This is a genomic window from Agromyces sp. GQ35, assembly GCF_059758475.1.
The window spans coordinates 2,146,775-2,201,758 of record NZ_JCAXEO010000001.1; the positions used below are offsets into that span (position 1 = coordinate 2,146,775).

58 protein-coding genes, 1 tRNA gene and 1 other RNA gene (2 of these 60 only partly in view) are annotated in these 54,984 nt (G+C 69.9%); 31 read left to right on the forward strand and 29 right to left on the reverse strand.

Annotated features, from left to right (window positions below; genetic code table 11):
* The 4 genes from arfA to AC6CH0_RS09895 all read left to right on the forward strand — a co-directional run.
* Positions 1-116, forward strand: partial view of an arabinosylfuranosidase ArfA gene (gene arfA, locus AC6CH0_RS09880; protein WP_498100209.1) — the 3' portion only. 1,399 nt of this gene lie to the left of the window's left edge; 116 of the gene's 1,515 nt are visible here — the last part of the coding sequence; the start codon falls outside the window, past its left edge; the stop codon is at positions 114-116.
* Positions 113-1,147 carry an arabinan endo-1,5-alpha-L-arabinosidase gene (locus tag AC6CH0_RS09885; protein ID WP_498100211.1) on the forward strand — a complete coding sequence of 345 codons (1,035 nt, stop codon included), beginning with the start codon at positions 113-115 and terminating at the stop codon, positions 1,145-1,147. The genes arfA and AC6CH0_RS09885 overlap by 4 nt, the downstream gene beginning before the upstream one ends.
* A 40-nt stretch (positions 1,148-1,187) precedes the next feature.
* Complete coding sequence (locus tag AC6CH0_RS09890) at positions 1,188-2,459, forward strand: D-arabinono-1,4-lactone oxidase (RefSeq protein ID WP_498100213.1); 1,272 nt, start codon at positions 1,188-1,190, stop codon at positions 2,457-2,459.
* Positions 2,460-2,582: 123 nt separating this feature from the next.
* On the forward strand, positions 2,583-2,849 hold the full coding sequence (locus AC6CH0_RS09895; protein WP_498100215.1) for a hypothetical protein: 267 nt from the start codon (positions 2,583-2,585) through the stop codon (positions 2,847-2,849).
* A 45-nt stretch (positions 2,850-2,894) separates the two neighbouring features.
* Here the strand turns inward: AC6CH0_RS09895 and arfB are convergent, their stop codons facing one another.
* The 3 genes from arfB to AC6CH0_RS09910 form a co-directional block, all read right to left on the reverse strand.
* A complete protein-coding gene (gene arfB, locus AC6CH0_RS09900; protein ID WP_498100217.1) occupies positions 2,895-3,332 on the reverse strand; it encodes an alternative ribosome rescue aminoacyl-tRNA hydrolase ArfB in 438 nt (145 codons plus the stop codon).
* 27 nt (positions 3,333-3,359) lie between these two features.
* Positions 3,360-3,965, reverse strand: coding sequence for a GNAT family N-acetyltransferase (locus AC6CH0_RS09905; protein WP_498100219.1), 606 nt, complete (start codon positions 3,963-3,965; stop codon positions 3,360-3,362).
* 68 nt (positions 3,966-4,033) lie between these two features.
* Positions 4,034-4,261, reverse strand: coding sequence for an RNA-binding S4 domain-containing protein (locus AC6CH0_RS09910; RefSeq protein WP_498100221.1), 228 nt, complete (start codon positions 4,259-4,261; stop codon positions 4,034-4,036).
* Between the two features lie 118 nt (positions 4,262-4,379).
* On the opposite strand from AC6CH0_RS09910, the gene AC6CH0_RS09915 reads away from it, so the two are divergent.
* Together AC6CH0_RS09915 and AC6CH0_RS09920 are read left to right on the forward strand one after the other, a co-directional pair.
* On the forward strand, positions 4,380-4,760 hold the full coding sequence (locus tag AC6CH0_RS09915) for a hypothetical protein (RefSeq protein ID WP_498100223.1): 381 nt from the start codon (positions 4,380-4,382) through the stop codon (positions 4,758-4,760).
* Between the two features lie 126 nt (positions 4,761-4,886).
* Positions 4,887-5,051, forward strand: coding sequence for a hypothetical protein (locus AC6CH0_RS09920; protein ID WP_498100225.1), 165 nt, complete (start codon positions 4,887-4,889; stop codon positions 5,049-5,051).
* A gap of 13 nt (positions 5,052-5,064) precedes the next feature.
* On the opposite strand, the gene AC6CH0_RS09925 is transcribed toward AC6CH0_RS09920, so the two are convergent.
* Genes AC6CH0_RS09925 through AC6CH0_RS09940 form a run of 4 tightly spaced genes read right to left on the reverse strand, consistent with a single transcriptional unit; the run spans position 5,065 to position 7,604 of the window.
* Entirely contained in the window at positions 5,065-5,568 is a 504-nt protein-coding gene (locus AC6CH0_RS09925; RefSeq protein ID WP_498100227.1) for a MogA/MoaB family molybdenum cofactor biosynthesis protein, read from the reverse strand.
* Complete coding sequence (gene moaC, locus AC6CH0_RS09930; RefSeq protein ID WP_498100229.1) at positions 5,565-6,041, reverse strand: cyclic pyranopterin monophosphate synthase MoaC; 477 nt, start codon at positions 6,039-6,041, stop codon at positions 5,565-5,567. Before moaC ends, AC6CH0_RS09925 begins: the two co-directional genes overlap by 4 nt.
* Positions 6,034-7,338 carry a molybdopterin molybdotransferase MoeA gene (locus tag AC6CH0_RS09935; protein WP_498100231.1) on the reverse strand — a complete coding sequence of 435 codons (1,305 nt, stop codon included), beginning with the start codon at positions 7,336-7,338 and terminating at the stop codon, positions 6,034-6,036. Before AC6CH0_RS09935 ends, moaC begins: the two co-directional genes overlap by 8 nt.
* A 17-nt stretch (positions 7,339-7,355) precedes the next feature.
* Positions 7,356-7,604: a MoaD/ThiS family protein gene (locus tag AC6CH0_RS09940; RefSeq protein ID WP_498100233.1), complete on the reverse strand. Its 249-nt coding sequence runs from the start codon at positions 7,602-7,604 to the stop codon at positions 7,356-7,358.
* Positions 7,605-7,677: 73 nt separating this feature from the next.
* On the opposite strand from AC6CH0_RS09940, the gene AC6CH0_RS09945 reads away from it, so the two are divergent.
* Both AC6CH0_RS09945 and AC6CH0_RS09950 read left to right on the forward strand, forming a co-directional pair.
* The gene (locus AC6CH0_RS09945; RefSeq protein WP_498100235.1) at positions 7,678-8,826 is read left to right on the forward strand and encodes a ThiF family adenylyltransferase; all 1,149 of its coding nucleotides are present in this window, start codon (positions 7,678-7,680) and stop codon (positions 8,824-8,826) included.
* Between the two features lie 52 nt (positions 8,827-8,878).
* Positions 8,879-9,292 carry a molybdenum cofactor biosynthesis protein MoaE gene (locus AC6CH0_RS09950; protein ID WP_498100237.1) on the forward strand — a complete coding sequence of 138 codons (414 nt, stop codon included), beginning with the start codon at positions 8,879-8,881 and terminating at the stop codon, positions 9,290-9,292.
* A gap of 53 nt (positions 9,293-9,345) precedes the next feature.
* Here the strand turns inward: AC6CH0_RS09950 and moaA are convergent, their stop codons facing one another.
* From moaA to AC6CH0_RS09975, 5 genes are all read right to left on the reverse strand, one after another.
* A complete protein-coding gene (moaA, locus tag AC6CH0_RS09955) occupies positions 9,346-10,458 on the reverse strand; it encodes a GTP 3',8-cyclase MoaA (protein WP_498100239.1) in 1,113 nt (370 codons plus the stop codon).
* Positions 10,459-10,497: 39 nt separating this feature from the next.
* The gene (locus tag AC6CH0_RS09960; protein ID WP_498100241.1) at positions 10,498-11,670 is read right to left on the reverse strand and encodes a sulfate/molybdate ABC transporter ATP-binding protein; all 1,173 of its coding nucleotides are present in this window, start codon (positions 11,668-11,670) and stop codon (positions 10,498-10,500) included.
* A complete protein-coding gene (locus tag AC6CH0_RS09965; RefSeq protein WP_498101098.1) occupies positions 11,667-12,461 on the reverse strand; it encodes an ABC transporter permease in 795 nt (264 codons plus the stop codon). Before AC6CH0_RS09965 ends, AC6CH0_RS09960 begins: the two co-directional genes overlap by 4 nt.
* A gap of 65 nt (positions 12,462-12,526) precedes the next feature.
* On the reverse strand, positions 12,527-13,360 hold the full coding sequence (modA, locus tag AC6CH0_RS09970; protein WP_498100243.1) for a molybdate ABC transporter substrate-binding protein: 834 nt from the start codon (positions 13,358-13,360) through the stop codon (positions 12,527-12,529).
* On the reverse strand, positions 13,357-13,764 hold the full coding sequence (locus AC6CH0_RS09975; protein ID WP_498100245.1) for a TOBE domain-containing protein: 408 nt from the start codon (positions 13,762-13,764) through the stop codon (positions 13,357-13,359). Before AC6CH0_RS09975 ends, modA begins: the two co-directional genes overlap by 4 nt.
* Before the next feature lie 89 nt (positions 13,765-13,853).
* On the opposite strand from AC6CH0_RS09975, the gene AC6CH0_RS09980 reads away from it, so the two are divergent.
* Positions 13,854-14,396 carry a nucleoside deaminase gene (locus AC6CH0_RS09980; RefSeq protein ID WP_498100247.1) on the forward strand — a complete coding sequence of 181 codons (543 nt, stop codon included), beginning with the start codon at positions 13,854-13,856 and terminating at the stop codon, positions 14,394-14,396.
* Here AC6CH0_RS09980 and xdhC read toward each other — a convergent pair.
* Genes xdhC through AC6CH0_RS09995 form a run of 3 tightly spaced genes read right to left on the reverse strand, consistent with a single transcriptional unit; the run spans position 14,390 to position 19,127 of the window.
* The gene (xdhC, locus tag AC6CH0_RS09985) at positions 14,390-15,226 is read right to left on the reverse strand and encodes a xanthine dehydrogenase accessory protein XdhC (RefSeq protein WP_498100249.1); all 837 of its coding nucleotides are present in this window, start codon (positions 15,224-15,226) and stop codon (positions 14,390-14,392) included. The genes AC6CH0_RS09980 and xdhC overlap by 7 nt on opposite strands.
* A gap of 17 nt (positions 15,227-15,243) precedes the next feature.
* Positions 15,244-17,640: a xanthine dehydrogenase molybdopterin binding subunit gene (xdhB, locus tag AC6CH0_RS09990; protein WP_498100251.1), complete on the reverse strand. Its 2,397-nt coding sequence runs from the start codon at positions 17,638-17,640 to the stop codon at positions 15,244-15,246.
* Positions 17,637-19,127 carry a xanthine dehydrogenase small subunit gene (locus AC6CH0_RS09995; RefSeq protein WP_498100253.1) on the reverse strand — a complete coding sequence of 497 codons (1,491 nt, stop codon included), beginning with the start codon at positions 19,125-19,127 and terminating at the stop codon, positions 17,637-17,639. The genes xdhB and AC6CH0_RS09995 overlap by 4 nt, the downstream gene beginning before the upstream one ends.
* 129 nt (positions 19,128-19,256) lie before the next feature.
* Between AC6CH0_RS09995 and aceB the strand changes: the two genes are divergently transcribed.
* The 10 genes from aceB to menC all read left to right on the forward strand — a co-directional run bounded on the left by aceB (position 19,257) and on the right by menC (position 29,443).
* A complete protein-coding gene (gene aceB / locus AC6CH0_RS10000; protein WP_498100255.1) occupies positions 19,257-20,855 on the forward strand; it encodes a malate synthase A in 1,599 nt (532 codons plus the stop codon).
* Positions 20,856-20,857: 2 nt separating this feature from the next.
* Entirely contained in the window at positions 20,858-22,120 is a 1,263-nt protein-coding gene (locus AC6CH0_RS10005) for a DUF6986 family protein (RefSeq protein WP_498101100.1), read from the forward strand.
* Positions 22,117-22,944, forward strand: coding sequence for a bifunctional allantoicase/(S)-ureidoglycine aminohydrolase (locus tag AC6CH0_RS10010; protein WP_498100257.1), 828 nt, complete (start codon positions 22,117-22,119; stop codon positions 22,942-22,944). Before AC6CH0_RS10005 ends, AC6CH0_RS10010 begins: the two co-directional genes overlap by 4 nt.
* Entirely contained in the window at positions 22,941-24,311 is a 1,371-nt protein-coding gene (allB, locus tag AC6CH0_RS10015) for an allantoinase AllB (RefSeq protein ID WP_498100259.1), read from the forward strand. The genes AC6CH0_RS10010 and allB overlap by 4 nt, the downstream gene beginning before the upstream one ends.
* The gene (gene uraD, locus AC6CH0_RS10020) at positions 24,301-24,798 is read left to right on the forward strand and encodes a 2-oxo-4-hydroxy-4-carboxy-5-ureidoimidazoline decarboxylase (RefSeq protein WP_498100261.1); all 498 of its coding nucleotides are present in this window, start codon (positions 24,301-24,303) and stop codon (positions 24,796-24,798) included. Before allB ends, uraD begins: the two co-directional genes overlap by 11 nt.
* Positions 24,795-25,145, forward strand: a complete 351-nt coding sequence (gene uraH, locus AC6CH0_RS10025) for a hydroxyisourate hydrolase (RefSeq protein ID WP_498100263.1) — start codon at positions 24,795-24,797, stop codon at positions 25,143-25,145. The genes uraD and uraH overlap by 4 nt, the downstream gene beginning before the upstream one ends.
* A 2-nt stretch (positions 25,146-25,147) precedes the next feature.
* Complete coding sequence (pucL, locus tag AC6CH0_RS10030) at positions 25,148-26,047, forward strand: factor-independent urate hydroxylase (protein ID WP_498100265.1); 900 nt, start codon at positions 25,148-25,150, stop codon at positions 26,045-26,047.
* Positions 26,048-26,121: 74 nt separating this feature from the next.
* Positions 26,122-27,396: a saccharopine dehydrogenase family protein gene (locus AC6CH0_RS10035; protein WP_498100267.1), complete on the forward strand. Its 1,275-nt coding sequence runs from the start codon at positions 26,122-26,124 to the stop codon at positions 27,394-27,396.
* Entirely contained in the window at positions 27,393-28,223 is an 831-nt protein-coding gene (locus AC6CH0_RS10040) for a hypothetical protein (RefSeq protein ID WP_498100269.1), read from the forward strand. The genes AC6CH0_RS10035 and AC6CH0_RS10040 overlap by 4 nt, the downstream gene beginning before the upstream one ends.
* Entirely contained in the window at positions 28,223-29,443 is a 1,221-nt protein-coding gene (gene menC, locus AC6CH0_RS10045; RefSeq protein ID WP_498100271.1) for an o-succinylbenzoate synthase, read from the forward strand. Before AC6CH0_RS10040 ends, menC begins: the two co-directional genes overlap by 1 nt.
* Here the strand turns inward: menC and AC6CH0_RS10050 are convergent.
* From AC6CH0_RS10050 to AC6CH0_RS10060, 3 genes are read right to left on the reverse strand one after another with little or no spacing between them, the layout of a single operon-like run.
* The gene (locus AC6CH0_RS10050) at positions 29,433-30,308 is read right to left on the reverse strand and encodes an aminoglycoside phosphotransferase family protein (protein ID WP_498100273.1); all 876 of its coding nucleotides are present in this window, start codon (positions 30,306-30,308) and stop codon (positions 29,433-29,435) included. The genes menC and AC6CH0_RS10050 overlap by 11 nt on opposite strands.
* Positions 30,305-31,546, reverse strand: coding sequence for a non-homologous end-joining DNA ligase (gene ligD, locus AC6CH0_RS10055; protein ID WP_498100275.1), 1,242 nt, complete (start codon positions 31,544-31,546; stop codon positions 30,305-30,307). The genes AC6CH0_RS10050 and ligD overlap by 4 nt, the downstream gene beginning before the upstream one ends.
* Before the next feature lie 51 nt (positions 31,547-31,597).
* On the reverse strand, positions 31,598-32,503 hold the full coding sequence (locus tag AC6CH0_RS10060; protein ID WP_498100277.1) for an AraC family transcriptional regulator: 906 nt from the start codon (positions 32,501-32,503) through the stop codon (positions 31,598-31,600).
* A gap of 111 nt (positions 32,504-32,614) precedes the next feature.
* On the opposite strand from AC6CH0_RS10060, the gene AC6CH0_RS10065 reads away from it, so the two are divergent.
* From AC6CH0_RS10065 to AC6CH0_RS10075, 3 genes are all read left to right on the forward strand, one after another.
* Complete coding sequence (locus AC6CH0_RS10065) at positions 32,615-33,070, forward strand: SRPBCC domain-containing protein (RefSeq protein WP_498100279.1); 456 nt, start codon at positions 32,615-32,617, stop codon at positions 33,068-33,070.
* A gap of 242 nt (positions 33,071-33,312) precedes the next feature.
* A complete protein-coding gene (locus tag AC6CH0_RS10070) occupies positions 33,313-35,277 on the forward strand; it encodes a helicase HerA-like domain-containing protein (protein WP_498100281.1) in 1,965 nt (654 codons plus the stop codon).
* 49 nt (positions 35,278-35,326) lie between these two features.
* Positions 35,327-35,974 (forward strand): GNAT family N-acetyltransferase, encoded by a 648-nt coding sequence (locus AC6CH0_RS10075; RefSeq protein ID WP_498100283.1) that lies wholly within the window; start codon positions 35,327-35,329, stop codon positions 35,972-35,974.
* Here AC6CH0_RS10075 and AC6CH0_RS10080 read toward each other — a convergent pair.
* The 3 genes from AC6CH0_RS10080 to ffs form a co-directional block, all read right to left on the reverse strand.
* The gene (locus AC6CH0_RS10080; RefSeq protein WP_498100285.1) at positions 35,967-36,485 is read right to left on the reverse strand and encodes a hypothetical protein; all 519 of its coding nucleotides are present in this window, start codon (positions 36,483-36,485) and stop codon (positions 35,967-35,969) included. The two genes, AC6CH0_RS10075 and AC6CH0_RS10080, sit on opposite strands and share 8 nt — an antisense overlap.
* Before the next feature lie 210 nt (positions 36,486-36,695).
* Positions 36,696-36,783 (reverse strand) — tRNA-Ser (locus tag AC6CH0_RS10085).
* Positions 36,782-36,878: signal recognition particle sRNA small type (ffs, locus tag AC6CH0_RS10090), an RNA gene on the reverse strand. The genes AC6CH0_RS10085 and ffs overlap by 2 nt, the downstream gene beginning before the upstream one ends.
* Positions 36,879-36,979: 101 nt before the next feature.
* Between ffs and AC6CH0_RS10095 the strand changes: the two genes are divergently transcribed.
* The 6 genes from AC6CH0_RS10095 (at position 36,980) to AC6CH0_RS10120 (ending at position 44,361) form a co-directional block, all read left to right on the forward strand.
* Entirely contained in the window at positions 36,980-37,714 is a 735-nt protein-coding gene (locus AC6CH0_RS10095; RefSeq protein WP_498100287.1) for a DUF998 domain-containing protein, read from the forward strand.
* A 9-nt stretch (positions 37,715-37,723) separates the two neighbouring features.
* The gene (gene pta / locus AC6CH0_RS10100) at positions 37,724-39,886 is read left to right on the forward strand and encodes a phosphate acetyltransferase (RefSeq protein WP_498100289.1); all 2,163 of its coding nucleotides are present in this window, start codon (positions 37,724-37,726) and stop codon (positions 39,884-39,886) included.
* A complete protein-coding gene (locus AC6CH0_RS10105) occupies positions 39,883-41,091 on the forward strand; it encodes an acetate/propionate family kinase (protein WP_498100291.1) in 1,209 nt (402 codons plus the stop codon). The genes pta and AC6CH0_RS10105 overlap by 4 nt, the downstream gene beginning before the upstream one ends.
* 61 nt (positions 41,092-41,152) lie before the next feature.
* On the forward strand, positions 41,153-41,746 hold the full coding sequence (locus AC6CH0_RS10110; RefSeq protein ID WP_498100293.1) for a helix-turn-helix domain-containing protein: 594 nt from the start codon (positions 41,153-41,155) through the stop codon (positions 41,744-41,746).
* Positions 41,743-43,044: an MFS transporter gene (locus AC6CH0_RS10115; protein ID WP_498100295.1), complete on the forward strand. Its 1,302-nt coding sequence runs from the start codon at positions 41,743-41,745 to the stop codon at positions 43,042-43,044. The genes AC6CH0_RS10110 and AC6CH0_RS10115 overlap by 4 nt, the downstream gene beginning before the upstream one ends.
* A 231-nt stretch (positions 43,045-43,275) precedes the next feature.
* Entirely contained in the window at positions 43,276-44,361 is a 1,086-nt protein-coding gene (locus AC6CH0_RS10120; RefSeq protein ID WP_498101102.1) for a fatty acid desaturase family protein, read from the forward strand.
* A gap of 24 nt (positions 44,362-44,385) precedes the next feature.
* On the opposite strand, the gene AC6CH0_RS10125 is transcribed toward AC6CH0_RS10120, so the two are convergent.
* The 4 genes from AC6CH0_RS10125 to AC6CH0_RS10140 are packed head-to-tail and all read right to left on the reverse strand — an operon-like array spanning position 44,386 to position 47,365.
* Positions 44,386-44,904 (reverse strand): hypothetical protein, encoded by a 519-nt coding sequence (locus AC6CH0_RS10125; protein WP_498100297.1) that lies wholly within the window; start codon positions 44,902-44,904, stop codon positions 44,386-44,388.
* The gene (locus tag AC6CH0_RS10130) at positions 44,901-46,097 is read right to left on the reverse strand and encodes a signal peptidase I (protein WP_498100299.1); all 1,197 of its coding nucleotides are present in this window, start codon (positions 46,095-46,097) and stop codon (positions 44,901-44,903) included. Before AC6CH0_RS10130 ends, AC6CH0_RS10125 begins: the two co-directional genes overlap by 4 nt.
* Before the next feature lie 8 nt (positions 46,098-46,105).
* Positions 46,106-46,729 carry a SipW-dependent-type signal peptide-containing protein gene (locus AC6CH0_RS10135; protein ID WP_498100301.1) on the reverse strand — a complete coding sequence of 208 codons (624 nt, stop codon included), beginning with the start codon at positions 46,727-46,729 and terminating at the stop codon, positions 46,106-46,108.
* A gap of 6 nt (positions 46,730-46,735) precedes the next feature.
* Complete coding sequence (locus tag AC6CH0_RS10140) at positions 46,736-47,365, reverse strand: SipW-dependent-type signal peptide-containing protein (protein WP_498100303.1); 630 nt, start codon at positions 47,363-47,365, stop codon at positions 46,736-46,738.
* Positions 47,366-47,560: 195 nt separating this feature from the next.
* Between AC6CH0_RS10140 and AC6CH0_RS10145 the strand changes: the two genes are divergently transcribed.
* Complete coding sequence (locus tag AC6CH0_RS10145; protein WP_498100305.1) at positions 47,561-48,553, forward strand: LCP family protein; 993 nt, start codon at positions 47,561-47,563, stop codon at positions 48,551-48,553.
* A gap of 280 nt (positions 48,554-48,833) precedes the next feature.
* Positions 48,834-50,288 (forward strand): sugar transferase, encoded by a 1,455-nt coding sequence (locus tag AC6CH0_RS10150; RefSeq protein WP_498100307.1) that lies wholly within the window; start codon positions 48,834-48,836, stop codon positions 50,286-50,288.
* A 16-nt stretch (positions 50,289-50,304) separates the two neighbouring features.
* Here the strand turns inward: AC6CH0_RS10150 and AC6CH0_RS10155 are convergent, their stop codons facing one another.
* Positions 50,305-51,582: a lipopolysaccharide biosynthesis protein gene (locus AC6CH0_RS10155; protein WP_498100309.1), complete on the reverse strand. Its 1,278-nt coding sequence runs from the start codon at positions 51,580-51,582 to the stop codon at positions 50,305-50,307.
* Positions 51,583-51,780: 198 nt separating this feature from the next.
* Here AC6CH0_RS10155 and AC6CH0_RS10160 point away from each other — a divergent pair, with 198 nt between their 5' ends.
* The gene (locus AC6CH0_RS10160) at positions 51,781-52,752 is read left to right on the forward strand and encodes a polysaccharide pyruvyl transferase family protein (RefSeq protein WP_498100311.1); all 972 of its coding nucleotides are present in this window, start codon (positions 51,781-51,783) and stop codon (positions 52,750-52,752) included.
* A 1-nt stretch (position 52,753) separates the two neighbouring features.
* Here the strand turns inward: AC6CH0_RS10160 and AC6CH0_RS10165 are convergent, their stop codons facing one another.
* From AC6CH0_RS10165 to AC6CH0_RS10175, 3 genes are all read right to left on the reverse strand, one after another.
* Entirely contained in the window at positions 52,754-53,626 is an 873-nt protein-coding gene (locus tag AC6CH0_RS10165) for a glycosyltransferase family 2 protein (RefSeq protein WP_498100313.1), read from the reverse strand.
* 97 nt (positions 53,627-53,723) lie between these two features.
* Entirely contained in the window at positions 53,724-54,239 is a 516-nt protein-coding gene (locus tag AC6CH0_RS10170; RefSeq protein WP_498100315.1) for an acyltransferase, read from the reverse strand.
* A gap of 42 nt (positions 54,240-54,281) precedes the next feature.
* A protein-coding gene (locus AC6CH0_RS10175; RefSeq protein ID WP_498100317.1) for a hypothetical protein crosses the window boundary here: on the reverse strand, positions 54,282-54,984 show its end. The gene runs 719 nt beyond the window's last position; the window shows 703 of its 1,422 coding nt (coding positions 720-1,422); its start codon lies off the right edge, out of view; it ends in the stop codon at positions 54,282-54,284.

Below are 54,984 nucleotides of genomic sequence, written 5' to 3' on the forward strand. Positions count from 1 at the left end.
TCGAAGCGCCGGAGCGCGTCGGCCTGCAGTCGAACCCGACGGCGGCCGTGACGGAGGGCACGCTCACGATCGAGCTGCCTCCCGTTTCGTGGACCGCCGTGTCGCTCGGCGCATGAGCCGCGGGGCGCGCCGCACGTCTCGGGCGGCGCGCCCCGTGCGGGCCGGTTCGGCACGTCGACTCGCTGCCGCCACGCTCGCCTCGGCGGCGGTGATCGCCCTCGCCGGCTGCGCGGGCGGAGGCGGCGCGCGTGAGCTCACGGGTGACCTGATGGCGCACGACCCGGCGCTCGCCGTTGAAGGCGACACGAGTTACGTGTATTCGACCGGCAACGCGTCGATCGGCGACGGAAACATCCAGATCCGCAGCTCCGACGACGGCCGCAACTGGCAGTACCGCGGCGAGGTGTGGGAGGAGAAGCCCGCGTGGCTCGACGCCGCGGTTCCCGGAGTGTCGAACCTGTGGGCGCCCGAACTCGTCGAGCACGGAGGCACCTGGTACCTGTACTACTCGGCGTCGACGTTCGGCTCCAACACCTCGGTGATCGCGCTCGCGACGAACGAGACCCTCGATCCCGAGTCGCCCGACTACGAATGGGTCGACGCCGGCCAGGTGCTCGCCTCGACGGACTCCGACGATTTCAACGCGATCGACGCGGGCATCGTGCTCGACGAGGCGGGCGACCCGTGGATGTCGTTCGGGTCGTTCTGGAGCGGCATCCGAATGATTCCGCTCGAATGGCCGAGCGGCGGGGCAGCGGATGCCTCGGAGCCGCTGCGCATCGCCGACCGGCAGACCCCGCCGAACGCGATCGAAGCGCCCTGCATCGTGAGTCACGACGGCGACTACTTCCTCTTCGTCTCACGCGACGCGTGCTGCCAGGGGCTCGACAGCACCTACAACATCGCGGTCGGTCGCTCGGACTCGGTCACGGGTCCCTACCTCGATCGTGACGGCGTGCCCCTGCTCGAGGGCGGCGGCACGTCGCTGCTCTCCGCCGAGGGGGACCGCATCGGGCCGGGCGGGCAATCGGTGCAGGGCGATACCCTCGCACTGCACTACTACGATCGGCGCCTGAACGGCTCGTTCCAACTCGCACTCGTCGAGCTCCAGTGGGACGCCGAAGGCTGGCCGGTCGCGCACTGGTGACGCACCGGGCACGACACGACTTGACGATGAGGGGAACCGCGTGACCGCGACATCCGCTGGCACCAATTGGGCCGGCAATCTCAGCTACCGCGCCGCGCGGCTCGTGCGACCGACCTCGATCGAGGAGCTTCGCGAAGTGCTCGCGAGCGCTGGGCCGTTCCGGGTGCTGGGCTCGCGTCACAGCTTCAACGACATCGCCGACTCCGAGGGAACGCTCATCGAGACGGCAGGGTTGCCGGTGGTGATCGATGCTTCGAGCACGCCGGGCGCCGTGCGCATTTCGGGGAGTCCGCGGTACGGCGAGCTCTCCTCGGCGCTGCACGCTCGCGGGCTCGCCCTGAGCAACCTCGCCTCGTTGCCGCACATCTCGGTGGCGGGCGCCGTCGCGACCGGAACGCATGGTTCGGGCGACCGCATCGGCTCGCTCGCGAGCGTCGTGCGGGCCATCACCATCATCACGGCGGCGGGCGAATCGCGCACCCTCGAGCGCGGCGATTCCGACCTCGCGGGCGCCGTCGTGAACCTCGGCGCCCTCGGCGTCGTCACTGCGCTCGAACTCGACGTGGAGCCCACCTACGACGTCGCGCAGACCGTCTACGAGCGTCCGTCGTGGGATGCCGTGCTCGCCGAGTACGACGCCGTCACTGCGCTCGGCTCGAGCGTCAGCATCTTCACGACGTGGGCGAACACCGACCGCGCCGACCAGCTGTGGGTCAAACGGCGATTGCCGGTCGAGACGGATGCCGCGGCATCCGCTGCACTCATCGCCAGGCTCGGGGCGACCGCGGCGACGGAGCCGCGTCACCCGCTGCCCGGCATGGCCGCCGACGCCTGCACGGCGCAACTCGGCGAGCCCGGGCCGTGGCACGAACGCCTGCCGCACTTCCGGCTCGACTTCACGCCGTCGGCCGGTGAGGAGCTGCAGTCTGAGTACCTCGTGCCGCGGGCCGACGCCGTGGCCGCCCTCGAGGCGATGCGCGGGCTCGCCGCGCCGATCGCGCCGCTGCTGCAGGTCTGCGAGGTGCGATCGGTGCGTGCCGATGAGCTGTGGCTGAGCCCGGCCTTCGGCACCGACGTCGTCGGCATCCACTTCACGTGGAAGCGAGAGCAGGCGGCCGTCGAAGCGCTGCTCCCGATGATCGAGGCGGCTCTGCCCGCGACGGCGCGGCCGCACTGGGGCAAGGTGTTCACGCTCGACGCCGATGAGGTGCGGCGCCGGTATCCGCGCTGGGCGGACTTCGCGGCGCTCCGCGAGCGGTTCGATCCCGAGGGGCGATTCCGCAACGCGTACACGGCGCGGCTCGGGCTCTGAGCGCAAATCCCCGAGAGAACCCTTCCTGGTCCCGGATACGGTGGTGGAATGGGAACGGACTGCGCAACGTGCGACACGGCGCTCGTGCGGAACACCGGCAGACCGCCGCATGATGTCGACATCATGAAGACCTCGGAGGCGCTCGAGGAACGCATCGCGACCGGCCGCATGCGGTACGTGCGGGGGGATGTACCGCTCGCGGACATGCTCGCGCTCGCAGAATCCGACCTGAAGTTCACGATCGTGAGCTTCCTGGCATGCGAGGAGTGCGAGCGGACCCGGTTCTGGGGGCTCTGCATTCGAGGCGCGCCGTCGTACAAGGTCGTCGACGCGGATGCCCCCTCGAGGTGGCCTTGGGATGCGGTTCCGTCTCGACCGCTCTGGACCTAGCCAGCGAGACGGCGTCCTCCCCGTCCAGGAGTGCCACCTCGGCCGTCAGTCGTGAGGCGGGCGACGCAGTCGCTTGACGTCGGTGCGCCGCTTCTTCGCTTCCAAGCGCCTCTTCTTGGCACCGCGGCTCGGACTCGTCGCTCGTCGCGTCGGTGGCGGCGGTCGCAGAGCCTCGGCCACGACGGCGGCGAGCCGAGCGAGCGCGGCATTCCTGTTGCGCAATTGGGCGCGGTGCTCGGATGCGGTGATGGTCAGTACTCCGTCGACGACGCGAGTGCTCAGATGCTCGAGGAGTCGCTCCCGCTGGAGCGGGGAGAGCACGGCCGAGCCTGCCACGTCCCACACGAGTTCAGCTCGGGAGTCGGCAGTGTTCACGCCTTGCCCACCGGGGCCGGATGATCGCGAGAACCGCCACGACAGCTCAGACTCGGGGATCGTGAGTCCTGGGTCGACCCGAAGACCGGGGCGGTGGGGTGCGGGCATGGATCCATCATCCCCTTGAATTCGGCGTCAGCCGCCGGCCGGAGGGACGGTCTTGCGCATCACGGTCTTGCTCTTGCCGATGTGACGCTCGAATGCGAATCCCGCCTTCTCGAACATCGCCCTCGTGCCATTGTGGAGGAACGAGGACGAGGTCTTCTTGCCAGGGACGAGCTCGTTGGGGAACGAGACCACCTCGCCCCCGCCGGCCTGCGCGATCAGCTCCAGCGCGCCATCCAGCGCCTCTCGTGCCACTCCCGACCGCCGGTGGTCGCGGTCGACGAAGAAGCAGGTGATCCGCCACGGTGCCGGGCTGGTCTCGCCCGCGTCGTACTGCTTGCGGTGGTAGATGTTCGGCAGTTCGTCTGGACTGCCGTACTCGCACCACGCGATCGCGTCGTCGCCGTCGAAGACGAGCGCGGCGTGCGCGATGCCCTCCGTCACGAGTCGCTGCTTGAACGTCGGCCGGTCGTGCTCCTCCTTGACGGTGTGCTCCGTGTCGTCGTGGAAATACGAGCAGTAGCACCCGCCCCAGACCCCGTTGTGCTTCTGCGCGAGCGCCAGCCACGCCGGGAAGGTCTCGGCAGTGAGCGGCTTGATCACGTGCTTCCCGGTCGGAACGTCCTCATCGGCCATGGGCGTCCTCCTCGCGTCGGTGCTGCCAGTCTGCCGATCGGCTCCGACGTTCGACAAGGACTCGTCGCTCACGGGCAGACGCGAACCCTGCGTCCCTCGAAGCTGACGATGTCTCCGAGCTGCAGCTGTCGCCCTCGGCGGCGGTCAACCTCGCCGTTCACGGTCACGAAGCCGTCGATGATGGCCTCTTTCACGTCTCCACCGGAGTCGAGGAGTCCGGCGAACTTCACGAATTGCCCGAGACGGATGACCTCACCGCCGATCGGGACATCATCGATCGGCGCCGGGTTCGTCATCCCCGAATTCTAGCGGGCCAGTGATCCGGCCCGTCTGCAACTGTCGGGTTGCATCTCGTCTAATGCAAGTCTAGGGTTGCAGTAGTTCTGCAGGCCAACTCATTTCCAGGAGGAAGACATGACCGATCAGCGTCCCACGTTCTCCGGTGGTCGCAATATCGCCCTGAAGGTGCCGCCGCATCGCTACGAAGCGACGGTCGGCTTCTATCGGGACACCCTGCAGCTCCCGGCCGTCTCCGGACCGGCCGGTGATGCCACGGGATTCGAGTTCGGTTCCTGCAACCTCTGGATCGACAACTGTCCGGGGCTGTCGCAGGCCGAGTTATGGCTCGAAGTGGTGGCCTCAGACACCGGGGCGGCAGCTGGCGTGCTGGAGAATGCCGGCATTGCCCGGCGAGACGAGATCGAAGACCTCGGCGCCGGGTTCGACGGGTTCTGGATCTCATCGCCGTCAGACGTGATCCACCTCGTCGACTCGCAGGAGCAATCCTGGGCCTGACCCGTTTCGCTCTTCGAATGCCGGCGTGAGTGCGGACCCTGAGATCGAGACGTCGGGGATTCGATTCCCGGCTCGGCGCGGGCGAATCGGCGTACGCTGTGGATGTCGCCGACAGAAGGATATGCCGTGTCTGCCCACAACGAATCCTCGAAGCACATTCCCGGCCCCGATGAGCCGAGCACTCCCGAGCTCGAGGAGGATCAGACGGTCGCGCCGCGGCCGGAGGAGGAGATCGCCGACATCCTGCGGGCGACGCCCGACGTCGCCGACCACGGCCGGAAACCCGAGTGACGGCCTTCCGTCGTCACGCCGCCGTGGGGTGATCGCCGCCCGCGAGCTGGTCGAGCACGTGTTCGAGCACGTCGTCGAGCACCGCGAGCCCGTCGCGCACCCCGCCGGTCGACCCGGGCAGGTTCACGACGAAGGTCGATCCGGAAACGCCCGCAACGCCGCGTGAGAGCAACGCGGTCGGCGTGGTCGCGGAACCTCGGCGCCGCAGTTCCTCCATGAAGCCCGGCACCTCGCGATCGAGCACGGCGGCGGTCGCCTCGGGCGTTGCGTCGCTCGGTGAGAGCCCAGTGCCACCCGTCGTGACGATCACGGACGGCGAGGCGGCGACGGCGTCGCGGAGCGCCGTGCGCACTGACTCACCGTCGGCGACCACCTCGGGCCCGACGACATCGAAGCCGCGCTCGGCGAACCACGTCGCGATCACCGGCCCGGTGCGATCGGTGTACACGCCGGTGGCGGCACGGGTCGAGGCGACGATGACGACGGCGGTGCGCGGCATCCGCTCGGCCTGGGTCATTCGCGCGACCAGTCGCCGCTCTTGCCGCCCTCCTTGGCGAGCACCATCACCTCGCTGATGACCGCCCGGTTGTCGACTGCCTTGATCATGTCGTACAGCGTCAGCGCCGAGACCGTCGCGGCCGTCAGCGCTTCCATCTCGACACCGGTGACGCCCTTCGTGGTGACCGTCGCGACGATGCGCACCCGGTCGCCCTCGGGGGTGATGTCGACGTCGAGCTTCGTGAGCGGCAGCGGGTGGCACAGCGGAATCAGCGTCGAGGTCTGCTTGGCCGCCATGATGCCGGCGATGCGCGCCGTGCCGATCGCCTCGCCCTTCGGCAGCGTGCCGTCGCTGATCGCGGCGACCACGTCGGCGCGTGTCACGAGCACCGCCTGCGCGCTCGCCGTGCGACGCGTCACCGCCTTGTCGGTCACGTCGACCATGTGCGCTGAGCCGTCGCCGCGCAGGTGAGTGAGTTGCGGGTCAGTCATCGATCCTCCAGATGTCGACGTCGGCGCCGGCCGGCAGGGCATCCACTCCCATGGGCAGGTGTACGAGCACCGTTGCGTTCGCGTAGGCGTGCAGCAGGTGCGAACTCGGCGCCCCGACCTCGACGTCGCCATTGCCGTCGAGCACGCCGCGGCGCACCTGGTGGCGATCGATGGGCGAGGTGACCGAGTGGGCGAGGCGCAGCGTGGCACGCGGCCGGTCGGGCGCGAGGCCCGCGAATGCTCGCAGCACGGGCCGAAGGAACAGTTCGAACGAGACGAGGGCGCTCACCGGGTTGCCGGGGAACGACACGACCGGCACGGTGGCGACGTCATCGATGCCGCCGTCACGTCTCGGTACCCTCGCGCGGCCGAGCCCCTGCGGCCCACCGGGCTGCAGGGCGACCCTGGCGAACTCCACGCCGAGGGGCTCGAACGCGTCGCGAACGACCTCGAACGCACCGGCACTGACGCCGCCGGTCGTCACGACCAGGTCGACGCCGTCGGCGGATGCCGCGAGGGCCGCCGTGACCGCGCCGGCGTCATCGGGAGCCACGGTCGCGTGCACCGTCGCCCCGCTCTCGCGCATCGCCGCCGCGAGCATGCTCGTATTCGCGTCGTGGATCTGTCCTGACCCGAGCGGCTCGTCGGGCGGCCGCAGCTCGTGCCCCGTCGAGATGAGCAGCACCGAGACGGGCCGGCGAACGGCGACCGTCGTGAGACCGGCGGCGGCGAGCGCTCCGAGCTGCGCCGGACCGAGCCTGATGCCGGCAGGGAGCAGCAGCGAACCGCGCCCGATGTCGGAACCCGATCGGCGCACGTGGGCACCGAGCTCGACGGGCCGGGTGAACGCCACCGTCGTACCCGTCGGCGCGTCTCGGCGGCCGGCCCCGAGGCCGGGGAAGCGGGGTGGATCGGCGGCTTCGATCGGCACGACGGAGTCGGCGCCGTTCGGGATCGGCGCACCCGTCATGATCGGCGAGGCCGTGCCGAGGAGGTGCGTGCGCTCCGCGTCACCGGCGGCGGTCGTGGGGCCGACGGTCAACGAGACGGCAGCGCCGGGTCGTGCACCGGTGAGGTCTGCCGCGCGAACGGCGTAGCCGTCCATCTGCGAGTTGTCGAAGGCCGGGAGGTCGACGGGGGAGTGGATGTCGCGCGCCAGCACCCGACCGAGGCTCGCTGCACCGGCCGGGTCGCTCGTGAGCGAGACGTCTTCGAATCGGGCGGGATCGTCGAGGTGCGCCCGCAGCGGCGCGAGGAGCTCCCGCACCGCGTGCTGGTGTTCGGCGAAGGTTCGCATCGTCCGCCCTTCCGGCGTCAGCCGCCCGCGAACGGCGGCAGCACGTCGACCTGCGCGCCGACCGGATGGTCGGAGTTGCGACGCACCGTGCCGTCGACCAGGAACGAGCCCGACTTCAGGACCCGGGCCATCGCTGCGCCGTGCCGCTCGACGAGCACGTCGTGCAGCCCGCCGAGGGTTGCGGGCGCGTCGAGCTCGAGGCGTTCCTCATCGGCTCCCGCCGCTTCGGCGGCTGCGGCGAAGTACCGCACGGTCACGAGCGTCATGTGCATGATGCTACCGGCTGGCTGCTCAGGCGCCCCGCCTGGCGGTGCAGATGCGCTGCGTACAATGGCGGGCATGCACCCGCTCGTCGAGCCCGGCCCGCCGCTCGCGGCGGAGCGCATCGCGCGGTTCAGCCGGCAGCTGATGCTGCCGGGCTTCGGTGAGCTCGCCCAGCGGCGTCTCGCGGCGGCGCGTGTGCTGGTCGTCGGCGCCGGCGGTCTCGGCAGCGCGGTCGTACCCTCGCTCGCGGGTGCCGGGGTGGGCACCATCGGCATCGTCGACGACGACCACGTCGAACTCTCGAACCTCCACCGTCAGACGAGCCACGGCGTTGCCGACCTCGGCCGTGCGAAGGTCGACTCCCTCGCCGACACCGTCGCCGCGATCGACCCGGCGTGCCGCGTGGTGCGCCATCGCACCAGGCTCACCTCGGCGAACATCCAGGAGATCCTCTCGGACTACGACCTCGTGGTCGACGGCAGCGACAACTTCCCCACCCGGTACCTCACGAACGACGCTGCGGTGCTCGGGCGGATTCCGCTCGTCTGGGGCGCCATCCTGCAGTACCACGGCCAGGTCGGCGTGGCGTGGCACGAGCACGGCCCCGGCTACCGCGACCTCTTCCCGGTACCGCCCGCCCCCGACGAGGTGCTCTCGTGCGAACTCGGGGGAGTGCTGCCGAGCCTCTGCGCAACGGTCGGCGGGCTCATGGCCACCGAGGTCGTCAAGATCATCGTCGGTGTCGGCGAGCCGCTCATCGGCCGGGTCGCGACCATCGACACTCTCACGGGGCGCTCGCGCGAGATCGCGTACACCGCCATCGCCGACGCCCCCGCGATCACCCGGCTCATCGACTACGAGCGCTTCTGCGGGCTCGATCCGGTCGAGCAGCAGGCCACGGATGCCTCGGTGCCGGCCGTGTCGGCGGCCGAGTTGCTCGAACGGCTCCGCGACGGCACGGGGGTCACTCTCATCGACGTGCGCGAGCCGGCCGAGGCCGAGCTCGGCCGCATCCGAGACAGCGTGCTCGTGCCGCTCGCCGAGCTCGCTGACGGCGCCGGCCCCGAACCCGGCGTGGGCGCGCTCGTCGTCTACTGCGAGCGAGACCCGAGGTCGAGGCGTGCCGTTCGCATGCTGCAGCAGCGCGGGCACACCCAGGTGGCGTACCTGTCTGGTGGCATCGCGACGTTCGCCGTGGTCGCCGGCGATCTCGTGCAGCGTTGACCGCGCGGCACCCGCTCACCACGCCCCCTTCCACACGAGAGTCGAGTCGCGCATGAACGAATCACTGGCCGTCGTGACCGCTGAGCCGATCGACGAGCACGCCGTTCGCGCCGCGGTCGAGGCCGATGCGAGCGGTGCCGTCGTCATGTTCTGCGGGGTCGTGCGCGACCACGACGGCGGGCGCGGTGTGCTCGCGCTCGACTACCGGGCGCACCCGGAGGCCGAGCGCTTCCTCGCAGATTGCGTGCGGCGCATCGCCGACGAGACCGGGCTCGCGGTGGCCGCGGCGCACCGCGTCGGCGAGCTGCGCATCGGCGATGTCGCGCTCTTCGCCGCGGCATCCGCTGCCCACCGGGCCGAGGCCTTCGATGCCTGCGAGCGCCTCGTCGAGCTCATCAAGCACGAGGTGCCGATCTGGAAGCGGCAGCACTTCAGCGACGGCGTCTCGGAATGGGTCGGACTCTGAGCCCCAGCCCGATCGCTGGCTCGCCGGATCGCAGCGCGGTGAGCCGCAGGTGGTCAGCCGCCGATGTACGACATCTCGATCTTCGGGCGAGCGGCGCGCAGCTCGGGCGTGAGGCTCGCGCGCTCCTCTGAATAGCGATCGTCGCGGGCGCCCCAGATCGCGCCCATCGCCGCCGCCAGGCCGGCATCATCGATGCCGCCGCGCAGGAGCGCCCGAAGGTCGTGCCCCTCCGACGCGAAGAGGCACGTGAACAGGCGCCCCTCGGTCGAGATGCGGGCACGGTTGCAGGTGCCGCAGAACGCCTGCGTGACGCTCGAGATGACCCCGATCTCACCGCCGCCGTCTCGGTATCGCCAACGCGCCGCCGTCTCGCCGGGCACCCGAGCGCCGATCGCCTCAAGCGGCAGCTCACGGTCGATCATCTCGATGATCTCAGCCGACGGCACGACCTCGTCGAGGCTCCAGCCGTTGGAGGTGCCGACGTCCATGTACTCGATGAAGCGGAGGCTGAACGGGGTGTCCTTGAAGTGCTGTGCCATCGGCAGCACTTCGTGATCGTTCATGCCGCGCTTCACGACCATGTTGACCTTGATCGGGCCGAGGCCCGCCTCGTGCGCGACGCGCATGCCCTCGAGCACGCGGGCGATCGGGAACTTCACGTCGTTCATGGCTTGGAACACCGTGTCGTCGAGGGAGTCGACCGAGACGGTCACCCGCGTCAGGCCGGCCGCCTTGAGCGAGGCCGCCTTCATCGCGAGGGCCGCGCCGTTGGTCGTGAGCGCGATCTCGAGCGGGCGGCCATCGGGGGTGCGCAGCTCGGCGAGGCTCGCGACGAGCTCCTCGATGCCGCGCCGCAGCAACGGCTCGCCACCGGTCAGTCGCAGCTTCTCGACGCCGTGCGCCGCGGCGACCCGGGCGAGCCGCGTGATCTCCTCGAAGCTCAGCAGCTCATCGCGCTCGAGGAACGCGTAATCGCGCCCGAAGACGGTCTTCGGCATGCAGTACACGCAGCGGAAGTTGCAGCGGTCGGTCACCGAGATGCGAAGGTCTCGCATCGGCCGATCGCGTCGATCGGCGAGGCGACCGGTGGCCGGCAGACGGCGGGCACCCGAGGCGGTCGCCTCTCCGACGCGGGGCACGGGGAGCTGAGCCTCCGTCTGCGTCATGGGCCACCCCCTCTTCGTGGCGTCCACCGTAACACCGCTTCACGAGCGCTCTCGCACCGAGACATCCGCCGCCGCGATGGCGAATGCCAGTCGCGCGCCGGTCGTGAGATCGAGTGAGACCGCCGCCGTCGACGGCACGTCGACGGCCAATTCGGGATGTTCGGCGATGCCGATGCGCACGCCCCCGGGCACCGGGCGGAGCGCCGCGACCGTGCCGCTCCAGCGGTTGGGGGCGGATGCCGCGGGCTCGTGCAGCGTCGCCGGCGACACGTGCACCGCTCCTGGGCTGAAGACCGCCGATGCCGGCGCGCCGGGCGCGATCGGCTCACGCGTGCCGCGCAGTACGAGCGGTGCGCCGGCAGTCGCGCCGCCGGCCGCGCGGCCACCGGGCGCGACGACTCCGCCGCACCCGTCGCCGACGCCGTGCACGAGGTTCACGCCCGCGAGCGCGGCGACGAACGGCGTCGCGGGGTGGCCGAGCACCTCGGCGGTCGTGCCGTGCTGCACGATGCGACCGTCGTGCAGCACGGCGGCGCGCTGCGCGAGCACGATCGCGTCGAGCGGGTCGTGCGTGACGAGCAGCGTCGGCAGCGGCTCGGGCCACGGCCGTTCGGCGAGCAGGCCGCGCATCTCGGTCGCGGTCTGCACGTCGAGGGCGGCGAAGGGTTCGTCGAGCAGCAGCAGCCGAGGTTTCGCCGCAAGGGTGCGGGCGAGTGCCACGCGCTGCTGCTGACCACCCGACAGCGCCGATGGGCGGCGAGCGGCGAATTCGGCGAGCCCCACGCGGTCGAGCCAGCGCCGTCCGGACTCGCGTGCCACGGCGGCACGATCGCCCTGGGCGCGCGGGCCGAAGGCGACGTTCTCGAGCGCGCTCAGGTGCGGGAAGAGCAGCGGCTGCTGGCCGAGCAACCCGACCTGTCGTCGTTCGAGGGCGACCCCGTGCCGTGAACGGCCGTCGGCCCGACTCAGCTCTCGACCGCCGATGCGCACGAACCCGGTGCTCGGCTCGAGGTGGCCCGCGATGGTCTGCAGCAGGGTCGACTTGCCCGAGCCGTTCGGTCCGAGCACGGCGAGGATCTCGCCGGGCGACACCCGCAGCGACGCGTCGAGCACGAAGTCGCCGACGGTCGTCGTCACCTCGGCGATCAGGCCCGCGGATGCCTCGGCGCCGGCCTGTGCTCCGAGGCCGGCGGAGGTCTCGGTGCCGCTCATCGGGCGGCATCCGCTCGCCAGCCGCGCATCACGAGGAGCACGGCGACCGCGACCGCGATGAGCATGAGCGAGAGGGCGATCGCCGTGTCCTCGCGCACTCCCGCGCCGTTGAACGCCGTGTAGATCGCGAGCGGCATCGTGCGGGTCGTGCCGGCGGCGTTGCCGGCGAAGAGGGCGGTGGCCCCGAACTCGCCGAGGGCGCGGGCGAAGCAGAGCACCGTGCCCGCGATCAGGCCCGGCGCCACGAGGGGCAGGGTGATGCGGCGGAACACCGTGAACCGGCTCGCCCCGAGACCGGCGCCGACGAGTTCGAACCGGGTGCCGGCCGTGCGCAGGGCACCCTCGACCGAGATCACGAGGAATGGCAGCGCGACGAAGGCCTGCGCGATGACCACGGCTGCGGTCGTGAAGGGGATGCGGAGGCCGAACGCGTCGAGGGTCTCGCCGAACAGCCCGTTGCGCCCGAGCAGGGCGAGCAGGGCGATGCCGCCCACGAGCGGAGGCAGCACGAGCGGCAGCGTGGCGAGGGTCCGGAGCACCGCCGCCACTCCCCGGGAGCTCCGTGCGATGACGAGCGCGAGCGGCACGCCGAGCACCACGCAGATCGCGGTCGCGATGCTCGCAGTGGTGAGCGAGAGGGCGAGCGCCTCGAGCGCGGCGGGAGAGCTGACGGCCGCCGGCACCCCGGCCCAGTCCAGTCGCACGAGCAGCGCCACGAGCGGCAGCACGAGCAATGCCGTGCCGAGGGCAGCCGGCAGGTACAGCCACGACGGGAAGCGGGCGAGGTGCACGCGCCGTGATCGTGCATCGGGTGCCGTGGTCGGCGCGGCCGGGCCAGAGACGGCATCGAACGCGGTCACGGCCGGCCGAACCCGAACGCGGTCAGCACCTCGGCGCCCTCAGCCGAGAGAACGAACTCGACGAACGCCCGCGCCGCCGCGGGGTTCGCCGCATCGGCCAGTGCCGCCAACGGGTAGGTGTTCGTCGCGGCATCCGCCCCCTCGATCGGCACCCCATCGACCTCACCGGCCGAGGCCCCGATGTCGGTGACGTAGACGAGCCCGGCGTCGGCTTCGCCCGCGCGCACCTTCGTGAGCACGGCGCTGACGTTCTGCTCCTCGCTCACGGGCGTCACCGTGACGCCCGCGGCGGCGAGGAGCTTCGCGGCAGCGCTGCCGCACGGCACCTCGGGTGCGCACACGACGACGAGCGGGTCAGCGGATGCCTCGTCGGCGAGATCGTCGAGACCGTCGATGCCGAGCGGATTGCCGGGCTGCACCGCGATCTCGAGCACGTTCGTCGCGAACACCTCGGGACCCCCGTCGAGCAGGCCCGCGTCGTCGACCCTGGCGAGGTTCCGCTCATCGGCCGAGGCGAAGACGTCGGCGGCGGCGCCCTCGATGAGCTGCGTCGCGAGAACGGATGAGCCGTCGTAGGTGACCGGCGCGACTTCGAGCTCGGGGTGCAGCGCCTCGAACCGCGCGGCGAGTTCGTCGAAGGCGCCGCTGAGCGATGCCGCGGCGTACACCGTCAGCTCGCCGCCGAGCTCCGGATGGCTCGCACTCGCGTCGGAGTGGCCCACCCCACCGTCGCCGTCGCCGGCGGACGTGCCGCAGCCGCTCAGGACGATCGCGGCGATGGCGGCGATCGCGGCTGCGAGCGCCCGACGAGGTGCGGGGCGGTCGGTCATTCGCCCGGTTCCTTGTCGGTCTCGAGGATGACCATCGTCGCTTTGATCACGGCGACGCTCTTCGCGCCGACCTCGAGCCGCAGCTCGCGAGCGGCCTCGGCCGACATGAGCGAGACGACCCGGTGCGGTCCGCACTGCACCTCGACCTGGGCCATGAGCCCGTCGATCTCGACGCGCGTGACGAGTCCGACGAACCGGTTGCGGGCGCTGCGGCGCACGTGGCTCCGGTCTTCGATGGCCGACGCCGCGGCGACCGCGCGGGCGGCGAGCTCGCGGCCGGAGACGACCTGGCGGCCCGCGGTATCCTTCTCGGCGCTGAGCAGGCCCTCCTGCACCCACCGGCGAACGGTGTCATCGCTCACGCCGACGAGCGAAGCCGCCTCACTGATCCGATACTGCGTCATGAAACTGACGATAGAACCGCAGATGCGGAACTGCAATGCGGCAGACGACACAGCTCGCCGCCTAGCATGGACACAGCAAGGAGGCTCACATGGATTCGTTCGAAAGCTCGCCCCTGTCGAGTTCCGATTCCGGCTCCGCTTCCCTCGGGGCGCAGACCGAGGCAGCCGACCACCTCGCTCGTGCGGTCGACCTCGCCACGGCGAACGTCGAGCAGGGTGGCGGTCCGTTCGGTGCGATCGTCGTCGCGGCCGACGGTCGCGTCTTTGAGGGCGTCAATCGCGTCACCGCGAACCTCGACCCGACCGCCCACGCGGAGGTCACGGCGATTCGTGCCGCCTGCCAGGGGCTCGGCACCTTCGACCTGAGCGGTGCCACGCTCTACACGAGCTGCGAGCCGTGCCCGATGTGCCTGGCCGCGTCGCTCTGGGCGCGCATCGATCGGGTCTGCTTCGCCGCCGATCGCGATGATGCAGCGGATGCCGGCTTCGACGACGCGCTCTTCTACCGCTACTTCGAGGGCGGCGAGGAGGACCGTCGGAGCATGCCGGTGGGCAGCATCGACCTCGGGCCCGAGCGACGGGTCGCCCCGTTCACCGCGTGGAAGCTCAACGCCGCACGCATCGACTACTGAGGCGGCGTCGTCGCCGACTGCTCCTCGATCTGCTGGAGCACTCGGACGGCAACGCTCACGGCGATCGCGGCCGGGTCTTTCGAGGTGATGCCGGCGATGCCGATCGGGGTGTCCACCCGAGCGAGCGAGGCGTCATCGTGGCCGGCCTCGCGAAGTCGCTGCTCGAAGCGCGCCCACTTCGACCGCGAGCCGATCAAGCCGATCGAGGCGATGCCGTCGGTGCCGAGCGCGGCCTCGACGATCGCGAGATCCTCGACGTGATCGTGGGTCATCACGAGCACGTGGGCACCGGTCGGCAGCGACCCGAGCGCCGACTCGGGCACCGGCAACTCGTGCAGCAGCACGGTCGCCTCGACATCGGCCAGCGGCCCGCTCACCCCGGGCACGCCGATCCGCTCGGGGGCGAGCATCTCGGTACGCGAGTCGACGAGGTGCAGCTCGAGCCGCTGCCGGCAGAGGATGCGCGCGAGCTCCAGCCCGACGTGACCGATGCCGAAGACGGCGACCGCGGGAACGACCCGCACCGGTTCGAGCAGCATCGTGACTTCTCCTCCGCAGCACTGCACGCCGTATTCGGTCGTGGCTTTGTCGCTCAGCGTCAGGGTGAGCAGTTCGGGTTCGGACGTGCCGGTCGCGAGCATTCTCCGCGCCCGGTCGATCGCCGTGGCCTCCAGATTGCCCCCGCCGACCGTGCCGACGACGGCGTCGGCCGTGACGACCATCTTGGCTCCGCCGTTGCGCGGGGCGTGGCCGCGCACCATCGCGAGCGTCACGATGACCGACGGGGTCCGCGCCGTCCGGAACCGCTGCACGGCCTCCACCCAGTCCATGGCAGCCTGCCCGTCGCTCAGCGCTCGGCCGGCACGAGTCCGTGGTCGACGGATGCCGCGCCATCCGTCGCCGATGCCGTCGAGTCGCCGGCACGGCGGGCATCGCGGATCGCCCAGAAGACCGCCTCGGGGGTCGCCGGCGACGCGAGCTCGACGCTGTGCCCGACCGGGCCGAACGCGGCGACGGCCTCGCGGATCGCCTCGCGTGCGCTGAACGCCAGCATGAGCGGCGGCTCGCCGATCGCCTTCGATCCGTAGACGACGCCGTCTTCGGTCGCACGCTCGAACAGGCTCACGTTGAACACCTCGGGCATCTCCGAGAAGCTCGGCAGCTTGTAGGTGCTCGCCGACTGCGTGAGCAGTCGGCCTCGCCCCGGGCCGTCGCCCGTGTCCCAGCGCAGCTCCTCGAGTGTGAGCCATCCGGCGCCCTGCACGTAACCGCCCTCGATCTGGCCGACGTCGATGAGCGGCGAGAGCGAGTCGCCGACGTCGTGCACGATGTCGACGCGCAGGGTTCGCGTCGCACCGGTGAACCCGTCGACCTCCACCTCGGTCGCCGCGGCCCCGTAGGAGAAGTACTTGAACGGCGAGCCCTGCATCGCCTCGGTGTCCCAGTGCAGGCCCTCGGTGCGGTAGAAGCCCGCGGCCGAGAGCTGCACGCGCGCATCGTAGGCGGCGCTCGCGACCTCGGCGAAGGTGAGCGAGGCTCCGGATGCCCCGAGCCCCGAGACCCGCCCGCGGCCGAAGCGCACCTCGCGCTCGTCGATGCCGAGCAGCCGACCGGCCACGGTCGCCATGCGGTCGCGGATCTGCTCGCAGGCGTTCTTCACGGCGCCGCCGTTGAGGTCGGCGCTCGATGAGGCGGCCGTGGCCGAGGTGTTCGGCACCTTGTCGGTGCGGGTCGGGGCGAGCCGCACCGCCTCGGCCTCGACGCCGAGGGCGGTGGCTGCGACCTGCAGCATCTTGGTGTGCAGGCCCTGGCCCATCTCGGTGCCGCCGTGGCTGATCAGCACCGAACCGTCTTTGTAGACGTGCACGAGCGCGCCGGCCTGGTTGTACGCGGTGAGGGTGAACGAGATGCCGAACTTCACGGGCGTGATGGCGAGGGCCCGCTTGGTGTCGGGGTGCCGGGCGTTGAACTCGGCGATCGCCGCGCGTCGCTCGTCGAAGTCGCTCTCGTCGAGCACGCGCTGCCAGATGTCGTGCAGTCGCTCGGCGTGCCGCACGGGCTGCCCGTAGGGCGTCGTCTGGCCGGGCTCGTAGAAGTTGCGTCGTCGCAGCGTCGCGGCATCGAGGCCGAGCCTCGGCGCGACCAGACCGAAGATGTTCTCGATCACGAACATGCCCTGCGGGCCGCCGAAGCCGCGGAACGCGGTCTGCGAGGTCTTGTTCGTCTTCGCGACGCGCCCCTGCGCGACGACGTTCGGGATCCAGTACGCGTTGTCGACGTGGCAGAGCGCCCGGCCCATGACGGGTTCGGAGAGATCGAGGCTCCAGCCGCCGTCGGAGGTGAGCGTCGTCGCGAGGGCGAGGATGCGCCCGTCGTCGTCGAACCCCGCCTTCCAGACGAGGTGGAACGGATGCCGCTTACCGGTCATCGTGAGGTCTTGCGTGCGGTTCAGGCGCAGGCGCACCGGCCGGCCCGTGAGCACGGCACCGAGCGCGGCGACGGCAGCGAAGCCGTGCGGCTGCATCTCTTTGCCGCCGAAGCCGCCGCCCATGCGCAGGCACTGCACGGTGACGCGATTGCTCGGCACGCCCAGCACGTGGGCGACGATCTCCTGCGTCTCTGAGGGGTGCTGCGTGCTGCACTCGACGAAGACCTGACCCTCGGAATCGAGGTGGGCGAGTGACGCGTGCGTCTCGAGGTACAGGTGCTCCTGGCCGCCGATCTCGGTGACGCCCTCGAACACGTGCGGTGCGGTGGCGAGCACCGATTCGGGGTCTCCGCGCCGCACCGTGCGGGGGATGCCCTGGAAGGACTCTGCCGCGATCGCCTCGGGCACGGTGATGATCGAGGGCAGCGGCTCGTACTCGACCTTCACAGCGGCGGCCCCGAGTCGCGCGGCCTCGGCCGTCTCGCCGAGCACCCACGCGAGTGCGTGCCCGTGGAACATCGCCTCGCCCGGGAAGAGCGGCTCGTCGTCTTTGACGCCCGCGTCGTTGTGGCCCGGCACGTCGTCGGCGGTGAGTACCCGCACGACCCCCGGCACTGCGAGTGCAGCCTGCACATCGAGGGTGACCATCGCGTGCGCGTGCTCCGACTGCACGGGCCAGGCGGTGAGCACGCCGTGACCTCGTGCAGCCAGGTCGTCGGTGTAGACGGCCGCGCCGGTCGAGTGCAGGGCGGCGCTCTCGTGCGCCATCGGCGTGCCCACGACGGGAGCGGCGGGGCGGGCGGCGAGCTCGCTCATGCCGGTACCTCTTCGGCGACGTGGGGGTGGCTGCGGTAGAGCTTCACGAGCGCAGAGCCGAGCATGAGCGAGCGGTACTCGGCACTCGCGCGGTGGTCGGACATCGGGGTGCCCTCCGATGCGAGCACGGATGCCGCGTCGCGGAAGGTCTCGCGGCTCCACGGACGGCCGGCGAGCAGAGCCTCGGTCGCGCGGGCACGGAGCGGGGTCGCGGCGACTCCGCCGAGTCCGATGCGCGCCGACGCGATGACGCCGTCGTCGAGGTCGAGGGCGAAGCCCACGGCGACGCTCGAGATGTCGTCGAAACGGCGCTTCGCGATCTTGTGGAAGGCGCTCAGCTGCGCGAGCGGCAGGGGGATGCGCGCCGCACGCACCAGCTCGTCGGGTCGGCGCAGCGTCTGGCGGTAGCCGGTGAAGTAGTCGGCGAGGTCGACCTCGCGCTCGCCGTCGGCGGAGACGAGCACGACGCGCGCCTCGAGTGCGAGCAGGGCGGGCGCGCAGTCGCCGATGGGCGAGGCAGTGCCGAGGTTGCCGCCGATCGTCGCACGATGCCGGATGAGCGGGGAGGCGAACTGCGGGAAGAGCTCGGCGAGCAACGGCACGCGTCCGTCGAGCCGGCGCTCGACCTCGGAGAGCGGCAGCACAGCGCCGATCTCGATCGCGGCATCGTCGACGACGAGGGTGCGGAGCTCGGCCAGGTGGTCGATCGCGATCGAGAGTGCGGCGCGCCGGCCACGCAGGTTCACCTCGACGCCCCAATCGGTCGAGCCCGCGATGACCGCTGCGTCGGGTTCCTCGCGCAGTATCCGCAACGCTTCGTCGAGCGATGGCGGGCGCAGGAAGCGCTCACCGTCGGCGTCGAGCCGGGTCGCTCTCGGCTCGGGCGCCGGGTGCGCGCGTCGCTCGGCGAGCGGGTCGCTCGGTTCGGGCTCGCCGAGGGCATAGGCGGCATCGCGAATCGGTCGGTAGCCGGTGCAACGGCAGAGGTTGCCGCTCAGCGCGTGCAGGTCGAAGCCGTTCGGGCCGTGCTCCTGCGCTGAGGCATCCGCTTCGCCCGCTGCACCCGCCGCCGCAGCACCAGTACCCGCCGCCCGCGCGGGCACGCGTTCGGCCCGGTAGAACTCGGCCGCCATGCTGCAGGCGAACCCGGGCGTGCAGTACCCGCATTGCGATCCGCCGGCTTCGGCGAGGCCCGCCTGCACGGGGTGCATCGCCTCGGGGGAGCCGAGCCCCTCGGCGGTGACGATCTCCTGGCCGTCGAGGGCGGCGGCCGGCACGAGGCAGGCATTCACCGCGGTCCACACGGTGCCTCCGGCGTCGTCGGATGTCGCGAGCAGCATGGCGCACGCACCGCACTCGCCCTCGGCGCAGCCTTCCTTGCTGCCGGTGAGGCCGTTGTCGCGCAGCCAGTCGAGCGCGGTCGTGTGCGCGCTGGCGCTCCGCAACGGGCGCTCGCGTCCGTTGACCGTCACACCGATGTGATCCATGGTCGAACTCCTTGTCTCGGGAGTCTACGCGGGCATCGTTCTCGATGTTCCGGTTACGCCGCGAACGCATCTGCGCGAAGATGAACACGAGGCGAAGCGCAGCATCCCAACGGAGGGACGGGCAGCCGTATGAGCATCGAGATCACTCGTGCCGCACATGTCGCAGGCGGCGACGAGATCCTCACGAGCGAGGCGCTCGCCTTCGTCGAGCAACTGCATCGCCGCTTCGATCCGCGCCGTCGAGAACTCCTCGCCGAACGTCGGGCCCGGCGCGAGTGGATCGCCGAGGGTGAGCCGCTCGACTTCCTCACCGAGACGACGGCGATCCGCGAGGACGACTGGCTCGTGGCATCCGCCCCCGAGGCCCTGCTCGATCGCCGGGTCGAGATCACGGGTCCGGCCATGCCGGCGAAGATGGCGATCAACGCGCTCAACTCGGGAGCGCGAGTCTGGCTCGCCGACCTCGAAGACGCGTCGAGCCCGACGTGGGAGAACGTCGTCGGGAGCATCGCGAACCTGCGCGACGCCGCCCGCGGCACGCTCGCCTTCACCTCGCCCGAGGGCAAGGAGTACGCGCTGCGCACCGACCTCCGCCGCCCCACGGTCGTGACCAGGCCACGCGGCTGGCACCTCTCCGAGCGGCACGTGCTCATCGACGGCGAGCGCGCCTCGGGCGCACTCGTCGACTTCGGGCTGCACTTCTTCCACACCGCGCGGTTGCTGCTCGACAGCGGACACGGGCCGTACTACTACCTGCCGAAGCTCGAGAGCCACCTCGAGGCGAGGCTCTGGAACGACGTGTTCGTGTTCGCGCAGGAGCAGCTCGGCATTCCGCGCGGCACGATTCGCGCGACCGTGCTCATCGAGACGATCACGGCGGTGTTCGAGATGCACGAGATCCTCTTCGAGCTGCGCGAGCACGCCTCGGGCCTGAACGCCGGGCGCTGGGACTACCTGTTCAGCCTCATCAAGAACTACCGCGACGCCGGGCCGGCCTACGTGCTGCCCGACCGGGCGGCGGTGTCGATGACGGCGCCGTTCATGCGCGCCTACACCGAGCTGCTCGTGAAGACGTGCCACCGCCGCGGCGCCTTCGCGATGGGCGGCATGGCTGCCGTGGTGCCGAACCGCAACGACCCCGAGGTCACCGCCGCCGCGTTCGAAAAGGTGCGCGCCGACAAGACCCGAGAGGCGAACGACGGGTTCGACGGCTCGTGGGTCGCCCACCCCGATCTCGTCCCGGTCTGCCAGGAGGTGTTCGACGCGGTGCTCGGCGACCGGCCGAACCAGCTCGAGCGTCAGCGACCCGAGGTGGAGGTCACCGCCGCGGAGCTGCTCGACGTCGTCTCGGCCGGCGGCGAGGTCACCGAGGCCGGACTCCGCACGAATCTCTCGGTCGCGGTGGCCTACACCGCGGTGTGGCTCTCGGGCAATGGCGCCGTCGCGCTCCACAACCTCATGGAGGACGCCGCGACGGCCGAGATCTCGCGCTCTCAGGTGTGGCAGCAGCTGCACACCGGCGTGGTGCTCGCCGACGTCGACGAGCAGTTGACCCCCGAGATCGTGCGCCGGGTGCTCGCCGAAGAGGTCGAGGCCCTGCGCGCGGATGTCCCGCCCGAACGTTTCGCGGCCTACTACGAGCCGGCAGCGGCCCTCATCGCCGACCTCTGCCTCTCCGACGACTACGTCGACTTCCTCACCCTGCCCGCCTACGAACTGCTGGAATGAGGATGCACACCGCACTGCCCGCCACCGCACTCGCCAGCATCGACGCCGGACTGGCCGAGACCGACGCGCTGCTCGCCACCGCCTATCCCGGCGACGATGGATCACGCCAGCCCGTGCACACCGTGTACGTGCCCGCCGACCGGTTCACTCCCGAGCTCCCGGCCCTGTGGGGCCGCGCAGCACGCACCGCCGTCGATGCGGTCGGCGGCGTCGAGGCGCTCGCCGTCATGGTCGGGCTCGACCACGGGGTCGCGGCCGAGGTGGCGCCGGCGGTGCGCGACAAGCTCGAGCTCGAGCCGATCGAAGATCTGCGCATCGACTTCGAAGACGGATACGGCGACCGCGGTGACGACGTCGAAGACGCCGACGCCGTGCGCGCGGCGAAGCGAGTGGTGGCGGCCGTCGGCGCGGGGTTCGCCCCGCCGTTCATCGGCATCAGGTTCAAGTCGTTCGAGGCGGCGACGCGGGCGCGAGGCATCCGGACCCTCGATCTCTTCGTGACCGCGCTCATGGAGCACGGCGGCCTGCCCGACGGGTTGGCGCTGACCCTGCCGAAGGTGTCGACGGTGGCGCAGGTGCAGGCGGCGGCGCAGGTCGCGGCCGGCCTCGAACGCGCGCATGGACTGCCCGAGGGAAGGCTGCGCTTCGAGGTGCAGGTCGAGACGCCGCAGCTCATCCTCGACGTCGACGGCAGATCACCGGTCGCGCGGCTGCCGCTCGCGGTGCCCGGGCGCATCAGCGCGTTGCACTACGGCACCTACGACTACAGCGCATCGCTGCAGATCGCGGCGCACCACCAGTCCATGGAGCATCCCGCCGCCGACCTGGCGAAGGGGGTCATGCAGCTCGCGGTCGCGGGCACCGGCATCCGCCTCTCCGACGGGTCGACCAACATCCTGCCGCTCGGCGACCAGGCTGAAGCGGCGTGGCGCCTGCATGCGCGGCTCGTGCGGAGGTCGCTCGAGCGCGGGTTCCCCCAGGGCTGGGACCTGCACGCGCTCCAGTTGCCCACGCGGTTCATCGCGACGTACGCGTTCTACCGCGAGGGCTACGCCGCCGCGGCCGCGCGGCTGCGCGACTCCGTCGCGCGGGTGTCGGGCGCGGTGCTCGACGAGCCCGCCTCCGTACGAGCGCTCGCCGGGTTCGTGCTGCGGGGCGTGCGCTGCGGCGCGATCTCGGCCGCCGAGGTGGCCGCCGACACCGGCATCGACGACGGGGCGCTCGTCGCGCTCGCGCACCCGAGGCATCACGAGGAGACCACATGAGCTACTTCACCCCGCAGGGCGGACTGCCCGCGCAGACCGAGCTGCTCACCGATCGCGCGATCGTGACCGAGGCGTACACCGTGATCCCGAAGGGCGTGCTGCGCGACATCGTCACGAGCAGGCTGCCCGGGTTCACGAACACCCGGGCGTGGATCCTCGCGCGGCCGATCGCCGGATTCGCGACGACGTTCTCGCAGCTCATCGTCGAGATCGGCCCGGGCGGCGGGGCCGACTGGCCCGAGCGTGAAGAGGGCGTCGAGGGCGTCGTGTTCGTCACGGCCGGCGAGCTCACGCTCGAACTCGAGGGAGAGCGGCACGTGCTGGAGCCGGGCGGCTACGCGTACCTCGCCGCGGGAGCGAGCTGGGCGATCGCGAACGAGGGCTCGGAGCTCACGAGCTTCCAGTGGATCCGCAAGGCGTACGAGCCGCTCGAGGGCTACGAGCCGACGTCGTTCGTCACGAGCGACGCGGAGGTCGCGCCGCAGGAGATGCCCGACACGAACGGCGCGTGGGCGACCACGCGGTTCGTCGATCCCGACGACCTCGCGCACGACATGCACGTGAACATCGTCACGTTCCAGCCGGGCGGCGTGATCCCCTTCGCCGAGACGCACGTCATGGAGCACGGCCTGTTCGTGCTCGAGGGCAAGGGCGTCTATCGGCTGAACGGCGACTGGGTCGAGGTCGAGGCCGGCGACTTCATGTGGCTCCGGGCGTTCTGCCCGCAGGCCTGTTACGCGGGCGGCCCGGGGCCGTTCCGCTACCTGCTCTACAAGGACGTGAACCGGCAGGTGCGGCTCACGGTCCCGGGCGCACCGCGATGACGGATGCCGCAGGCCTCGACCTCGTCGTCACGGGCGAACGGGTGCTCGTCGACGGCGCGTTCTCGCCGGTCGAGGTCGGGGTGCGCGACGGCGTCGTCGTGCAGCTCGCGCCGCTCGGCACGGGGCTCGACGCGCCGCGCATGGTGCGATTGGCCGACGATGAAGTGCTGATCCCCGGGCTCGTCGACACGCACGTGCACGTCAACGAGCCCGGCCGCACCGAGTGGGAGGGGTTCGCCTCGGCGACCCGGGCGGCTGCGGCGGGCGGCGTCACGACGATCATCGACATGCCGCTCAACAGCATCCCGCCGACGACGAACGTCGCCGCGCTCGGCCTGAAGCGGGCGGCGGCCGAGGGTCAGGTCTTCGTCGACGTCGGGTTCTGGGGCGGCGTGGTGCCCGGCAACGAGGCCGATCTCGAACCGCTCGTCGACGAGGGGGTGTTCGGGTTCAAGTGCTTCCTCGTCGCCTCCGGCGTCGACGAGTTCCCACCGGTCACGGCCGACGAGATGGAGGCGGCGATGGCCGTGCTCGAGACATCCGACTCGCTCCTGATCGTGCATGCCGAAGATGCCGCGCTCATCGACGGGGCGCCGCACCGCCATGGGCCCGCCTACGCCGACTTCCTCGCCTCCCGCCCGCGCGAGGCCGAAGGTGCCGCCGTCGCCGCCGTCATCGATCGAGCCGCGCGCACCGGGGTGCGGGCCCACATCCTGCACCTGAGCGCGGCCGACTCCCTCGACCGGATCGCCGCGGCCAAGCGCCACGGAGTGCGGCTCACCGTCGAGACCTGCCCGCACTACCTCGTGCTCGCCTCCGACGAGGTGCCGTCGGGGGCCACGGAGTACAAGTGCTGTCCGCCGATCCGTGACGCCGGCAACCGCGACGCCCTCTGGCACGGCCTCGAGCAGGGCGTCATCGACTTCGTCGTCTCGGACCACTCGCCGGCGCCGGCCGAGCTGAAGCACACCGGTGACGGCGACTTCGAGGCGGCGTGGGGCGGCATCGCCTCGCTCCAGCTCGGGCTGCCCCTCGTCTGGACCGAGGCGAGGCGACGCGGCATCCCGCTCGCCCGGGTCGTCGAGTGGATGTCGACGGCACCGGCCCGCCGGGTCGGCCTCACGACCAAGGGCCGCATCGCCGAAGGCACTGCCGCGGACCTCGCCGTCGTCGCACCCGACGAGGGGTTCACGGTCGATGCCGAGGCGCTCGAGCATCGGCATCCGATGACGCCCTACGACGGCCACGAGCTCACCGGGGTCGTGCGGCGCGCATTTCTCGCCGGCGCCCCGATCGACCGATCCACCCCGCGCGGGAGACTGCTGCGCCGGGCCGGCGTGGAGGGCGGAGCGCACCATGCTGCTTGAGGAGTTCGACGCCGCCGATCGCGGAGCCGCGATCGAACTGCTGCGACCGTGCCTCGACATCAGCCGCTGGTGCGAGGAACTCGTCGACGCGCGCCCGTACGACTCCGTCGGCGAGCTCGCGGCGCGAGCGCACGGCGCAGCGGCCCCGTTCACCGCCGCGGAGGTCGAAGGGGCGCTCGCGCACCATCCCCGCATCGGCGAACGCGCCGGGGGCGGCCGCCGCGAGGCTGCGCTCTCGCGAGCCGAGCAGGCAGGAGTCGACCCGAACGACGCCGCCGTCGCCGCTGCGCTCGCCGCCGGCAACGTGGCCTACGAACGGCGGTTCGGCCGGGTCTTCCTCATCCGCGCAGCCGGCCGGACCTCGACCGAGATCCTCGAAGCACTGAACGAGCGGCTCCGGCACACGAGCGTCGAGGAAGACCTCATCGTCGCCGAGCAGCTTCGCGAGATCGCCACGCTGCGACTGAAAGGACTCTTCACCGCATGAGCACCTCCCGGATCACCACGCACGTGCTCGACACGGCCGCCGGACGCCCGGCCGAGGGCGTCGCCGTCGGGCTCCTCGCCCGCGACGACGGCGATCGAGACGGGTGGCGTCTCGTCGCGACATCCGTCACCGATGCCGACGGTCGCGTCACCCGGCTCGGCCCCGAGACGATCGCCCCGGGGGAGTACCGGCTGCGCTTCGACACCGGCGCCTACTTCGCCGCTCGCGCGACCGACACGTTCTATCCCGAGGTGCTGATCACCTTCGTCGTCACCGACGACGGTCGTCACTGCCATGTGCCGCTGCTGCTGAGCCCATTCGCCTATTCGAGCTACCGAGGGAGCTGACCATGACCGACCCCGCCATCGTGCTCGGGCCGAACCAGTACGGCAAGGCCGAGGTGCGCGTCGTCAAGGTCACCCGTGACACCGATCGCCACGAGATCGAAGACCTCAGCGTCACGTCGCAGCTCCGCGGCGACTTCGCCGGGGCCCACCTCGACGGCGACAACTCCCACGTCGTCGCCACCGACACGCAGAAGAACACGGTCTTCGCGTTCGCCCGCGACGGAATCGGCTCGCCCGAGGCCTTCCTGTTGCGCCTCGCCGAGCACTTCACCTCGTCGTTCGACTGGGTGACCGGCGGCCGCTGGGAGGCGGAGAGCTTCGCGTGGCAGCGCATTCAGGCGCACGGCGCGCCGCACGATCACTCCTTCGTGCGCGCCGGGCAGGAGACGCGCACGGCCCTGGTCGTCGCCGACGGAGCCGATCGGCACGTCATCGCCGGGCTCACGGGGCTCACGGTGCTGAAGACGACGCAGTCGGGCTTCGAGGGCTTCCCGAGAGACCGGTACACGACGCTGCAGGAGACGAGCGACCGCATCCTCGCGACGGACGTCGCCGCCCGCTGGCGGTACTCCGATGCGGGCGTCGACTACAACGCGATGTACCTCAGCGTGCGAGCACTGCTGCTCGAAGCCTTCACCGAGGGATACTCGGCCGCCCTGCAGGCGACCCTGTTCGACATGGGCGCCCGCGTCTTGGAGCAGCGCCCAGAGATCGCCGAGATCCGCCTCTCGATGCCGAACAAGCACCATTTCGTCGTCGACCTCAGTGCCTTCGGCCTCGACAACCCGAACGAGGTGTTCTACGCCGCCGACCGGCCCTACGGCCTCATCGAGGCGACGGTCACCCGTGAGGGCCTCGCCCCGGCACCCGCCGCCTGGGATGGCATCGCCGGCTTCTGCTGAGCCGGCCGGCGACGCACGATCGATCGGCGGGTGCGACCGTTGGCTCCCGCGCCGGGGCACGATAGCGTCGGCTCATGCGCATCCTCCTCATCGGCGCCGGAGGCGTCGGAGACGCCATCGCCAAGATCGCCGCTCGCCGCGACTTCTTCGAGCTGCTCGTGATCGCCGACTACGACGAGAGCCGTGCCGAGCGCACCCTCGCGTGGATCCGCGCTCGCCACGGCGACGACGTGGCGGGCCGATTCGACACCGCGCAGATCGACGCGAGCGACCCCTTCGTCGTCACCGCCGTCGCCCTCGAATTCGACGCGACGCACATCATGAACGCCGTCGAGCCGAAGTTCGTGCCGTCGATCTTCGCCGGTGCGCTCGCTGCGGGGGCCGACTACCTCGACATGGCGATGAGCCTCTCCGAGCCGCATCCGAGCGACCCGTACTCGCAGACGGGGGTCAAGCTCGGTGACGACCAGTTCGCCCAGGCGGGCGACTGGGATGCCGCGGGCCGGCTCGCGCTCGTCGGCATGGGCGTCGAGCCGGGTCTGTCCGACGTGTTCGCGAGGTACGCCGCCGATCACCTCTTCAGCGAGATCGACGAGCTCGGCGTGCGCGACGGCGCGAACCTCGTCGTCACCGATGAGGCCGGCAACGAGATCTTCGCCCCGAGCTTCTCGATCTGGACGACGATCGAGGAATGCCTGAACCCGCCGGTCGTGTGGGAGCAGGAGGCGGGCTGGTTCACCACTCCGCCGTTCTCGGAACCTGAGGTGTTCGACTTCCCCGAGGGCATCGGGCCGGTCGAGTGCGTCAACGTCGAGCATGAGGAGGTGCTGCTCATGCCGCGCTGGGTCGACGCGAAACGCGTCACCTTCAAGTACGGCCTCGGGGCCGAGTTCATCAACGTGCTGCAGGTGCTGCACCTGCTCGGCCTCGACTCGACGAGCCCGGTGCGCGTGCGCAGCGAAGACGGACCCGCGCATGTGGCCCCCAGGGATGTCGTCGCGGCCGCGCTGCCCGATCCGGCGACGATCGGCCCGCGCATGACAGGCAAGACCTGCGCGGGGCTCTGGGTCACCGGCACCGGCACCGACGGCTCGGCTCGTGAGGTCTACCTCTTCCACGTGTCCGACAACGAGTGGACCATGGCCGAGTACGAGAGCCAGTGCGTGGTCTGGCAGACCGCCCTGAACCCCGTCATCGCCCTCGAACTGCTCGCCACCGGCGTCTGGCAGGGCCGCGGAGTGCTGGGCCCCGAAGCGTTCGACGCCGCACCGTTCCTCGACCTGATGGCGCGCCCGCTCACCGACGGCGGCTACGGCCAGCCGTGGGGCTTCGAGGACCGACTCTCGTGACGCCCGCGCCGTCGTGGCCGCTGCGGCCGACAACCAGGGTCACCGCCGAGGCCGTGGCGATCGCGGATGCCGCCGACCGCCGTGCCGGCATTCGCACACGCGCAGCCCGAGCCGACGAGGTCGACGCCCTGCTCGCCCGCTTCGAGGCGACCTGGGGCGAGGGGCGTGGACCCGATCGCGGCATGCTGCAGGCGCTGGAGCACGCCGGCAACACGCTGCTCGTGGCCGTCGACGACGAGGCCCCGGATGACTCGGGCGCGCCGGCCCTCGGCGCGACGCTCGGATTCCTCGGCTGGTCGGGCGGGCTGCACGTGCACTCGCACATGAACGCCGTCGATCCCGCCGCGCGCGGTCGCGGCATCGGTGTCGCGTTGAAACTGCGACAGCGCGCGATCTGCCTGGCGCACGGCGTCGTCGAGATGCGGTGGACGTACGACCCGCTCATTCGGCGCAATGCCCGCCTCAACCTGGTGCGACTCGGAGCCGAGGTCGTGGCGTTCCACCCCGATTTCTACGGTGTGCTGGGCGACGCCATCAGCGGCGCCGACCACAGCGACCGCTTCGAGGTGCGCTGGCGCCTCGACTCGCCGCGAGCGGCTCGCGCGCTCGCGGGCCGGCCGGCGCCCGACTGGCATGCCGAGGGCGAGCTCGAGCTCGTGGCCGACTACGAGCGCGTGCGTTCGTCCGATGCCACGCTCGCGTCGCGGCTCCGTACCGAGTCTCGTGACGCCTTCGCGATGCTCTCCCGCGAGACCGGGCTCCGCGTCGAGCTCGACGCCGAGGGCGACTACGTCTTCACTCGCGACGACCCCGACCGGGAGGCCTGATGAACGACCCCGTCATCGAACGCATCGAACTGCACCGCCTTGAGGTGCCGCTCGTGCGGCCGTTCGAGACCTCGTTCGGCCGTGAGACGGTGCGCGAGGTGCTGCTCGTGCACGTCGTCACCGACGCGGGCGACGGCTGGAGCGAATGCGTGGCGGGCCGTGACCCGTTCTACTCCGGCGAGTACGTCGACGGCGCGGCATCCGTCATCGAGCGCTACCTCGGCCCCGCACTGCTCACCGCCTCCCGGCCGTCGAGTCGCGCCGACGACGTCGACGCGTCTCGCGACGCAACTGCTCGCAGCACGGCTCGCACCGCGGTCGCCGCCATCGCGTCAGTGCCGCTCGCGGCATCCGCCGCCTCGACGTTGGCGTTCGTCGCCGGCCACCGCATGGCCAAGGGCGCGCTCGAGGCGGCCGTGCTCGATGCCGAGCTCCGGGCGCAGGGCCGCGCCATGGGCGAGGCGTTCGGCGCGGTGCGCGAGTGGGTCGACTGCGGCGTCTCGGTCGGCATCGCGCCGAACCTCGAGGAGCTGCTCGACGAGGTCGCCGGCTACGTCGACGAGGGCTACCGGCGCATCAAGCTCAAGATCAAGCCGGGTTGGGACCTCGTGCCGGTCGGCGCGGTGCGTGAGCTCCTGGGGCCCGACGGTCTGCTCCAGGTCGACGCGAACACGGCGTACACGGCCGACGACATCCCCGTGCTCGCGGGCCTCGACGCGTTCGGGCTGCTGCTCATCGAGCAACCCTTCGCCGAGGAGGACCTCGCCACGCACGTGCGGCTCGCCGAAGCGTGCGAAACGCCCGTGTGCCTCGACGAGTCGATCCTCGGCGTCTCGACCGCCGTCGACGCGATCGATCGGGGAGCGACGTCGATCGTGAACATCAAGCCCGGTCGCATGGGCGGCTACCTCGAGGCCCTACGGGTGCACGATGCGTGCCGTGCGCTCGACGTGCCGGTGTGGTGCGGCGGCATGCTCGAGACGGGCATCGGCCGTGCGGCCAATGTCGCGCTCTCGGCGCTGCCCGGGTTCACGTTGCCGGGCGACACCTCGGCCTCGAGCCGCTACTTCGCCGAAGACGTCACTGAACCGTTCGTGCTCGGCTCCGGTGAGCATCGCGGTCAGCTCGAAGTGCCGACGACGCCCGGCACCGGCGTGACCGTGCGTGAAGACCTCGTGCGCGAGTGGGCGAGCCGGCCCCCGGTCGTGCTCACGCGCTGAGGTCTCTTCCAGCCGAGCGGCTCAGCAGCGTGAGGGCCCGCTCGCCGATCGCGGCGACGGAGTCGGCACGGGCCGGGTCGTCATCGATCGCGAACCACGTCGACGACAGCGCGCACCACGCCACGAGCCAGCGCGCGAAGCGGTCGGGGTCGAGCGCGGTGGCTTCGATGACGACCTCGAACTGCCGCTCGAGCCGCCCGGGTGCGAGCGCACGTTCATGCGACGGGTTGCAGAGCAGGTTGCAGTAGTCGAATGCGCGCTCACCGGCGAGCCCTTTCGGGTCGATCGCGAGCCACCCGCGCTCGCCGAAGTCGAGCACGTTGCCGTGATGCAGGTCGCCGTGCAGCACGACCTCGTCGAGCGGGTCGTCGAGCAGCGCCCTCGCGAACTCGGCGCCTCGGCGATGCAACGGGCCGAGGTCGTCGGCGCGAGCGAAGAGTTCACGGAACCAGGTCGGCAGCTCCACGAGCGGCGAGGGCGAGGCGAGCAGCGGCTCGACCGGGGCGCGATGAATGCCCTCGGCCGCCCGGCACAGCACCCGGGTGGCCTCGTCGTCGTGTCCGGCCTCGACCATGTGCACGAGATCCAGGGGGCCGGTCGCACGTTCGAGGAGCACCGCGGCTCCGACCCGGTGCAGCACGCGCGCGACTCCCTCACCGTTCAGCCGCTCGAGCAGTTCGCCGCCGCGTTCCTCTTCGTCGAGATGGGCGATCTTCAGCATCGCCGGCGCGTCGTCGGCCGTGCGCACCGGCATCAGCGTGCTCGACGCGGTGGTGCGGGCGTCGCCGTCGGGGCGCAGTCGCCACCGCGTCAGCCACGCTGCATCCGCTCCATGCCCGGGGTCGACGGGGCCGAGATCGCTCACGATTGCGGTCGATCGCCGCCGCGACCGGCCCACGGGTCGTAGTCGGCTTCGAGCGGTTGCTGCGACGGTCGCTCCGCCTCCGGCACGTGCTGCAGGTTGACGCGAATGCGGTACCAGAGCGAGCTCGAGCCGCGCATGCCGTCGACCAGCACATCGGCGGGCTCGAGCAACGGCACGACGTCGGGGTGCTTCGCCTTCCATCGTTCGAGGGCGTCGAGCGCCTCGGGCTTCGTCTTGGTGCGCGCGACCTCGATGAGCGGCATGGTCGAGGCGCGCCGGCCCGAGCCGTCGCCGCGTGACGGCGGCTTCTCGGCCGGCCCGAGCTCCTCCGCCCGGCGCAGCAGCGCGTCGAGGCTGCCTGCGGCATCGTCGATGCCGGCCGCGACGTCGCCGAGCTCTGCGAAGCGTTCGAGCACGGTCGGCACGGTGAATCGTTCGGGTCGGCTGTCGCGCACTTCATGCCAGCCGAGCGGGGTCGAGACCCGGGCGTCGGGCAGCGCACGCACCGAGTACGCGGATGCCACCGTGCGGTCCTTCGCGTTCTGGTTGAAGTCGACGAAGACGCTCTCGCCGCGTTCCTCCTTCCACCACCGCGCACTCGCGAGCCCGGGCGCCCGCAGCTCGACCTCGCGCGCGATCGTCTCGGCGGCGAGGCGCACGTCGTGGTAGCTCCATCGCGGCTCGATGCGCACCGTGATGTGCATGCCGCGCGAACCCGAGGTCTTCGGCCACCCGACGAGGCCGTGGTCTTCCAGCACCTCGCGGCTGATCAGGGCGACATCGACGATCTGCGACCAGTCGACGCCCGGCATCGGGTCGAGATCGACCCGCAGTTCGTCGGGGTGGTCGAGGTCTTCCGCGCGCACCGGATGCGGGTTCAGGTCGATGCAGCCGAGGTTCACGACCCACGCGAGCGCAGCGGCATCCCGGATCACGACCTCTTCGGCCGAGTTGCCCGAGGCGTAGTGCAGGGTGGCCGTCTCGATCCAGTCGGGCCGCTTCTCGGGGGCGCGCTTCTGGAAGAAGGCCTCCTCGTCGATGCCTTTGACGAAGCGCTTCAGCACCATCGGCCGCCCACCGGCGCCGCGAAGCGCGCCGTCGGCCACGGCGAGGTAGTAGCGCACGAGGTCGAGCTTCGTGAGGCCGGACTCGGGGAAGACGACCTTGTCGGGGCTCGAGATCCGCACCTCTCGGTCGCCGATCTGCAGGAGTTCGGCCGTGCTCGACTTCGGACTCACATTTCCCACCATAGGTCGATGGGCGACCGCAGCGGAACCCCTGGTGACTGCTCAGCGTTGCGTGCGAGCGGATGCCGCAGCGAGCGCGTAGCGCCGAGGCGTCTCGCCGATCACGGCGCGGAACTGGCGGGTGAAGTGCGCCTGATCGGCGAACCCCAGCGTCGCGGCGAGCTCGGCCAGCGGTGGCGGGGCGGATGTCGCGAGCAACTGCGCCGCCTCCTGCATGCGGTGCCGGCCGATGAGCCACTTCGGCGTCAGGCCGACGTACTCGCGCACGAGTCGCTCGAGCGAACGCAGGCTGAGTCCGACCGCGTCGGCGAGGTCGACGGCGCGCACGATCGTGCGGTCGGATTCGGCCAATTCGACGACCCTGCGCACCAGCGCGACGTCGGCATCGAGCTCGATGCGCTGCCACGCCAGCCAGCGCTCGAACGCCGCGATCGCGGCGTGATCGTCGCCGGCGGCGACAGCCCGGCGCACGGATGCCGCGAGCGCCGAGGCATCCGTGACGTGCAACTCGTCGAGCGGCACTGACGAGCCCAGGAGCGAACGCATGGTGCCGGGCACGAACCGGTGCGCGACGCCGGGCTGCAGCAGCACGCCGAACGCCCACCCCTCACCCTCGAGCCGCTGATGGCCGCGGCCGAGTTCGGGTCCGTGGAGTGCAGCGCTGTAGTGATCGATGACGAGGTTCGCCGAGGGGTACTCGAGCACGCCCTGTTCGACGACGACGCCAGCGGGCAGGCGCCAGCGGGGCACCCAGATATGGCGCACGAGCGTCGCGAGCCCGGGGCTCACGGGGTACCGTGCGAGACGCACGGGCGCTTCGACCGAGCGCGCCTGCTCGGCGGCATCGCGCGCCAGCGGAGCGACGCCCGGTGAACCCGGTCGCGCCGCGAGCACGCCCTTCGTCGCCGCGCCGGCGCGTGAGCGCCAGTAGTCGTCGACGGTGGGCATGCCACCAGTATGGCCAGCCCCGCCGACGTCGCGTTTGTGCAAGACGAGGGCCACGGGGCATCCGTACCGTCGAACTCGTACCCAAGCACCTGATCGACACGAGGAGAGACCATGCCCGACTTCGAGATGACCACCTACATCGCCGCCGACCCGCAGGAGGTCTGGCAGGCGATCACCGGAGAGGAAGGCAGTCGGGCCGTCATGTGGGGCTCGGCGCTGCGCGGCGAGCTCACGGCCGGTTCGCGGTACGAGTACGTCGGCCCCGGACAAGACGGCGACGAGACCGTGCACGTCTACGGCGAGGTGCTCGCCGTCGAACCCGGCCGGCTCCTGCAGCTCTCCGAGCACCCCGGACCGACCTATCGCGAGAACCACGCGGAGTTGCGGAGCCGCATGACCTGGCGCCTCGAGCCGGCCGCGGATGCGCTCACGAAGGTGACGTTCACGAACGACGAGTGGAGCGAGGGGCACCCGGCCGAGGCCGAGACCGCCGACACGTGGCCGCTCGTGCTCTCGAGCTTCAAGTCGTGGATCGAGACGGGCCGCGCCCTGCCGTTCCCGTCGTAGCGCGCGGGCGCCGGCCCGGCCCGCTCGCCCCGCCCGGCCTTCCCCGCCCGCCTGCTCGCCCCGCCTGCCTGCTCGCCCCGCCCGCCTGCTCGCCCCGCCCGCCTGCTCGCCCCGCCCGCCTGCTCCCCCGCCCGCCCAGTCGCGCGAAGTGACGCGAATCGACCGATCCCGCCTCGGGAAGGTCGATTCGCGTCACCTCACCGAGGCCGCTGATGGCCGGAGCGCTCGGTAGGATCGCGAACATGGCCGATGACCCGGTGAAGCAAGCGCAGGAGGCGGCCGCTGCGGCGGCCGAGGCGGCAGAGCAACTGCAGGCGCAAGCCGCCGAAGCGGTCAGGAAGGCCGAAGAGGCGGCGGCGCTCGCGAAGGCGGCCGCCGAGGCAGCAGGTGCGGATGCCGCAGCCGATGCTGAGACAGCAGGTGCGGATGCTCCGGCCGATGCTGAGGCAGCAGGTGCGGATGCCGCGGCCGATGCTGAGCCCACCGCTCCGAGGGTCGACGCCCCGCCGGCGCCCGCCCCGCCGGCGCCCGCTCCGACGGCCGCCGGGCCGGCCGCAGTCGCCGCGGCGTCCGCCGGCCCGCTCGATCAGGCAGAGGTCGACGCGATCCGAGCGGGCTATGCCACCGAGGGAGCGGCGCTCGAGATCGGGGCACTCGTCAACGGCGAGGCGCTTCCCGACGTTGCGGTGCGCATCCCGCTCGCGATGACGAACCGGCACGGTCTCGTGGCCGGCGCCACCGGCACGGGCAAGACCCGCACGCTGCAGGTGCTCGCCGAACAGCTCTCGGCCCACGGCGTCGCCGTCTTCGCGGCCGACATCAAGGGCGACCTCTCGGGCATCGCGACGCCCGGGGAGGGCAGTGAGAAGCTGCTGCAGCGCACGGCGGGCATCGGGCAGGAGTGGAAGCCCGAGACCTTCCCGACCGAGTTCTTCTCGCTCGGCGGGGTCGGCAGGGGAGTGCCGATCCGTGCGACGATCTCGGGATTCGGCCCGCTGTTGCTCTCAAAGGCGCTCGGCCTGAACGAGACGCAGGAGTCGAGCCTCGGACTCGTCTTCCACTACGCCAACAAGAACAACCTCGCGCTGCTCGACCTCGACGACCTGCGCGCCGTGCTCGCCTACCTCATCAGCGACGAGGGCAAGCCGGAGCTCGAGGGGCTCGGTGGGCTGTCGAAGGCGACCGTCGGGGTGATCCTGCGCGAGCTCATCACCTTCGCCGACCAGGGCGCCGACGTGTTCTTCGGCGAACCCGAGATCGACACGGCCGAGTTCCTGCGCGTGGCATCCGACGGTCGCGGCATCATCAGCCTGCTCGAGGTGCCGGGCGTCGCCGACAAGCCGGCCCTCTACTCGACCTTCCTGATGTGGCTCCTCGCCGACCTGTTCACCGACCTGCCCGAGGTCGGCGACCTCGACCGGCCGAAGCTCGTGTTCTTCTTCGATGAGGCCCACCTGCTGTTCAAGGACGCGTCGAAGGACTTCCTCGCCCAGATCACGCAGATGGTGCGGCTCATCCGCTCGAAGGGCGTCGGTGTCTTCTTCGTGACGCAGACACCGAAAGACGTGCCCGCCGACGTGCTCGCGCAGCTCGGCTCGCGCGTGCAGCACCAGCTGCGGGCGTTCACGCCCGACGACGCGAAGGCGCTCCGGGCCACCGTCTCGACCTACCCGAGGTCGGGGTACGACCTCGAGGAGACGCTCACGATGCTCGGCACAGGTGAGGCGATCGTCACGGTCATGAATGAGAAGGGCGCCCCGAGCCCCGTCGCGTGGACACGGCTGCGAGCACCGCAGGCCTCGATGTCGCCGTCGCCGGATGCCTCGATCGACGCAGCCGTGGCGGCGTCGCCACTGCTCGCGAAGTACGGCACCGGCATCGATCGCGAGTCGGCGCACGAGATCCTCACGACCAAGCTCGCGGATGCCGCGGCGAAGGTCGATGCCGAGCAAGCCGCTGCCGCGAAGGCGAAGGCCGACGCCGAATACGAGAAGATGCGGGCGAAGATCCAGGCGGATGCCGCGAAGGCCGACAAGAAGGCGCAGGCCGAGTACGACCGCCTCATGAAGCAGACCTCGGGCACCTCGCGGAGCCGGTCGAAGTCGCCCGAGAAGTCGGCCCTCGAGGAGGTGCTCGGCTCGCGCACCACGCAGACGGTGCTGAAGCAGGTCATCACCGGCATCTTCGGCATGGCCAAGCGCCGCTGACGGGGCCGTCGGCGGCCGTCGCTCGTCGCGCATGCGGGAGGATGGTGGGGTGCCAGAGATCCGCGCGTACCGTCCAGCCGACCGCGACCAGGTCGCGAGCATCTGCCTGCAGACCGCGGCCGGTGGCGGCGACGCCACGGGGGTGTACTCCGACGACACGCTGATGCCCGAGGTGTTCGCGCTGCCGTACGTCGAGTACGCGCCCGACCTCGCCTTCGTCGTCGCCGACGGTGACCGGGTGCTCGGCTACATCATGGGAGTGGCCGACACCGCCGCCTTCGTCGAGTGGTGGAAACGTGCGTGGTCCCCGGGCTTCACTGCGCGGCATCCGTCTCCCGGGGCGCCGACCGGTCGCGATCCGAAGTTCAGCGAGGCCGAACTCGTCGAGGCCGGCACCTCGCCCGAGCGCATGCTGATCGACGAACTCGCCGACTACCCGGCGCACCTGCACATCGACCTGCTGCCCGAACTGCAGGGCCAAGGTTTCGGTCGTCGGCTGATCGACACGCTGCGTGACGCGCTCGCGGCGCGTGGCGTTCCCGCAGTGCATCTCGGCATGGACGCCGCGAACACCGGGGCACGGGCGTTCTACGACCGGCTCGGCTTCCACGAGCTGCCCTCGAGTCGCCCCGGCTCGCCGCTGCTCGGCATCGAGACCGGCTCGGCAGACGATCGCGGCATCGCGTCGGTCAGCTGAGCGAGCGGCGCTCGAACCAGTACAGCAGGCGGGGGTTGGCCTCGCGCAGTTCGGAGAGGGTCATCGGCTCGGGTCCGACCGTCTCCTCGACGCCGAGCACCTCGGCGACCTGGTCCATCGTCGGCTCATCCCAGAAGCGACCGCGCATGCGGAAGGCGCCGCGACCGGTGCGCTCGACGACGAAGAGCTCCTGCGTGGTGTCGAGACTGTTCGCGCGGTAGAGGTGCACGCGCAGCACTCCGGCGACGTCGCGCGAGGCGACCGTCGAGACACCGCCGAAGAATCCGCGCTCGACGATGCCGTACCGGCTGATCGATGCGCGTGATCGCCGATACCCGACCCAGGCGACGACGATCAGCACGGCGACGACCGCGGCCGTCGCGGCGAAGACCGGCCACGCCTCGCGATCGCCGAGAAGCCAGAGCTCAGCGGCCAGGATCGGCACGGCGAGCGTCGCGATGGGGAGTCCGATGCTCCACCCGAGGGTGCGGCGCGGCCTCAGGGTCTGCACCCTGAGGCCGTCGCCCCCGACTGTCGCTGCGCCGATCGAGGAGCCCCCTGCGTCCCCGCTCCTCGTTTCCATCGCCGCCGCTGACATCTCTCACATCATGGATGCGAAGGGACATATGCGCTATTCCGCATTAATGAGGACAGCCGGTGAGACGCCGGAAACCACGAACGGCCCCGGAGTGTTTCCGGGGCCGTTCGTCACGGTCGTGCTTGGCGGAGGATGGGGGATTCGAACCCCCGAGGGCTTGCACCCAACACGCTTTCCAAGCGTGCGCCATAGGCCACTAGGCGAATCCTCCCGGGGACTCCTCACGCACCCGCCAGAGCCTGGTTACCCTTGCTGCGTTTCCGCCCTGGGGGAGTTGGCCTGGATGGCGCCACGTGAGGAGCCGGAGACAGTCTACCCGAGCGCGAGCGACGGCTCGGACCACGGTACGACCGCGTCGGTACGGTTCGGCGATGGCAGGATCGGGCGGGCGTTCCTAACATGGGACGGTGCCCCGTCTTTCCGCGCTCGTCGCTCCGCCTGACTCAACGTGGCTCCGGCATCCCGCAGCCACGGCCCTCCGCCTGATCGGTGCGAGCTTCGTGCTGCTCGCCCTCGGCATGATGTGGGCCTCTCGCATCGTCTTCCGCGGTGACACGTACGTGAGCGGCCTCGGGGCAGAGGGCGAGATCACCGCCCTCGCCTTCAATGTCTCGCTCGCCCTCGTCGCGTTCGGCGGCGCGGCCTCCGCCTTCGGGCTCTGGGGCCTGCGCTGCACGCGGGGCCTGTTGGGCGCGTGGGCGCTGAGCACGAGTCTCCTCGCCGCGAGCATCATGTTCGCCGTCGGGGCGGCGGTGCCGTGCAGCACCGGGTGCCCGATTCCCTTTACCTCGGGAGCGACGCCGCAGGACTACGTGCACACCGGGGCTGCGGTGCTGGGCTTCGCCTTCGCCGGCATCGGGATCATCCAGAGCCTCCGGCTCGGGAGGGTGTACGCGATGCTCGCCGCGCCGAGCATCCTCTTCGTCGTCGCGGCCTCGGCGGCCGGCGGCATCCTCTCGATCGCGGAGGTGGCCACGGGGCTCGGCGGCTGGCTCGAGCTCATCGCGACCACCTCGGCGCTGCTCTGGCTCGTCGCCGTCTCGTGGACGACCCAGCACCGCATCATGACGCAGCCGCTCATCGCCGACGTCGTCGCCGATCGGCGGGGGATTCCCAGATCCCGCACAATGCCCGCCCAATAGGCTGGAGATGTGGCGCACCGCATCTACATCTGCTCGGCTGAAGGCAACACCGGAAAGTCGACCGTCGCGCTCGGCGCACTCGACACCCTGACCCGCCGGGCGACCCGCGTCGGCGTATTCCGCCCGATCGCGCGGTCGACCGCAGAGCGCGACTACGTGCTCGAACTGCTGCTCGCGCACGAGGGAGTCGTGCCGATTCCCTATGACGATGCCGTGGGCGTTCGGTACGACGACGTGCACGCCGATCCCGAAGGTGCGCTCGCGACGATCGTGCGTCGATTCAAGGCGGTCGAAGATCGCTGCGACGCGGTGGTCATCATCGGTTCCGACTTCACGGATGTCGGCAGTCCCACCGAACTCGCCTACAACGCGCGCATCGCCGCGAACCTCGGTGCTCCGGTGCTGCTCGTGCTCGGCGGGCGCGTCGGGCAGGGTCAGGGGCGCAGCAGAACCGAACGCCTCGGCTATTCCGATGCCCGCAGCCCTGAAGAGCTCGCCCAGCTCACCGAACTCGCGGTCGAAGAGCTCGAGCGCGAGCACGCGACGCTGCTCGGCATCGTGGCCAACCGCGCCGACCCCGGGCTGTTGCACGAGATCGTCGAGGCGGTCGCGGCGGCGGCCGGGCCCAACGGGGTGGTCGCCGCGAGCGGTGAGGCCGTGGCATCCGTCGCCACCTGGGCCATTCCCGAAGATGCCTACCTCGTCGCCCCCTCGATGCTCGCCATCATGGCCGCGGTCGACGGCACGCTGCACGCGGGCGACACCGAGCTCTTGAATCGCGAGGCGCTCGGCGTCGTCATCGGTGCGATGTCCATGGAGAACGTGCTGACCCGGCTCACCGAGGGTGCGGTCGTCGTCGTGCCCGGCGATCGGAGCGAGGTGCTGCTCGGCGTGCTCACGGCGCACGCCAGCGCGACCTTCCCGTCGCTGTCGGGCATCGTGCTGAACGGCGGTTTTCCGATCGCCGAGCAGGTGGAGCGCCTGGTCGACGGACTCGAGGCCGGCCTGCCGATCATCCGCACCGAGTTGTCGAGCTACGACACGGCCCTCGCGATCACGGGCACGCGTGGGCGGCTCGCCGCCGAATCGCAGCGCAAGCGCGACACCGCACTCGCGCTCTTCGAGCGGCACGTCGACGGCCAGGCGCTGCTCGACCGGCTCGAGGTCGCGGCGCCCGACGTGGTCACGCCGCTGATGTTCGAGTACGGACTGCTCGAGCGTGCGCGGCACAGCCGCAGGCGCATCGTGCTGCCCGAGGGGTACGACGACCGGGTGCTGCGTGCCGCGGCGACACTGCTCGCGCGAGATGTCGTCGACCTGACGATCCTCGGTGAAGAGATCGAGGTGCGTTCGCGGGCGATCGGCCTCGGTCTCGACGTGTCGAAGGCCGAAGTGCTCTCGAACCACGACTTCGTGCACGTGACCCGCTTCGCGGAGGAGTACCAGCGTCGCCGCGCGCACAAGGGCGTGACGCTCGAGCAGGCCCGCGAGACGGTGCAAGACGTGTCGTACTTCGGCACCATGATGGTCGAGCTGGGGCTGGCCGACGGCATGGTCTCCGGTGCAGCCCACACGACCGCGCACACCATCCGTCCCTCGTTCGAGGTGATCAAGACGAAGCCGGGCGTCGAGGTGGTCTCGAGCGTCTTCCTGATGGCGCTCGCCGACCGGGTGCTCGTCTACGGCGATTGCGCGATCGTGCCCGATCCCACGGCCGAGCAGCTCGCCGACATCGCGATCTCGTCGGCCGAGACGGCGCGGCAGTTCGGCATCGAGCCGCGCATCGCGATGCTCTCGTACTCGACGGGCGAGTCGGGTTCGGGTGCCGACGTCGACAAGGTGCGTCGGGCGACGGAGCTCGTGCGCGAGCGCGCACCGCAGCTCGCCGTCGAGGGCCCGATCCAGTACGACGCGGCGGCCGATGCCGCGGTGGCCCGCACGAAGCTTCCCGAGTCGGATGTCGCGGGGCGGGCGACGGTGTTCATCTTCCCCGACCTCAACACGGGCAACAACACGTACAAGGCGGTGCAGCGGTCTTCGGGCGCTGTCGCCATCGGGCCGGTGCTGCAGGGGCTCCGTAAGCCGATCAACGATCTCTCGCGTGGGGCCCTCGTGCAAGACATCGTGAACACCGTGGCGATCACGGCGATCCAGGCGGCGGATGCCTCGTGAGCATCGTGCTCGTGGTGAATTCGGGTTCATCGTCGCTGAAGTACCAGCTCATCGACGTCGAGCAGTCGCAGACCCTCGCGAGCGGGCTCGTCGAGCGCATCGGCGCCGAGGGCGGTCATGCGCGGCACCGCCACGAGGGCCCTGAGAACGACTGTGCCGGCTCGAACTGGGATGCCGCGTTCGACGTCGCCGACCACGAGGCGGCGTTCGCCGTGATGCTCGAGGCATTCGCGGCGCACGGACCGTCGCTCGAGTCGCACGTCCCGATCGCGGTCGGGCACCGGGTCGTGCAGGGCGGTGCCAGGTTCTTCGAGCCGACGGTGATCACGCCGCTCGTGAAGATCAACATCGACGAGCTGTCTTCGCTCGCGCCGTTGCACAATCCGGCGAATCTCGAGGGCATCGAGGCGGCGCAGCGCGCGTTCCCCGATGTGCCGCACGTGGCGGTGTTCGATACCGCGTTCCACCAGACGATGCCTCCGGCCGCGTACACCTACGCGATCGATCGCGAGCTCGCGGCCAAGCACCGCATCCGTCGGTACGGGTTCCACGGCACCTCGCACCGGTTCGTGTCTCGAGCCGCTGCCGAGTTCCTCGAGCGCCCGATCGACGAGCTTCGCATGATCGTGCTGCACCTCGGCAACGGGGCGTCGGCGTGCGCCGTCGCCGAGGGGCGTTCGATCGAGACGAGCATGGGCATGACGCCCCTCGAGGGGCTCGTGATGGGCACCCGCTCGGGTGACATCGACCCCGCCGTGCTGCTGCACCTCGAGCGCCGCGCCGGGCTCGACGCCGACGGGGTCGACCGGCTCCTCAACTCGCAGAGCGGCATTCTCGGCCTCGGCGGGCACGGTGACATGCGCGACCTCGTCGCGGCGCGCGACGCCGGCGAGGAGGCGGCGACGCTCGCGCTCGACGTCTACACGCATCGCATCCGCTCCTACGTCGGTGCGTACGCCGCCCAGCTCGGCCGGGTCGACGCGATCGTCTTCGCCGCGGGGGTCGGCGAGAACGCGTCGCTCGTGCGGAAGCTCTCGCTCGCCGGCCTCGAGGGCTTCGGCGTCGAGATCGACGCCGATCGCAACGAGCAGCGCGGCAGCGCGGCGCGACGCATCTCGACCGAAGCGTCAAAGACCGCGGTGCTCGTGGTGCCCACGAACGAAGAGCTCGAGATCGCCCGTCAGACCCTGGAGCTCGTGACCTGAACCGTGCGCAAAGCGCACAAGAAGTGTTGCACAAGGAGTCTTGTGCAACTATGCTGGCGGCATGAGTGAATCGGGCAAGCGCGAGCCGGCACGCAGCATCGACCTGCACGATGCCGGGGCGATGCGTGCGCTCGCGCACCCGATGCGGTTGCGCATCCTGGGACTGTTGCGCGCCGACGGGCCGAGCACGGTCGGCGCGCTCGCCGAGCGCACAGGTGAGGCGCCCGGTTCGGCGAGCTATCACGTCGCCACCCTCGCCAAGCACGGCTTCGTGGTCGAGGCGCCAGAGCTCGCCCGCGACAAGCGCGAGCGTTGGTGGCGCGCGGCGCATGAGATGACCTCGTCGCACCCGGCCGAGTTCCTCGACGATCCCGAGCGGCTCGCGGCATCCGATGCCATGCGCAGAACCGTGCTCGAGACCTACCACCGCGAGCTCCTCAGCGCACTCGGCGCCGAGGCGAGCCTCGAAGCCGAGTGGATCGCCGCCTCCGACTCGAGCGACGGCGGCGCCCAGCTCACCCTCGAGGAATTCCGCGAACTGAACGCCGAGGTGGCAGCGCTGCACGACAAGTGGTGGGCGGTCGGCCGCGCACCGCGCCCCGGCACCCGTGCCGTGCGCTGGATCACCCACATCTTCCCGAGGCCCGAGCGATGACCTCCGAGTCAGTCGAGGCGGCGACCGCGCGGTCCTCGCATCAGGGAGAGGCCGAGGGTGCGACGGATGCCCCGCGCCGCCGCACCCCGCTCGTCGCGCTCTTCGGCGCCGCCCTGTTCTCGCTCTCGGGCAACGCGATCGCACTCATCGCGATCCCGATCATCGCGCTCACCGAGACGGGGTCACCGCTCGCCGCCGGTGTCGCGGGCGTGTTCGCGACCGTGCCGCTCATCATCGGCGGGGCGCTCGGGGGAGTGCTCGTCGACCGATTCGGCTACCGCACCTCGTCGATCGTCGCGGATCTCGCGAGCGGGGTGACGGTGCTCGCGATCCCGGTGCTCGCCGCAACGGTCGGTCTGCACTTCGGCGTGCTGCTCGCCCTCGTCTTCATCGGCGGCCTGCTCGACGCACCGGGCGACACCGCCAAGACGGTGCTCATGCCCGATCTCGCAGCCCTCGCCCGCGTGCCACTGGCTCGGGCGGCAGGAGCCCAATCGACGGTGCAGCGCACGGCGACGATGATCGGCGCCGGCGTCGCCGGGGCGCTCGTCGCCCTCGCCGGGCCCATGCCGGCCCTGATCGTCGACGCCGCCGGGTTCGCGGTGTCGGCACTGCTCGTGGTCTGCTTCGTGCCGCGTCGTGCCGCGGCATCCGTCGACGCCGCCGACGCGCCCGTGCAGGGCGGATTCGTCGCCGGCATCCGATTCATCGCCCGTTCCCCGTTGCTGCGTTCGATCGTGCTGCTGGTGACCCTCACGAACGCGATCGACGCGGCGGGCATGACGGTGCTGAAGCCGGTGTTCGCAACGCAGGTGCTCGGTGATCCGGCGATGCTGGGCTTCATGGTCGGATGCTTCGCGGCCGGCGCCCTGACCGGCTCGGCGATCTTCGCGGCGATCGGTCACCGCTACTCGGGCCGCGTGGTCTTCGCCGTGTGCTTCGTGCTCGCAGGCGCGCCGCCGTACCTCGCGATGGCGCTCGGCGCACCCGCGCCGGTGCTGCTGCCCGTACTCGCCCTCTCGGGCCTCGCAGCGGGCGCGCTCAACCCGATGATGTCCACGGCGATGTACGGCCTCGTGCCCGACGGCATGCGTGCTCGGGTCTTCGGCGCGGTCACCGCCGGAGTCGTGGCGTCCATGCCGCTCGGCGCATTCCTCGGCGGACTCGCGGTCGAGCAGTTCGGGCTCGCCCCGACGGTGCTCGTCGCTGCGATCGTGTACCTCGCGCTCGCCTCGAGCCCGCTGTACCTCCGGTCGTTCGCCGGGCTCACCGCGGCGCGCACCGGCGCCGAATCCTGACGCGGGTCACCGGCAGTCGGCTGACCCCCTACCGGGGTACGGGGGCGATATGGCTCACCCGTGTGATGCACATAGACCATAGCGCTCCGTAGTCTCACAGCACGGTCGGCAATGATCGTAGAAGCACACGCACCCGAAGCGTTCGTCTGAAGTCTCATTCGTGCATTCGGCCCGAGGAGATGAGCGCACGTGAGCCTGGTCGTAGAACGCCCCGAAATCGTCGAAGGCACCATGTCGCCGGTCATTCGCACGGCCGGTCGCCGTCGCGAGGGCGTCGACCCGGCGCAGAGCGGTTTCGCGCAGTTGTCCCGCCAGATCAAGGCCGAGGGGCTGCTCAACCGTTTCGTCGGCTTCTACGTGCGCAAGGCGATCTTCTGGGCGGTCGTGGGCGGCGCAACCGTCGCGGCCTCCTTCGCCATCGGCGAGTCCTGGTGGCAGCTGGTGATCGCCGCAGTGCTCGGCGTCGTCTTCACCCAGTTCGCGTTCATGGCGCACGAGGCCTCGCACCGCCAGATCTTCCAGTCCGGGCCTCGGAACGACTGGGCCGGCCTGATCCTCGCCAACCTCGTCGTCGGCATCAGCTACAGCTGGTGGATGAACAAGCACACCCGCCACCACGGCAACCCCAACGTGATCGGCCGCGACCCCGACATCGAGAAGGACACGATCTCCTTCCTCGAAGAGGATGCAGCGCAGAGCCGCGGGCTCGTGCGCGTCATCACTCGCAAGCAGGGGTACCTCTTCTTCCCGCTGCTGCTCCTCGAGGGCATCAACCTGCACGTGCACGGCATCCGCCACGTGCTCGGCAAGGCGCCGGTCAAGCGTCGTCGCCTCGAGATCACGCTCATCGCCGTGCGCCTCGTCGCCGTCGTCGCGCTCGTCTTCTGGGCCTTCCCGCCGCTGCTGGCCGGTGTCTTCCTGCTCGTGCAGCTGGGCGTCTTCGGCGTCTACATGGGCGCGTCGTTCGCACCGAACCACAAGGGCATGCCGCTCATCCCGCGCGGTGAGCGCGTCGACTTCCTCGAGCGTCAGGTACTGACGAGCCGCAACATCCGCGGTGGATGGTTCATCGACTCGTTCATGGGCGGCCTCAACTACCAGGTCGAGCACCACCTGTTCCCGAGCATGGCGCGCCCGGCACTGGCCCGCACCCAAGAGATCGTGCGCGAGTTCTGCCGCGAGAACGACGTGCGGTACACCGAGACCGGGCTCATCGAGTCGTACGCGATCGTCATCGCGTACCTCAACCGCGTCGGCCTCGCCGCTCGCGACCCGTTCGACTGCCCGATGATCAACTCGTACCGCCGCCGCGACTGACGCGCCGACAGCCGACCGGCGCCGTCAGGGCACGACCGTGCACTGCGGGTTCGTTCCGGCGAGGCCCATCGACGCGTTCGCCTGCGACCACGCCGAGGTCCACCCGCTCGAATGCAGAAAGCGCACGGCGACGCTCTTCGTGCCGCCGAGCAGGCCCGACAAGAGGCCCGAGCCGAACTTGGTCGTGTAGACCCCGGTGACCGGGCCGGTCGTCGTGACCGAGCCGAGCAGCGGCCCCGTGATGACTTCCAGGCCGCTGAGATCGCCGACCGCGTACTGGGCGTTCGCGCTCGTGAATCCCGAGCCGGCCGGAACCGTCCACGTCACCGTGATGACCGGCGAGAGACCGGCCAGGCCGGGCACCAGCGTGCACGTCGCACCCAAGACGGGGCGCGCCACGGTGAGCGCGGTGAACGACCCGCTCGCCTGCTCTGCGCCGTTCCACGCGGCCTCGGTCTGCGCCGTCGAGCCGACGACGCCGACCGTGAGCAGCAGTGCGCACCCGGCGAGGAGCGCAGCGGCACGCGGCATCCGGCGACTCACAGCCCTTTCCTCCGTCTGCTCGTCGCGATCGTCAGCGAGGCGGCCGCACCGAGCACGGATGCCGCCGCAATCGTGAGCAGCGGCGCGACGTCGACGCCGCTCGCTGCCAGTGCACCATCCCCGTCGGTGCCCACCGATTCCCCGAAGCCCTCGGCAGACACCGTGAACTCACTTCGCACCGGGAGCTCGGAGCCCGCGTCGCTCATGCGCGTCTCCACTCGAAGCCAGCGCTGCTCGGCATCGGTCATGGAGCCCAGGCCGAACGCGGCTTGTTCGTCGAGTGCGGTCGTCGGCACCAGCACCGATTCGCCGTCGCAGCGACCGTCGACGGTGCGATGGTCGCACGCCGTCACGGTCACCTCGAGCATCGGATTCGCCGAGCCTTCCGCGGTGAGCGACATTCGTACGATGCCGGGCGACGGTGCATCCGCCTCGACGCCGACGATCCACACCGCGCTCTCGCCGGCCGCGAGTGAGGCCATGGCGGCCGCGTCGCCGATGGACGTGAGCCTGATCACTTCTCCCTGAATCACGGTCTCGCTCGTCGCAGCCGCGGCCCGCTCGGGCGGCGACCACAGGGAGAGCAGTGCCACAGCGAGCGCCGACGCCGAGAGCGTCGCCGTGGTCGCGCGCGACGTACCGTTGCCGTTGGGAACCGGGCCGGCTGCGGCGCCCGTTTCGCGGTGCTGGGCTTCGCGACGGCGAGGCGTTCTCGGCCAGAACGACCAGACGACGAGGGCGGTCGCGCCGAGGGTCAACGCCCCGAGCACGAGTGGGTTGCCGAGTGCCGCGATCGCGGTGGCGATTCCCGGTACGGCGAACAGCACGACCCGCACCGTGGTGACGCGGTAGGGCATCGGGTCGTCGACCGGGTTCGCGTCGCCGCGAAGCGTCAGCTCACGCTCGGCGCCCGACCCTGACATCGCGACCACCCGGTGCGTCACCGGAAGCTTGCCGGGCCGGTCGACGGTCACCACGTCACCGACCTCGACCGATGCCGCCGGAACCTCGCGAACCAGCGCCGCAGCACCGGCGGGAATCGCCGGGGACATCGAGCCGGTCTTGAACAGCATGATCGAGATATTGAATGCGAGGGCCGCGACGACGAGCACGATGCAGAGGGCACCGCCCGCGGCGGCGATCGTCAAGAGCACGTCGCCGACGACGGATGCCGCGCTGCGTCGCCTCCTCATCGTGGCTCCTACGATGCCGACGTCGACGTGATCGCCCAGGTGACGGTGCCGGTGCGTCCTTGCGTCGTGTTCGGGGCATCCGTCTTCAGCCGGATCTGGAAGCAGAACCGCACCGTGTTCGCCGCATTCGCCGAGAGTGCGCCCTGCATGCCGGCGGGCACCGTCGTCGCCGCGACGTACGCGCCCGCGTAGCTCGCGGCGGCGCACGCGGTCGCGGTCGTGGTCACCGCGACGCGGTACTCGAGCTGCCCCGTGAGCTGACTGTCTCCGGCTGGCAGGGCCGACGTCAGCACCGCGGTGCCGCCGACCGTGCTCGCGAGCACCGGCGAGTCGGCCGCTCCCGTCGTGCGCACGTCGAGACCAGCGGTGAACAGGGCACCGGGCGACATGCCCGTCGCTGCGAAGGTCAGAGTCGCCGGCGTCTGGTCGTGGCTGGCGAACGTCGCATCGGTCGAGTTCTTCGACACGGTGTCGAAGACGCTCGATCCGAACGTTCCGGTGGCGTTCTCCGCGTCGTTCCAGGCGGCGAGTGTGGCGGTCGCGCCGACGCCGAGCACGAGGCCCCCGGCGAGCAGCGCGCGCCACCGTCCGGGTAGCCGTGCCCGAACGGGGGAGCCGCGATGCCGTGCCACCGGTGCCTAGGGCAGTGGTGTCGTCGAGGTCGCGACGAACTCCCAGGTCACCGCGCCGGTCAGGCTCGGATCGAGCCCCGTCCCCGCGGTCACGGCGAAGCAGAGATTCACCGGGGTCGTGACGGCCGGGAGATCGAACACGGCCGTCGGCCCGCTCGCAGTCGTCGCGGCATCCGTCACGAGTGCCGTTCCCGTCGTCGTCTCGTCGCAGCCGAACGCCGTCGGCTCGATGAGCGTGTACGTGAGGTCGGCCGCGATCGCTGCAGCACTCACCGCCTCGATCGTGACGTCGGCGGCGTTGGTCGAGCCGGCTTCCAGCTGCACGGCGAACGGTGCGTAGACGGTGTCGCCCGGCGCGAGCGCGTCGGCGTCGACTTCGAAGGCGAGCGTCTTGCCCGGCGCTGTCGGACTGCTGGTGAAGTCCGTGCCGTCGAGACTGCCCTCGATCCCGAACTGGCCGGAGCCGAAGGTGCCGTTCGCCACCTCGGAGTCGTTCCACGCCGCCAGCGTGATGGCGGCGCCGACGCCGAGCACGAGTCCGCCGGCGAGAATCGCCGAGACCTTGCGTCTGCGGTTCGAACGTGCCGCCGAATCATCGGCTGGCGTTTCAACGGCCGGTGTCCCGTTCCGTTGCATGCTGGTATCCATCACGTGCCCCCGCTCCGCGGTCCCCCGACCGTCATCGTGTGATGTGGTGGAGCCTACGTGGCCGATGCGGAGGTTGTTGTCCCCTTTCCGGGGGACACATCGTTCTCCACCGCCGAATCAGCGCGCAGCGCGGTGCGTTTCGTGCGGCCGAAAACCGTTCAAGCAGGGACGTAACATGTGAGGATGTCCCGTCGCTCGCGCCGCCCCTGGTTGATCGCCCTCTCCGTCATCGGCGTGCTCGTTCTCGTGCTGGTCGGCGGCGCCGCCGTGTTCCTGGCCTCGCTGGCGCAGCAGTTCGACCAGGGCACGGAGAAGATCGTCGATGCCTTCCCCGACGAGAGTGTGCGGGTGCCCGAGGCGACGGGCGCCGCGGCATCGGCGCAGAACATCCTCCTGCTCGGCACCGACTCCCGCGCCGGCCTCGAGAGCATCGACGATGCCGAGGGCAACCGCTCCGACACCATGATGGTCGCGCACATCCCGGCCGATCGCTCGGGCGTGACGGTGATGTCGATCATGCGCGACAGCTGGGTCGAGATCCCGGGGCACGGCCCAGCGAAGGTCAACGCCGCACTCGCGCTCGGCGGGGTTCCCCTCGCGGTGCAGACCGTGGAATCGATCATCGGCGCTCGCATCGACCATGTCGCGATCGTCGACTTCGAAGGCTTCATCGGGCTGACCGAGGCCCTCGGCGGCGTCACGGTCGAAAACTCGATCGGGTTCGAGAGTTCGCATATGACGGGGACCACATTCCCGCAGGGGCCGATCAATCTCGATGGCAAGCAAGCACTCGCGTTCACCCGCGAGCGGTACGCATTCGCCGACGGCGACTACCAGCGGGTGCGCAACCAGCAGGCGTTCATCGTCGCCATTCTCGACAAGTTGCTGAGCGCCGACACCGCGCTGAATCCCGGCCGAGTGAGCGAGGTCGTCGGCGCGGTCGCCCCGTATCTGAAGGTCGATTCGGAGTTCACGAGCGGGTACGCCGGCGGCTTGGCCGTCGAGATGCGCGGCGTGCGCAAGGCCGATGTGGATTTCTTCACCATTCCCACACTCGGCACCGGAACCTCCGATGACGGGCAGTCGATCGTCGTCCTCGACGAGGCGAAACTCGCGCAGTTGCGCGAGGCGTTCCTGAACGACACGCTCGACTCCGCGGCCTTCGCCGCACAGTAGACCGCTCGACTGTCTACGTTGGTGTCGATGTCGAGTCCCCTTTCTGGGGGCAGGGGCCGGGTGACCGCCTCCTCCGAATGTGTCACTATGGTTGCCGAGGGGGACCGTACCCGACGATCCAGACACTGCGATTCAGGATCTTCGCGTGCGGACGGGCTCTTCCTCGAGGGGGCCTGCACATGGGCGGAATCGTCAGATTGCTGATGCGCGCGACACGATCGCCGATGCGAGCGCGGCCGCGGACGCGGCGCGGCACCGGCGTGCCTGCGGAGGCGCAGCGATGGTGACGTTGACCGCCGCGCCCACGCGTGTCTGGGCGCGCAGCTACGCTCGGCGACTCCTCGTGACGGATGTCGCGATCGTGGTCGGCACGGTATTCGGCACGCAACTGGCCTGGTTCGGCGTCAGCGCGAACGAGTTGTACATCCCGCGTGAGGGCATGCGGGACTTCTCGGTGGGCTACTGGCTGATCTCGCTCGCGATCTCATTGCTGTGGTTGGCGTCGCTCGCGATCTCGGGCACCCGCGACGCGAAGATCGTCGGTTCGGACACCGGTGAGTACAAGCGCATTCTCGAGGCGACCCTGCGCGTGTTCGGCATCATCGCCATCGCCATGTTCCTCCTGAAGTCCGAACTCGGCCGTGGATACTTTCTCACCGCGCTTCCCATCGGACTCGGCCTGCTGCTGCTCGGGCGATGGCTGTCGCGCCGCTGGCTTGTTCGACAGCGTGCAATGGGCAACTTCCTGACGCGGGCATTGCTCGTCGGCGACCGGGTCAAGACCGAACACGTGATCGAGAACCTCGTTCGAGACCCTTCTTCTGGGCTCGCGATGGTCGGCGCGATCACTCCGAACGGTGGCCACGGCTCGAGCCTCACCCACGGCGTTCCCGTCGTCGGCGGCTTCGACGACATCGTCACCGCGGTGGTGGAACGTGACGCCGACGCAGTCATCTTCACCGGCGCCGACGCACTCGGCCCGCGCCAGATGCGCGAACTCGGCTGGACCCTCGACCAGTTGCGCGTCGGCGTGATCGTCGCGCCGTCGCTGACGGATGTCGCTGGTCCGCGAATCCACGCAGAGCCGGTGGCCGGACAACCGCTCATTCGCATCGACTACCCCACGCTCGACGGCGCGAAACTGCTGTGGAAGCGGGCATCCGACGTGATCGTCGCCGGGGCGGCGATCGCGCTGTTGAGCCCGCTGCTGCTCTGGGTCACCATCGCGGTGCGTCGCGACAGCGACGGGCCGGCGTTGTTCCGCCAAGACCGAGTCGGCCTGAACGGCCAGCCCTTCAAGATGCTCAAGTTCCGTTCGATGGTGGTCGATGCCGAGAGCCGTCTCGATGCGCTGCAACCTCGCTCCGAGGGCAACGGCGTGCTGTTCAAGATGAAAGACGACCCGCGGGTCACGAGAATCGGTCGGTCGCTACGCCGCTACAGCCTCGACGAGCTGCCGCAGCTCGTGAACGTGCTGCGCGGCGAGATGTCGATCGTCGGGCCGCGCCCGCCGCTTGCCTGCGAGGTCGAGCTCTATGACGAGTGGGCGCAACGTCGATTGCTCGTCAAACCCGGCATCACCGGCCTCTGGCAGGTGAGCGGCCGCTCCGACCTCTCGTGGGAGGACAGCGTGCGTCTCGACCTCTACTACGTCGAGAATTGGTCACTGATGAGTGACGTGCTCATCATGTGGCGCACGGTGCGCGCCGTTGTTCGCTCCGCCGGCGCGTACTGAGCGGGCGGTTCGCGGGTCAGGCCAGCCAAGTTCCGAGTTGCGCGGCGATGCCCGCCAGCAGAGTTGAGCCCGCAGCGACTCCGAGTGCGAGGCGGGGCACGCCGCCCCTCAGCGCGACCACGGTGAGCATCAGAACGATCCAGTCGCGTGCGACGACGACCCACGCCGCGGTTTCCAAACTGCTGAGCGCAGCAACCGCGACGAGCACGGAGAGCACGATGCCGACGGCTTTCGCCGGTGAAGCCCACTTCAGCCGTCCCCGGCTCGCGAGTATGGCGGTGAGACTCCAGCTCACCGCCAAAGCTGGCGCGGCGGCCGACACGATTGATGCAGCGTTCACGGCTGACTCCCACTCATCGCCGAGAATCGGCCGAATGACCCACTCTGATATCGCTATCGTCAGAATGCTCACTGCCAGTCCGGCGATTGCCGTCAACGTGAGTGGTCGGCGTAGACGTTCACGCTGCTCGTGAACCGGCAGGTTCTCGACCTCTCTCACTTGGGCCCTCATGACGTTCGCAGCTGCTGAGCTGAGCGCCTCAGGACCTGAACGCCCGACTGCCCAGCCCGTGGAGAAGAGTCCCAAGAGCTGGGTGCCGCCCAGGAGACCCACCAGCAGGCGATCGGTTTGGGACTGCAACCAGCCGAGGAGCGAGAGGAGCGCGGCATGCCGAAACTCATTCGGGCGCGTGGTGTCTGCGGGCAGTGCGCGAATGTACTCCACCTCGCCCAGGCGGAGCGCGCGATGCCGGGTGAATACCGCCACGATGAGCTCCGTCAGGAGCGGCTGCATCGCCGCCGCGAGAATCGAACCCGTTATCAGCAGGATCGGCAACGTCACGGCGATGCTCCCGAGCGCTGCCCAGAACTGCGTGCCCGCTAGTGCCCGCCAGTCGTGCTTGAGTTGGAGATACCCGACGTGGAGCACCGAATACGCCAGTACGGCGGGCACGAGCGCCATGGGCAGAAGGCTGAACGATTGCGCGCCAGCAGCTCCACCAATACCTATCGAGATGATCCCGATGACCGCCAACATCACCGCGGTGCCGACAATAGCCGCCGCCCAGCGGTACCCGCGAAGAAACCTGACGGAGGAGCGGGCGTCGAAGAGCGTGATGATTATCTGGCGGATCGCGGCGTCGCTGCACGCGCTGACGAGGGTGAGTGCAAGCGCTGCCCAGCCGTAGAGACCTACGATCTCGGGCGATGTGAGCGCTGCCAGGCTGAGCATGAGGACTGCCGAGGCGACACGTGGCAATGCGCGCTCAAACAGTGACCAGACGATGTGCCCCACGGATCGCTCTCTCTGCGCCAACAGGACTCCGCGACGAGGTATCGGTTGCCTGGCGTGGGCACCATGATAACCAATCGCTTCCTCGAAGCACGGCCGCGACCCGGTGAAGACGGTCGTGATCGGCTCGCTGGAGCGAGACGGTGATCGAAGACGATAGATTCGTCCACGTCGTGTCCGAAAGAGCAGGGGAGCCAGCCCGTGGGGTACATCGAAACGATGCACGAGACGGCACTTCAGGGCCTCGATGAACTGCACAGAGGGGTTGAGCGCCTCGTTTGGACCGACTTTCCGGACCATCCGAACGTTGGTGACTCGGCCATTGCGCTTGGTGAATGGGAGTACTGGAAGCTGCGGGGTATCCAGGTCGATGAGACGTACACCGCGCAGTCGATTCGCGAATCCGTCTATGCGTCGTCGTCCCCGGTGCTCCTCCATGGTGGAGGCAATTTCGGCGGCTTGTATCCGGGTTCGAGTCAGCATCGTTACCGACTGTCCTCGAGGCTTCCTGCCGGAACCCTGTTGATGCAAGCGCCTCAATCCGTGCACTTCACCTCTGAGGACGACCGGAGCGCCTTCCGTGCGTCAATGGCCGATCGCCCAGCAACCCGCATCGCGGTACGCGATCACCGCTCATTCTCCGAGCTCGAGCCGCACGTGGCCGACCTCCTTCTCGTTCCGGATGCCGCGCACATCCTCGGTGCACTCGATGCTCCCCTCCCGACCCAACGCTTCGCAGTCCTCGCGCGGACGGACACGGAATCCGGTCAAGCACCGGTGGAAGGATCGTTCGATTGGCCCCGTCAGAGTCGTGCCGAAGCCCTCGCGCAGTGGATCAGGTGGCGGAGCAACGATGTCGCGCCCCTCAAGCGTTTCGTGAGCAACACGCCGTCAACTTGGGTCGACCGCGCGCGTCAACGCGTGGAAATCGGACTCGCCGTCCTCTCTGTTGGGGAGGTCATCGTGACGGATCGTCTGCACGCAATGATCCTTGCTCTGCAGATGGGACGTTCGGTGATCGCAGTCGACAACAACAATGCCAAGCTGACCAGCTACGCCGAGACGTGGTTCGGCACGGCACAGCCCGACCTTGTCTTCGCGAAGACGATGCGCGAAGCGCTTGTACTTGCCCGGCAACGGAGTGGCAAACCCGGTCGTTCAACCACGACTTGACCTAATCGGTTCGGAGCACCCGGCGTCGGCGAGCACGGAGGATTCCGCGCTCGAGTACGGAGAGACTCGCCCCACGGTCGCGAAGCCCCGCGTTGAGGACATCGCGGTCAACGATTTGGGAGAGCAAGTCCGTGTTCACTCGCTCGTCTCGTGTGGCGGAGTTGACCGCCTGGACGCCGAGTACCGACTCAATGAGGTGCTTGTAGGAACCGGCGACCGTTGGGTCGCGGTCTCGCTGTTCGAGCCAATTGGCCGACGCGGTGATTTGCCCAGGGTGCCGCCGATACCCGAGGCACGGCACAGCGGAACGTGCAATACGTGCGCCGGCGGCGGCGGCGCGAAGCCAGAGGTCGTAGTCCTCGGCTGGCACTCGGGAATAGCCTCCAAGGCTGGCAATCGCCGAGCGTCGCGCGAACATCGTCGAGTGTACGAGGATGTTTCCGAGTAGGAGGTGGAGGGGCGTCGCGTGCGACGAGAAGTGGCCGGGCAGGTCGGGGCGAACGGGACGCCCCGACTCCGTGAGGAAGATGGTCGCGGTGAAGGAGAACTCGAGGTCGGCAATTTGCCGCTGCTGGATCTTGAACCGCCAAGGAAAGCAGACATCGTCCGCGTCCATTCGTGCAACGTACTGGCTGTCGGTTGCATCGAGCAGCCGATTCAAGCCCTGAGCTACTCCCAAGTTCGTCTCCGAACGGATCACTCGCAACCGAGGATCCGGGACGGAGTGCAGGATCCGCGCTGTATTGTCGCTGCTCGCATCGTCGAGCACGACGAATTCGGCGTCTCGAGGGAGTGCTCGAAGGGTGCTCCGAATTGCCGACTGGACGTGAACAGCCGCGTTGCGTGCCGGCATGATTACGGACAGAAGAGGCATGATTGTGGTTCTTTCGAATCAGTTCCCGTCGGGTACGGGTGGGAGTTTTGTGGGGCGAACGACAGAACGGTCCGCGTTGCGGCGACGACCTCGCGCCTTAGCGTCGACGACGTTGAAGTGCCCACTCGGATGTCTTCGTGTCGAAGGCTGATTGGGCAGAAGATATTTCGCGCGCCGGCACGCCGCCCACAACAGTCGCCGATCGCACGTCCTGCGTGACGACGGCGCCTGCTGCGACAATCGCGCCATCGCCGATCGTCACGCCTGGCAGGATCGTCACGCCCATGCCGATGAACACGTTCGATCCGATCCGAACCGGGCTCTTCCGGACCCATTCGTAGCCCTCGGGCGCGGACCGGCCTGTTGCTTCCGCCGCGCGGTCGAGACTGAAGTCGTGCGTGAGGATTCGTACGTAGTGACTGATCACCGTTCGATTGCCGATCGAGATGGCGCCTCTCTCGCTCAAGTCGAGGTACGATCGCGGGCTCACCCAGAGTGGCATCCCGATCACAGTCACTCCTCCGGCTCTCAAAATCCGTCGAGAAAGCCGTCGGTATGCGCGCTGACTGAACCTGTCCACAATCCCTGCAAATGGGAGCAATCGAAGCAGCATTCGGGCCGGCCTCCTCTGTGTCATCATGCCTACTTCCGACGCTCAAGCCCCTGATTCGGCCCTGAGGTCATCTGCATCGGTCGCATCGCCGTCGATTCGAACCTTACGGTAGCCGCCGATGGGCTTCGCAGGAGTCTGGTCGGGAGCGACGCGACGCTCGGGCAGAAGGCTGGCGATGACGCTGAGCACAAGCGCCGCAGCCACGGCGTAGTAGACCAGCCGTGCTTCTGAACGAAGGTTGTACTGAGTCATTTGAATCGTGAACAAATAGCAGAGGCCGATGGGTAGGAAGCGCAGTACCGCAATTCGAGGGACGAGTGCGATCCGGCGTGCAACCCGTTCGATGTACCCGAACGAGAGCCCGAGGGCCAACAGTGAAATCGTCAGTGTCGTCCAGCCGACGTTCGCCAACTCTCCGAGGGCACCGTAGGGCGTGTAGAAGTTCAGCCGAAGCGCCGAGGCAATTCCGTACCAGCCGGCAGCATCGCCTGTGAGCGGGCTGAGGCTCACCGCCAATTGTTCTGGCGTGATCGGTTGAGCCCGGAAGGCAGTGGTTCCCACAATGCCGAAGCCGTTGAGAACATTGTTTGCGCTGCTGAGGTAGTCCTCGAAGCTGAACTTCGTGCCCGCGAGAATGTCGAGGTAGGGCAGCAAGCCGTGTGCGGTGGCCGATCTCAAGACGAGAGGGATTGGAAGCAGCAATACGGCCAGGGCGCCGGCAAAGAGAATCGAGCGCCAGCCCAGG

Bases quoted from the DNA above. Each gene is read 5' to 3' on its own strand.
- AC6CH0_RS09885 (WP_498100211.1), top strand. From the start codon at position 113: ATGAGCCGCGGGGCGCGCCGCACGTCTCGGGCGGCGCGCCCCGTGCGG.
- AC6CH0_RS09895 (WP_498100215.1), top strand. From the start codon at position 2,583: ATGAAGACCTCGGAGGCGCTCGAGGAACGCATCGCGACCGGCCGCATG.
- arfB (WP_498100217.1), bottom strand. From the start codon at position 3,332: ATGCCCGCACCCCACCGCCCCGGTCTTCGGGTCGACCCAGGACTCACG.
- AC6CH0_RS09905 (WP_498100219.1), bottom strand. From the start codon at position 3,965: ATGGCCGATGAGGACGTTCCGACCGGGAAGCACGTGATCAAGCCGCTC.
- AC6CH0_RS09910 (WP_498100221.1), bottom strand. From the start codon at position 4,261: ATGACGAACCCGGCGCCGATCGATGATGTCCCGATCGGCGGTGAGGTC.
- AC6CH0_RS09915 (WP_498100223.1), top strand. From the start codon at position 4,380: ATGACCGATCAGCGTCCCACGTTCTCCGGTGGTCGCAATATCGCCCTG.
- AC6CH0_RS09925 (WP_498100227.1), bottom strand. From the start codon at position 5,568: ATGACCCAGGCCGAGCGGATGCCGCGCACCGCCGTCGTCATCGTCGCC.
- moaC (WP_498100229.1), bottom strand. From the start codon at position 6,041: ATGACTGACCCGCAACTCACTCACCTGCGCGGCGACGGCTCAGCGCAC.
- AC6CH0_RS09935 (WP_498100231.1), bottom strand. From the start codon at position 7,338: ATGCGAACCTTCGCCGAACACCAGCACGCGGTGCGGGAGCTCCTCGCG.
- AC6CH0_RS09940 (WP_498100233.1), bottom strand. From the start codon at position 7,604: ATGACGCTCGTGACCGTGCGGTACTTCGCCGCAGCCGCCGAAGCGGCG.
- AC6CH0_RS09945 (WP_498100235.1), top strand. From the start codon at position 7,678: ATGCACCCGCTCGTCGAGCCCGGCCCGCCGCTCGCGGCGGAGCGCATC.
- AC6CH0_RS09950 (WP_498100237.1), top strand. From the start codon at position 8,879: ATGAACGAATCACTGGCCGTCGTGACCGCTGAGCCGATCGACGAGCAC.
- moaA (WP_498100239.1), bottom strand. From the start codon at position 10,458: ATGACGCAGACGGAGGCTCAGCTCCCCGTGCCCCGCGTCGGAGAGGCG.
- AC6CH0_RS09960 (WP_498100241.1), bottom strand. From the start codon at position 11,670: ATGAGCGGCACCGAGACCTCCGCCGGCCTCGGAGCACAGGCCGGCGCC.
- modA (WP_498100243.1), bottom strand. From the start codon at position 13,360: ATGACCGACCGCCCCGCACCTCGTCGGGCGCTCGCAGCCGCGATCGCC.
- AC6CH0_RS09975 (WP_498100245.1), bottom strand. From the start codon at position 13,764: ATGACGCAGTATCGGATCAGTGAGGCGGCTTCGCTCGTCGGCGTGAGC.
- AC6CH0_RS09980 (WP_498100247.1), top strand. From the start codon at position 13,854: ATGGATTCGTTCGAAAGCTCGCCCCTGTCGAGTTCCGATTCCGGCTCC.
- xdhC (WP_498100249.1), bottom strand. From the start codon at position 15,226: ATGGACTGGGTGGAGGCCGTGCAGCGGTTCCGGACGGCGCGGACCCCG.
- xdhB (WP_498100251.1), bottom strand. From the start codon at position 17,640: ATGAGCGAGCTCGCCGCCCGCCCCGCCGCTCCCGTCGTGGGCACGCCG.
- AC6CH0_RS09995 (WP_498100253.1), bottom strand. From the start codon at position 19,127: ATGGATCACATCGGTGTGACGGTCAACGGACGCGAGCGCCCGTTGCGG.
- aceB (WP_498100255.1), top strand. From the start codon at position 19,257: ATGAGCATCGAGATCACTCGTGCCGCACATGTCGCAGGCGGCGACGAG.
- AC6CH0_RS10005 (WP_498101100.1), top strand. From the start codon at position 20,858: ATGCACACCGCACTGCCCGCCACCGCACTCGCCAGCATCGACGCCGGA.
- AC6CH0_RS10010 (WP_498100257.1), top strand. From the start codon at position 22,117: ATGAGCTACTTCACCCCGCAGGGCGGACTGCCCGCGCAGACCGAGCTG.
- allB (WP_498100259.1), top strand. From the start codon at position 22,941: ATGACGGATGCCGCAGGCCTCGACCTCGTCGTCACGGGCGAACGGGTG.
- uraD (WP_498100261.1), top strand. From the start codon at position 24,301: ATGCTGCTTGAGGAGTTCGACGCCGCCGATCGCGGAGCCGCGATCGAA.
- uraH (WP_498100263.1), top strand. From the start codon at position 24,795: ATGAGCACCTCCCGGATCACCACGCACGTGCTCGACACGGCCGCCGGA.
- pucL (WP_498100265.1), top strand. From the start codon at position 25,148: ATGACCGACCCCGCCATCGTGCTCGGGCCGAACCAGTACGGCAAGGCC.
- AC6CH0_RS10035 (WP_498100267.1), top strand. From the start codon at position 26,122: ATGCGCATCCTCCTCATCGGCGCCGGAGGCGTCGGAGACGCCATCGCC.
- menC (WP_498100271.1), top strand. From the start codon at position 28,223: ATGAACGACCCCGTCATCGAACGCATCGAACTGCACCGCCTTGAGGTG.
- AC6CH0_RS10060 (WP_498100277.1), bottom strand. From the start codon at position 32,503: ATGCCCACCGTCGACGACTACTGGCGCTCACGCGCCGGCGCGGCGACG.
- AC6CH0_RS10065 (WP_498100279.1), top strand. From the start codon at position 32,615: ATGCCCGACTTCGAGATGACCACCTACATCGCCGCCGACCCGCAGGAG.
- AC6CH0_RS10070 (WP_498100281.1), top strand. From the start codon at position 33,313: ATGGCCGATGACCCGGTGAAGCAAGCGCAGGAGGCGGCCGCTGCGGCG.
- AC6CH0_RS10110 (WP_498100293.1), top strand. From the start codon at position 41,153: ATGAGTGAATCGGGCAAGCGCGAGCCGGCACGCAGCATCGACCTGCAC.
- AC6CH0_RS10115 (WP_498100295.1), top strand. From the start codon at position 41,743: ATGACCTCCGAGTCAGTCGAGGCGGCGACCGCGCGGTCCTCGCATCAG.
- AC6CH0_RS10120 (WP_498101102.1), top strand. From the start codon at position 43,276: ATGTCGCCGGTCATTCGCACGGCCGGTCGCCGTCGCGAGGGCGTCGAC.
- AC6CH0_RS10130 (WP_498100299.1), bottom strand. From the start codon at position 46,097: ATGAGGAGGCGACGCAGCGCGGCATCCGTCGTCGGCGACGTGCTCTTG.
- AC6CH0_RS10140 (WP_498100303.1), bottom strand. From the start codon at position 47,365: ATGCAACGGAACGGGACACCGGCCGTTGAAACGCCAGCCGATGATTCG.
- AC6CH0_RS10145 (WP_498100305.1), top strand. From the start codon at position 47,561: ATGTCCCGTCGCTCGCGCCGCCCCTGGTTGATCGCCCTCTCCGTCATC.
- AC6CH0_RS10150 (WP_498100307.1), top strand. From the start codon at position 48,834: ATGGTGACGTTGACCGCCGCGCCCACGCGTGTCTGGGCGCGCAGCTAC.
- AC6CH0_RS10165 (WP_498100313.1), bottom strand. From the start codon at position 53,626: ATGCCTCTTCTGTCCGTAATCATGCCGGCACGCAACGCGGCTGTTCAC.
- AC6CH0_RS10170 (WP_498100315.1), bottom strand. From the start codon at position 54,239: ATGCTGCTTCGATTGCTCCCATTTGCAGGGATTGTGGACAGGTTCAGT.